The following is a 40,956-nucleotide window of genomic DNA, read 5'->3' on the forward strand; positions in this document are numbered from 1 at the left end:
TTTTTTTATTATCGCGGGGTAGAGCAGTCTGGTAGCTCGTCGGGCTCATAACCCGGAGGTCGTTGGTTCAAATCCAGCCCCCGCAATTGGTCCGTTGGTCTAGTTGGTTTAGGACGCATCCCTGTCACGGATGAGATCACGAGTTCGAGTCTCGTACGGACCGTTATAAAAAGGTCGGAATCAATTGATTCCGACCTTTTTTATCTAAGTGTTAACGTAGTGGGCGATATGTTTCATCATAGTAATAATTGCTTGATTCTTGATCAGTAAACCCAATTAATGACATGAACTCATCAGTTTTCTTCCATGCCATCAAGTCATCAAAATCATTCCAGGAAGTTAATAGAACGTAAGTTGTGCTTTGATCACGATTGTCAACTTCTAAGAAGTACTTACCATTCATTAGTTTGTTGTCTGATTCAGTGATCTTTTGTAAAGAGTTATAAAGTAGTTGCTGACGATCACCGTTTACTTGAAATGATTGATAATACAAGATGCCATTGACATTACTGTTGAGACTTTCACCTAATACCCGGAAATTGACGGGGCTATTGAAAATACTGTCCTTGTTGGAAAAGTCAAACAAAGCAACCTTGTTACTGTGTGTCGAGGCTTGCATTAGTTTAAACTGACGGTCTGGGTGCTTGTTGATAATTTGCTTAAGTACCATTTGCGAGCCAAAAGTAAGACTTAACTTTGTAAGCATGTTTAATTCCCCCTTTATTTACTTCCATTATATTACATTTTGCTAATTACCGATGAAGTAACTAGCCGCTCCTTGTTAAAATTAACTTACAAAAAGTAAATAAATTTCTCTTAAGCCCTTTAACCGTTTGCGTAATCATTGTATAATTATTGTAGTGTTGATAGGACTCAATAAGGTCTAAAGGAGGCTTTACTTAATGGTTACTCTCTATACGTCTCCCAGTTGCACATCATGCCGAAAAGCAAAGGCATGGTTACAAGAACATGATATTCCTTTCAAGGAACGGAATATTTTCTCGGAACCGCTCAGTGTTCCTGAAATTAAAAATATATTGAGAATGACTGAGAATGGAACAGAAGATATCATTTCTAAACGTTCTAAAGCATACGCTCAGCTAAAAGTTAATTTGAATGAATTGCCAATGAAGAATCTTTACGAGATGATTAGTAAAAACCCTGGTTTACTGCGGCGGCCGATCATTCTTGACGATAAACGCCTTCAGGTTGGTTATAATGAAGATGAAATTCGGCGGTTCTTACCACGACGAGTTCGTGAACTTGAATTGGCGAAGGCTGAACAACAATTAGTATAGTAATTCGGTAGGCTGATTTTATATCGGCCTTTTTTTATTAGTAGTCTGCCCTTCGAATCTTGACTACGATGACTGTTTTACAAATGTCGTCGATATTTCTTTACAATATCAATAAATGCTTTAAAATAAGTCTTAATGTATAAGGAGGTGCTGGTCATGGAAATGGAACGGATTAATGAAAATACTATCCGGGTCTTAATTGATTCTGATGACCTTCAAGCACGCGGAATTCATATTTTAGACTTACTTGGTAATCATCAGCAAATTCAGGATTTCTTCTACAGTATCTTGAAGGAGGTTGACTCTGACCGGCAATTCCAAGACAATGATTCAGTGACTTTTCAAGTAATGCCGAATAATAACGGCTTAGAGCTATTCATCAGTAAAAATGACCCATTGGCAGATACGGGTCAGTCGATGGACGCCATTACCAATTACCTTCAGCATTCTAATGATCATGATCATTCTGAAGATAATGCTTCATCTGCGGAGCCAGCTAGTCATGACGAAGAACAAAGTTATGATTTTCCAGCAGAGCCATTAACTAAGGAAGTCGTAGCTGAATTTAATTCGTTTGAAGATTTAATTTCTTTCGCCAAGTTAGTTAATGATCACCAGGTTGTTAGTGAACTGTATAAATACAATCATAAGTATTACCTTAGTCTCCGCTTCCTGGTTACTGCCGAGCAAACTGAAATGGATATTAAGAACCATCTAGCTTTGGTTTACGAATATGGTAACCCAACCAGATTATCAACTTCATTTTTAGGTGAACATGGCAAGAAAATAATGGAAGTATCAGCTATTCACCTTATTCAGCATTATTTTGGTTAATTTAGATATCGAATATCAGCGGTAAGCAATCCCTAAAATTTTGCTTACTGCTTTTTTCGTAGAAATTCCTCTGACATTCGTTATTTAATAATGAAGGGGGAGTGAAAAAATGTTAGTAGCCAAAGATGGGCAACGAGAGGTTTTGGCTGAAGAAGCTTGTCGTCAAAAGCATTATTTATGTCCAGAATGCGATGCTCCAGTGATTGTTAGGAAGGGGCAAATTAATATTGCTCATTTTGCCCATGTCCACGCCAACAATTGTGCAGCTGGTATGGGTGAGACTGCTGAACACTTAACCGGTAAAAAACAAATATTTCGGTGGGCAGAGATGAGGGGATGGCAACCTCGGATGGAATATTATTGTGCATCAATTCAACAACGACCAGATGTGCTTGCTCATATCGATGGTCGACCAACTGTTTTGGAATTTCAGTGTAGTCCGCTGTCAGTTTGTCGGTTGATGGAACGGAATGATGGGTATCGGCAGCAGGGATGGCAGTATTGTTGGATATTGGGGTCACCATACCGTCGCCACTTAGGTCGTCAAAAAAGTGCGCAGTTTCTTCAGAATATCAATGGAAAATTGGTCATCCCATATTGGAATACCCAGGATTCGCAGATTGAATACCAATTGTACCCGCGTCAACATTTACGGTTGAGTGTTGCTCAAGTAAATAAACAACTGAATACTTTCCAGCAGTACAATGATGCAACGACAATTGATCTTCATCGCCAATTAAAGATGATGGGCCATTATATGCTTGATTGCCCAATTTTTTGCCATACTATTAATTATGCTCTGCCGAGTACCAAACATTTACTATTATTGTGGCGAATGAAAGTTGCAGTATATTTGATGAATGCCCCCATATTTACGTCCTGGTCGGTTCGCAAATGGGTTGCATCACTGCTCGAGCTTGGTAAGGATGAATGGACAATAACGCCGTGTTTAACAAGAAATAATTATCTCGGCCGATTGGAAATCAAGTGGCTGACACAGTTACTAATAGATGCTGGTTATCTAATGTGTGATCGTCATAATATTGTTTTATTGCGTCGCCCTAGGTGGTTTCGGAGTTGGAATGAAAAACAGATCGCATTGCGGAAAGCGTTTACTCATCACTGCTAGTTATGACATAATTAAGATGAGAGGTGATTGTAATGAGTAAACACACATGCACAACTTTCTTGGCCGGGAAGAAAGCAACTTTGGATGGTTCAACGATTGTTTGCCGGGAAGAGGACTATGGCAATGCTTTCAATCCACAACGGTTTGTTGTAGTGAAAGCTGACCAGCAACCACGCCACTATTCAAGTAAAACGACTAAGTTTGAAATTGACTTACCAGATAATCCGTTGGCTTACACTTCAACGCCTGATGCTGATCCTAGTGCCGGGGTCTTTGCTGCTGGTGGCATTAACCAAGATAATGTTTCGATGACTGGGACAGAGACGATTACTACGAATGCGCGAATGCTCAGTTGGGATCCCTACAATGAGGAATCAGGGCTAGGTGAAGAAGATCTGGTAACCATCACATTACCTTATATTCATTCTGCTCGTGAGGGGGTTCAACGAGTTGGTAACTTACTGCAAAAGTATGGGACCTATGAATCCAATGCATTGGCTTTTGGCGACCAGGATGAAGTTTGGTACTTAGAAACATTGGGTGGCCATCATTGGGCTGCAGTGCGGATTCCGGATGATGCTTATGTGATTGCTCCCAATCGCCTAAACATTGATTGTTTTGACTTCTCGTCTGATGACACTTTATGTTCTCCGGACCTGAAAGATTTTATCGACCATCATTCGATGAATCCGGAGAAGGGTAAATATAATTTGCGGAAAATCTTTGGCAGCTACACAGACACGGATTGTCATTATAATAATCCGCGAGCTTGGTACGTTCAGACGCGTTTGAGTGACAGTCATCAGGAACCGATAGACCAAGATCTGCCATTTATTAATCATGCGGACCATTTGATCAGTATTAGTGAAATTAATTCGCTGATGAGTTCTCATTTTCAGGACACTCCTTTTGACCCATACACTAATAAAGAGGCACCATTCCGGTCCATTGCCCTTAATCGTAATCTGGAATTGCACATTTTACAGATTCGGAATAATGTTCCTTCAGATCGGGCGGCAATTCACTGGTTGGCATTCGGCCCGAATACTTTCAATGTTCCAGTTCCGTTCTTTGCTAACGTGACTGATACACCGGCTGCTTATCGGGATACGGAGTCTGACTTTAATGTTAACCAGATGTACTGGTTAAATCATACAATTACCGCACTAGGGGACCGGATGTATCATCAAGCGATGCCGTTGGTTGAACAGATGACCCAAAAAGTTATGGCCAAGACACTTGCCATTCAACACCAGTTTGACCACGATCCTAGTAATGGACGCGACTTACAAGGAAAGCTGACGGAATGTAACCAACAGATGGCGACAATTGCCCAAACAGAAGCTGAAACGTTGTTAGGCAAGTTGGTTGGACTGACTTTCAAACAGGAAAGATTACAATATTAGAAAAAACGGGTTGCTTACCAAGTTAATGGCAAACAACCCGTTTAGTGGTTACTTTTGGACTATTTTTAGTAAAGAGTGGTGATAATGCTTAGCAAATTGTTGAGGTGACTGTTCATCATCTAAGTAGTTGTTATGCATTGCCGAAATGAGGGACTCATAATCGAAGTCGTTAATCAGGACCCCTTCATTTTGATCATTACTATCAAATACAACAGCAGAGGCAGTTCTCGTGACGCCCAGCTCAGCAGCAATTTGTTGGTCCTTTTGATGGGCCTCTTTAGCAAGATCTGAGTGTCGATCTTCTAGAAACATTTCAAGATCAAGCCCCGCTGATTGGGCAACAGTTTTAACGAGAGCTAAGTTATATTTATGATTCTGGCAAATTAACTCATTTTGTAATAGGAGAAGATAACGACGGCCCCGTTTGCGTCCCTGGAAGGAGGCCGCCATGTAGTCCATGATTACTTGGTTTAATATTGAAACAACTTGTTGCCGAGTTATTAGGCTATGTTGGTTTAGGTGGTACAACTGAATAGTTTGTTGAATGGTATTCATATTAAATAGTGGGATAAAACGGTAACGGATCTGCGTATTTAATTGCTGATCCATTTTAAGCACATCGTTTTCGCAACGAAAGCACCGAATCCCTAATGGATTGACAAATAAATGAATTTCGAGCATCCAACGTTTCCTCCTCAACTACATCCTCATTATCTAAGTACACATTATTTTTGCAAAAAAAGCCTCATTTGTAAAGAATAATGCCTGCAGACGTTCAAACATATTATGTGCTAGAATATAATTCGAGTTCGAAGGAGGTTCCAGTAGATGATTGAAGATTGGCAACATTTTTTGCTTCCGTATCAGCAAGCGGTTAACGAACTAAAAGTTAAACTACGGGGAATGCGTAAGCAATATCAAGAGAGTGGTCAGCATTCACCGATTGAATTTGTTACTGGGCGCGTAAAACCAGTTGATAGTATTAAGGAAAAGATGGTTCGTCGCCATGTCCAAGAAGATCGTCTGGAACAAGATATGCAGGATATTGCCGGGCTACGAATTATGTGTCAATTCGTCGAGGACATTTATCAAGTGGTTGACTTGTTACGCCAACGTAGTGATATCACTATTTTGGAAGAACGTGACTACATTAGCAATGCTAAGCCCAGTGGGTACCGTTCATATCATATTGTCATCCAGTATCCCGTTCAATTAGTTACTGGTGAAAAGAAAATCTTGGCGGAGATTCAAGTACGAACACTTGCGATGAATTTCTGGGCAACAATTGAACACTCCCTGAATTATAAATATCAGGGTGAATTTCCTGAAGAATTATCTGCCCGCCTACAAAGGGCTGCAGAGGCTGCATTTAAACTAGATAATGAAATGTCTGAAATTCGGGAAGAGATTCAAGAAGCACAGACATTATTTTCCAATCGGTCATCGAATTCTGTCAATGATCAATCGACACCTGACCGATCAACACCATCGGAGCATCAATAAGGAGTTAATATGCGCGTTGCAATTTATAACAATCAAACACCGGAATCACAACGGGTTACTAAGTTACTGAAAGCAGAAATGACCAAGGCGGGTCTTGTCTTTGACCAACAAGCTCCTAATGTCGTTGTGACGATTGGGGGTGATGGAACTTTGCTGTCTGCTTTCCATCACTACGAAGCATTATTAGACCGTATTCGCTTTGTTGGTATTCACACCGGTCATTTGGGATTTTATACGGATTGGCGTAACTACGAAATTGATGACCTTGTTGACAGCCTTGTGAATGACAGTGGCCAGTCTGTCAGTTATCCGTTATTGGATATGCATGCGATTTATTCGGATGGTTCCATCGACCATTACACGGCATTAAATGAGTCTACCCTTCGTAATATTACTAAGACCATGGTTTGCAATGTTTATATTAATAATGAATTGTTTGAAACTTTTCGGGGCGACGGCCTCTGTATTTCCACACCCACGGGGTCGACTGCTTATAACAAGTCCGTGGGTGGGGCAATTATGGATCCTCACAGCATTGGCTTTCAGTTGGCCGAAATGGCGTCGTTAAATAATCGGGTCTTTCGAACTTTGGGTTCCCCAATTGTCTTTGGAGCTAATGCAAAATTACTGTTACGGCTGAAAGATGAAAATGGTCATCTGATGACTTGTGACCGGGAACAAGTAAAAATCCAACATCGTCCTGGTGAACGCCACTTGGTTGAAATTAGTTATCAGGTTGCTAAAAAGCAAATCAATTTTGCTCAGTACCGGCACAACAACTTTTGGCACCGTGTTCGTGATGCATTTATCGGTGGGGCCCAAAATGAAATTTAGTTGGCGATATGAGGGACCAGCGGATCGTAAACTCAGGTCAGTCCTAAAAAGTTTTGGTGTAACCTCCTCATTAATTAAAGTGGCTGTTTATCACGGTGGCAGAATGCAGATCAATGGAGAGGATAAATGGACAGTCGACCTGGTCCATCCAGGGGACGAAGTGAGTCTCTTTTTGCCTCCAGAACAACCTAATGATCACATCAATGCTAGTGAACAGCCTATTCAGATTGTATATGAGGATGATGATTTTCTGATTCTCAACAAGCCAGCCGGGGTGGCGACCGTTCCTGCCCACCATGTGGTTACAGCAGACAGTCTGGTCAACCGGGTGAAGGGATACTATTTAAGACAACATTACGAGAATTTGGTGACTCATGTTGCAACGCGATTGGATAAGAATACGAGTGGTTTAGTAGTTTTCCCTAAGCATCGCTTTGCCCATGCTGTGCTTGATCGTCAATTGAAGCGGCATCAAGTTAAGAAAAACTATTTAGCCATTGTTGATGGTCAACTGAGGGTTCAGCACGGTTATATTGATGCCCCAATTGACCGGGACCCCGTTACTTTTGTTCAACGGACGGTCATTGCTTCTGGTAAACCGTCTGCAACTGAATACTGGTTACAAGCAGTAAGTCATGGCTGCTCACTTGTCAAAATTCGGTTGCATACTGGGCGGACTCACCAGATTCGGGTTCATTTTAAGTATTTGGGCCATCCCCTCGTTGGTGACCAAATGTATGGTGGACCTAACGAAATGAAGCGTCAGGCATTGCACTGTTATTGGATGCAATTTTATAGTCCATTTAAAGATCAACTAATTACTGTGTCGGCACCATTGCCTGAAGACATGCAACAGTTTATTGACTGTCATTTTAACGAAAAAAAAGACTGAGAATTTTTTCTCAGTCTTTTTTAGTATTGTTATTAGCTACTAGAACCGTTGAACACAGACCGGTTCAGGGCAGTGAACATCTTTTTGAAGCATGGTCAACTTACCAGTTTCAGCATCACGCTTGTAGAGCGTCAAGTTATCTGAGTTTTGGTTGGATGCTAACAAGTATGACTCATCAGCACTGAGGTTGAAGTCCCGCGGGAAGTCACCTTCAGTGGAAATGGATTGAATATGCTTGACAGTGAAGTCAGGTTGAATTTCAAAGACTGCTATCGTATTTTCGCCCCGGTTGGAAGTGTAGATAAACTTTCCGTCTGAGGAGAGGCGAATAGCAGCGGCACCATTATGACTCGTCCAATCTGCAGGAATGGTTTTAATAGTTTGTACATGACTAAATGTGCCGTCGTTGGCGTTGTACTTCAGAACTTCCAGTTTACTGCTGAGTTCGCCAAGTAAGTAGGCGTACTTGCCATTTGGATGGAAGGCAATGTGGCGGGAACCAAAGCCGTCTTCAGACTTGTAACGAGAAACAGCGGTTAACTTGCCATCGTCAGAAACATTGTAGACAACGACAAGATCCATCCCCAAGTCACACACAACTAAACGCTTGTCAGGAGTAAGGTCGGCAAAGTGAACGTGTGGGCTGTCTTGTTCAGGTTGTGGACCAGTTGCGCCTTGGTGGAGAACAGAATCAGTTTGGGTTAAAGTGTGGTCAGGGTTAATCCGGAAGACATCAACCTTAGCAGTGTGGTAGTTAGCACTGTATAGCAGGTGACGTTCTTCATCCAAGCCAACGTATGCAGGAGGAGCACCAGCTGCTAAGACCTTGCTTAACATTTTGGCGTTGTCGTCTTTAAGGGAGTATGAAGCAACCCCACCTTGGTCATCAATTTGCTTAACGGCATAGACAGTCTTGTCAGAACCGACTTGTAAGTAAGCTGGCTTCTGGGAAGGGATGGCTAATTCAACCTTGGTAATCTTACCGGCGTCGTCATCTAGGGTAACCTTATACATTCCTTTGCTATCTTTTTTAGTATAGGTACCAATCAAAAATTGTTCAGTCAAAATGAACAGCCTCCTTTGAAAATGCTTACTTATATGATAACAATTCACATGCACTAATTCTAGCTATGATACACTGTTAATTAGAAATTATCGAAGGAGAATGAATATTGAAGAAAATTGAACGGGCCCAACAATTTGTGAACGACCATATGAAGCTTTTCCGATGTCCTGTCTGTCATGCTAGTCTTGAAAAGATTGTTGGAACTAGTGTAATCTGTCACAATCATCATGTTATTGACTTCAATAAACATGGTTATCTGCACTTGCTTAATAACAACGGTGGGACTGAATATGATCGGCAGATGTTTGTTGACCGTCGTCAATTATTGTCCGCAGGTTTATTTAAACCGATCATTCAAAAAATAGCTGCTGACTTTCCTAAAAAGGCTCTTCGGATTCTTGATGTTGGTACTGGCGAGGGAACCCCACTCATGCAGTTGGCAGAACAGCGTTGTCAGCAGGAGGATACAATGGTTGGCTTTGATATTGCTAAGGCTGGTATTCAATTAGCAACTCAACTGCCGTTTGGCGGTTTTTTCTGCATTGCTGATTTACGTAACCTGCCATTTGCGAATGATAGTTTTGGCATTGTCATGGAACTATTTTCGCCGTCTGACTATCAAGAGTTTGAGCGGGTCATTGCCCCTAATGGGGAACTGATTAAGATTATTCCCAATGCTAATTACTTAATTGAACTACGTCACTTGTTATATGGGCAGGATGACCGTCATTACCACTATGACAACCAGCGAGTATTGGACCTCTTTCGTCAACACTATCCGATGGCCACTGTAACCCCAGTTAAGTATCGATTTGCGGTACCGAATGGGATGCAAAGAGCATTAATCGGCATGACGCCCTTACATTGGGGAAAGGGGGTTGCCAAATTGAGTGAGGATGACCTTCAACAAATCACTGCTGTCACAGTAGATATCAGTATTTTACGAGCAAAAATTTCATAAAAAGATTGTCAATTCAGTTTAAAAGTGCTAAAGTACTTTATGAGAAATCGTTTGACAATTGACATCGAACAGTGTCGTTGGTAATTGTCAAAGAGTACTTCACTAAAGCAGCGTTTCGCCGTGCCAACACCGAGACCCTGCTTTTTTTATTTGTTTAAGGAGAATTAATGGCTATGACTAATCATATTGTCTTGTTTGAACCACTGTTTCCGGCTAATACTGGTAACATTGCCCGGACCTGTGCGGGAACAAATACGGAATTACATTTGATTAAACCATTGGGCTTTTCAACGGATGATAAGCACATGAAGCGCGCCGGCCTGGATTACTGGGATAAGGTCAAAATTACTTATCATGATGATCTGCAACAATTTGTGTCGACTGTTCCAGACTTGTCCAAGCTTTATCTTGTGTCAAAGTTTGCCCGTCGTGACTATACTGATGTTGATTACACAGTACCTGGCGACCACTATTTTTTGTTTGGTAAAGAAACAACTGGGCTGCCGGAAGAGTTTATGCGGCGCTATCCAGATAACGCCATTCGTATTCCACAAAATGACAATAATATTCGAGCACTCAATTTGTCGAATAGTGCCGCAATAGTGATATATGAAGCCCTCCGACAACAGAGCTTCCCCAATCTTGCCCGCGTCCACACTTATCATTTTGATAAGCTCAAATAGTGAGGTGAAAGAATTTTGGCACAACGTAAGAAAACTACGCGGAAGCGTCGCCGCTCAAGTAAAACTAAACAGCAACACCGCTTAGTTGATAACTTACTAGGAATAATTGTTAGCCTAGTAATGCTCGTTGGGCTTTTTAAGCTTGGTGCACTGGGGATGTTCGTCCTTAACTGCTTTAAACTGCTTGTCGGTGAATCCGCCGATGTCGCCATGGTATTCGTCCTTTTATTAGGCCTTTGTTTTACGTTCTACGCCCGATGGCCCCGTTTAAAATGGCGGTGGGTGGTCGGTGGACTGATTACTTATGCAGGAGCCTTAATCTGGCTTCATGCACTCATGTTTCGTCACCTGAATTTGCATGCTAATTACACGGCAGTAACCTGGAATCATTTGAGTAAAATGCTGTTTAATGGTGATGCCAGTACCGCTGTCGGCGGTGGAATGCTGGGCGCTTATTTATATAGTGGTTCCACCGCACTAGTCAGTCAGACTGGTAGTATGTACCTGGCATGGATTCTGATTGTGGTGGGCATTATCATTTTCTTCTCTTTGCCATGGCGTTCATTCTTGATTATGGTTGGTCAATGGCTACAAAAGGTTCCGGTATTAATCAACCACATGAAGGAGCGGACATCAGGTCTTCAGTTGCAAACGAAGCCAACAACTCTTCCTCATCATGAGCCAACGATTAACACACCAGTGGCTAGCTCGTCACCGGCCTCGCCCAATACGCCGGCACAATCAGCAGGCCAAGAGCCGAATATTCAGGTTGCTACTGCTAGTGAGGTCCCATCTAGTAACAACTCATCATCACTTGAACAGGCTGATTCTGCAGGGGCGGATAACGATGACGAACCGGCTCTTGAACTGGCTACTGATTCATCGGTAGATGATGATTATCAGTTGCCACCGCTCAGCTTACTAACAAAGGTCCCAGCAACAGACCAGCAGGCGGATCTCAATTCAATTAAAACCAATACGAAGAAATTACAGGACACTTTAAAATCATTTGGCGTGGATGCCACCGTAGAAAACGTTAATTTGGGACCATCTGTTACTAAGTATGAACTGCGTCCCGCTGTAGGGGTAAAGGTGAGCCGGATTACCCACCTTGCTGATGATTTGGCCCTCGCCTTGGCTGCCAAAGATATTCGAATTGAGGCACCAATTCCTGGTAAATCATTAATTGGGATTGAGGTGCCAAATCAAACCATCGCGACGGTTGGCTTCCGCGACATGATTGAAGCGATGCCCAAAGATGATCATCCAATGAATGTTCCACTTGGCCGGACCGTTACGGGTGGCGTCATGATGGCGGACTTAACCAAAATGCCCCACTTGCTAATTGCGGGGGCCACTGGTTCAGGTAAGTCGGTAGCCATTAATGTAATTATCACCAGTATTTTGATGAAGGCCAAGCCTCATCAGGTCAAGTTCCTGATGATTGATCCAAAGAAGGTGGAGTTAAGCGTTTATAATGGTATTCCTCATTTACTGAGTCCAGTAGTTTCTGACCCAAAGAAAGCTGCCCGGGCCCTTGGCAAGGTTGTTGCTGAAATGGAAAGACGTTATGAACTGTTTGCTAAGTTTGGGATTCGTAATATTAAGGGTTACAACCAACTCGTTCAAAAAAACAACACTGATTCTTCTAAGGATCCACAACCTTCATTACCATTAATCCTAGTGATTGTGGATGAATTGTCCGATTTGATGATGACTGTTTCGCATGACGTTGAAGATGCAATTGTTCGCATTGCCCAGATGGGTCGTGCGGCAGGAATTCATATGATTTTGGCCACTCAGCGACCATCAGTCGATGTTATTACTGGCCTGATTAAGGCTAATGTGCCATCCAGAATTGCTTTCGCTGTATCAAGCGGGGTGGATTCACGAACTATTATCGACACAAATGGAGCAGAGAAACTTCTTGGACGTGGTGACATGCTCTTTGAACCGATTGATAAAAATAAACCTGTTCGGGTACAGGGAGCTTTTATTTCAGACCATGATGTGGAAGCAGTTGTTGACTTTATTAAGAAGGAACGGCCTGCTGAATATGACCAGACAATGGTAGTCACTGATCATGAAATGGAACAAGAAGAACAGGCTGAAGATCAAGATGCGCTTTTCGATGATGCCTTAGCCTTTGTGGTGGATCAGCAAAAGGCATCGACCTCATTGATCCAACGCCGGTTCCGGATCGGTTATAATCGGGCTGCTCGTATCATTGATGATATGGAACAACGTGGCTATATTGGGCCAGCTAATGGTTCGAAGCCACGTGAGGTATACAAACAAAAAGATGACAATCAACAATAAAATAACGGGATCCTGGCGAAGTGTAAGCCAGAATCCCGTTTATTATTGATATTGAATATTTTACATGATGCCTAATGAAGCAACAGCTCCAAAAATTAAGGAACCAAGCATTGCAATGAGCATTAACCAAATTGCAATCATGGTAATCTTTTGAAAGCGCGTTTTCTTTTTCCGTTGCATACATTTACCGCCTTTCGAATAACTAAGTACTAGTAGTTTAACTCTTTTTGAGGAGAATTCAAACAGCGGGCGGTAGCTGTGGTAGACTGAACTTTAAACATTGTGAAGGGATTTAGCCATGAATTATCAACAAACGGTACTACAAGTTTTAATATTAATTGGGTTATTTTTGATTGAAAAACTAGCCCACCGTGTCTTCCGTCATTATTGGTCTGAAAAAGCCCGCCATGTCTGGTGGTTATGGACAATTGTGTTGTGGTTCTTTATCTGCCGGAATTTTGCTAGTCTTTATTGGTGTGCTTATCCAGTTGCTATTTGGATGGTGTGGGCCATCCTATTAGTTATTCTTCAGGCGAGCCATAATCATGAGTTTATCTATCGTCGTTATTGGCCAGTCTTTTGGCGTCTGTCAGCATGGTACGCTTTAATTGTGTTTATTGTTTCCCAATTTGCCGTTCATTTACCAGTTATTTAGCTATGCTGATCGGTCCAGATACTTGTTGATATTATAATAAAAATTGTATTAAAAGACTAAGTTGTCCACTAATTTGTGGTAATTTAGTCTTTTTTCTTTTTCCTAGCAATAAATGTCCAGAGAATATGGTAGAAAGTGGGGGATTGTGGTAGACTTTACCTATGATGTGGTTGAAGGGGGGATATAAGTTATGTTCATGGGCGAATTTAAGCATTCGATTGATGCTAAAGGACGACTTATTATCCCCGCTAAGTTTCGCGATCAGTTAGATGGTCACTTTATTGTCACCCGGGGACTGGATGGGTGCTTATTTGGTTACCCTATGGCTGAATGGCAGCAAATGGAAGAAAAGCTCAAAACATTACCCTTAACTAAACGGGATGCGCGGGCTTTTGTTCGGTTCCTCTATTCAGCTGCCACTGAGTGTGATATCGATAAGCAAGGGCGTATTAATATTCCCGATACTTTGTGTGCCCATGCTGATCTGACAAAGAAATGCGTGGTCGTCGGTGTTTCAAACCGAATTGAAATTTGGTCAGAAGATCGGTGGCAGCAATTCACTTCAACCACGGCCAATGATTTTGATGAAATTGCTGAAGATTTGAACATTGAATTTTAAATGAAGGAGTTGTAATCAGAATGGCAGAATTTAAGCATACAACGGTATTACTTAATGAAGCCGTCGCTGGATTACAAGTCCATGAAAATGGTACATATGTCGATGCTACCTTGGGTGGTGGTGGTCATACATCATTAATTTTACAGACGATGGGCAATACTGGATCGGGACACTTGTATTCATTTGACCAAGACCGGACAGCAATTGATTATAATCAACAGCATCTGAAGAACGCAATTGATGATGGTCGTTTAACATTAGTAGAAGATAACTTCCGTCACCTTACTACAGCGTTAGCAAAACACAATGTGAAGAACATTGATGGAATTGTTTACGACTTGGGGGTATCCTCGCCACAGTTTGATGATGCTCAGCGTGGCTTTAGTTATCGGCTTGATGCACCACTGGATATGCGGATGAATCAAGATCAGAAATTGTCGGCAATGCAGGTAGTTAACGAGTGGCCCTATGAAAAGCTTGTGCGGATCCTGTACCGGTATGGTGAGGAACATTTTGCTAAGCAGATTGCTCGAAAGATTGAGCGGCGGCGTCAAGATCAGCCAATTAAAACGACTTTTCAATTAGTTGAAGTCATCAAGGAAGCAATTCCAGCTGCGGCACGTCGGCATGGTGGTCATCCTGCTAAAAAGACGTTTCAAGCGATTCGAATTGCTGTTAATGATGAGCTGGGAGCTTTGGAAGAGTCACTGGAACAAGCCTTCCAGCTGTTGAACGTTAGCGGCCGGATAAGTGTGATTACTTTTCAATCTCTAGAAGATCGATTGGTAAAGACAATGTTCCGTGAACAGACATCGATGGATGAGTTGCCACCCGGCCTACCAGTCATTCCAGAAGGGATGAAGCCTAAGTTTAAATTAGTAAATAAAAAGCCCATTCTTCCAAGTAAAGCGGAATTGGCAGTTAATCATCGGGCGCATAGTGCAAAACTAAGAATAATTGAAAAAATAAAGTAGAAATTTTAGGGGAAAGTGATTAATATGGTTTCAAATGCTGCAAAAAAGATTTCAAGGGAACGTCCATACACGACGGATCCTCGTCAGCAGGCCCATCAACAATTGGGCCCCGCTGCCCGGACTGTTTCGTGGTCAAAGTTTGAACGTTCTTTAGTGACCGTGTGCAGTATCGTGACCGTCTTTATGATGATTTCATTGCTTTCAACTAAAAACACAATGAATACTCGTCAACATCAATTACAAGATTTGCAATCGCAAATTGCGCAAGTTAAAAATAATAACACAAGTCAAAAACAAGCAATTGCTGAAATGACAAGTCAATCACAACTGAAATCAGCTGCAAAGAAGTATGGACTGGCGGATCATAATTCAAGCGTAAGGAACGTTAATAAATAATGAATAACAAGTCTCAACGAACGAAAAATAGAGGTATTAACAACAACCGGGAAACCTTCGGAAAATGGCTTTTCTTAATTGTTGTCGCAATGTTTACCCTATTTATCGTTCGTTTTGCTTATATTGCAATTACTAAGGACGTTCAGCATGTTAATTTGAAGTCACAAGCAGAGCAGATTTACACACAGCGCCGGACTGTGTTAGCACGGCGCGGCAATATTTATGCTGCCAATGGAACGGTATTAGCGACTGATACAAATCGCTACACAATTTATGCGGTCCTCGATAAGAGTCAACGATCTTCGAGTGGGAAGCCGCTATATGTGAAAGACAAAAAACACACGGCAACTGTTCTTGCTAGGTACCTTAAGATTCCCCGCAAGCAAATCCTCAAAACGCTATCTAAGAAGGGTCAGTCTTACCAGGTCGAATTTGGTAGCGCTGGTGCTAACCTGTCTGTCGCTAAAATGCAACAAATTAAGGCTCAGAAATTGCCTGGGATCGGCTTCATAGCCACTCCGGCACGGAGTTATCCGGAAGGTGAGTTTGCTTCCCAAATTATTGGTTTGGCCGCTCCAAAGGTAACTGATAAGAGTACCGGTCAGATGACATTGGTTGGCCAACTTGGATTAGAAAACTACTTTAACAAACGCTTAACTGGTAAAAACGGTTTACGGCAAGATAAACGTGATGTATATGGTTACCGTCTAGCCAATAGTAACCACATCTTAAAGCCGGCCGTTAATGGTGATAATGTTCACACTACGATTGATTCAAAAGTTCAACACATTGTTGAAAATAAGCTTTCAAAGGTTTATACGGATTCTAAAGCGGAATCGATGACTGCTGTTGTAATGGATGCCAAAACGGGGAAGATTCTAGCAGCTAGTCAACGACCAACACTACGTTCGAAAAAGAATCCTATTTGGCGGAATATGCTTGTCCAAGATGTATATGAACCTGGTTCACCAATGAAAGTATTTGCACTAAGCGCCGCAATCGACTCAGGACACTTTGACCCGAATGCAACATATAATTCTGGAACATGGGCCCTGGGTGGTGGCAAAGTAACTGACTGGCAATCAACTGGTTGGGGAACAATTACCTATAAGGATGCTTTTGATCTTTCTAGTAATGTTGGTTTTGCCCATGTCGAGCAAAACATGGGAGCAGCAACCTGGAAAAAATACTTAACTCGTTTTGGGATGTTCAACAAGGTTAATGTTGAGGGCATGAATGGCGAGGTTAGTGGATATAGTGCGTTTAAAGGAATCCTCCAGCAGGCTAACACAGCGTTTGGCCAAGGGATTACTGTGAACGTTATGCAAATGATGCAGGGGTTCAGTGCTGTTGCGAACAACGGTAAAATGATGAAGCCTTACATCATTGAAAAGATCACCGATAAATCTGGTAAGACTATTCAAAAAGCGAAACCAAAAGAAGTTGGTCAACCAATTAAAGCATCTACTGCTAAAAAAGTGGTTAACATGATGCAGGGAGTTGTTTATGATCAAAAGGGATTAGGCCACGATTTCCAAATTAAGGGATATAAGATTGCCGGTAAGACGGGGACTGCCCAAATCGGTGGTGCCGGTGGGTACTCTAACGGTGATAGTAATTACCTTTACTCATTCGTGGGTATTGCACCAGCAAATCATCCCCGGTATGTCATGTACGTAACTTTGCGGAAACCGCATAATTTGTCTAAACCGGCCACTAAACTGATGGCAGAAGTATTTAACCCGACGATGAAGTTTGTTTTATCCCGTAATCATCGGCACATCAAGAGTGGCTTGGTTAAGGTACCAAACGTTGTCGGCCAGGATAGTAAGGCAGCCAATGATAAGCTGAATAAACTTCACTTATCTGTCATTACGATTGGCTCTGGAAAACGGGTATTATCGCAATCCTTGCAACCTGATACGAAAGCAGTTATCAATCAAAAGATAATTGTTAACACCGGTGGTGAATACAAGATGCCAGATATTTCTAACTGGAGTTCTTCTGATGTTCACCAGTTAGCAGACGTTCTTCATTTAAAATTAAAGGAAAGTGGCACCGGTTATGTTGCCAAGCAGAGTATCAATGCTAATGACAAAATTAAACCAAATACGACCCTAACTGTTCACTACACGAGTCGTCAATAATAATTAGGAGGATAATATGAGCTTTTTACCAATCATATTGACACTGATTTGTTCATTCTTGATCACTTATTTATTAATGCCTTCATTAATTAAATACTTCCGTTCGAAGCATGAAGGTCAACAAATTCGTAAGGAAGGTCCAAAATGGCACGCTAAGAAGGCAGGAACTCCCACTATGGGTGGCCTTCTGTTTATCGTTTCAGCTGTGCTTACCTTGTTGGCTGTTTCAGCATGGCAGGGAATCCTTTCTAATACCATGTGGGCACTATTATTTACCCTGGTGGTCTTTGGCCTAATCGGTATGTGGGATGACAGTATTAAAATCTTCCATCACCAGAACGAAGGTTTTAAGGCTTGGCAGAAAGCATTGTGTCAGGTCATTGCAGCAATGGTATTTACCGTCATTTACCAACACGAAGGCTTTCAGATGGGTTTTGGTTCGTCACAAGTCGGTTGGTGGTACGGTCTCTTTATTATCTTTTGGATTGTCGGCTTCTCTAACGCCGTGAACCTTACTGATGGTCTTGACGGCCTGGTTACCGGATCAGCCATTATTTCCTTCCTGGCATATTTGATTATTGCTTTAATGAACATTAATCAACCAGGGTATTCAGAAATTGCCTTATTCTGTGTAGCAATTATTGGGACCCTCATGGGCTTTTTCCCTTACAACCACAAGCCTGCTAAGATTTTTATGGGTGATATGGGATCTTTGGCATTAGGTGCTTCTTTAGCGGCTGTTTCATTGTTGGAACATCATGAATGGTCGCTCCTATTAATCGGAATTATTTATGTATGTGAAACTGCCAGTGTCATGATGCAGGTGGCATCGTTTAAGCTAACTGGTAAACGGATCTTTAAAATGACACCTATTCACCACCATTTTGAAATGAGTGGCTGGAGTGAATGGAAGATTGATATTGTCTTCTGGATTATCGGGTTAGTCGCTTCAATTATTACGGTTGCATCAATTTTGATTTTTAACATTTAAGCAGGAGGGTCTCCATGCAGATTTTAAAACAGTATCAAGATAAGAAAGTATTAGTATTAGGCTTTGGTATTAGTGGCCTTAATGCGGCAGAATTATTAGCTAAGTCTGGTGCACAGGTTGTTGCTAATGACCAGGCAACACCAAAGGATCCTACCATCGTGGACCATTTAAAGAGCCTGGGCATTGAAGTAATTACCGGATCTAACCCATTAGACTTGGCAGACCGGAGTTTTGATTTAGTAGTTAAAAATCCAGGAATCCCATATGATAATCCGTTAGTGGCTGAATTTGTTCAAAAGAACACGCCCATTATTACGGAGGCTGAGTTAGGAGCAGAACTTTTCCAAGGACACTTAGTTAGTGTGACGGGGAGTAATGGTAAGACAACGACCACAACATTGACCCAATTAATGCTAGCCCATGATTCTAAGCACCAAGTTAAATATGCTGGCAATATTGGTGTCTCATTTAGTAAGGTGGCTGCAACTTTATCAGAAGAAGATACTTTAGTAACGGAGTTATCCAGTTTTCAATTATTAGGAACACCGACACTGCATCCACATATTGCAATTATTACTAATATCTTTTCCAACCATATCGATTATCATAAGACGCGCGAGAACTACATCAACGCAAAACTCAACATCACGCGCAACCAAACGAAAGATGACTATCTGATTATGAACTGGGACCGTGATGAATGGCAGCGCATCGCGCAGCGGTCTCAAGCAACCATTATCCCATTCTCACGTCAAAACAAGTCTCATGATGGTTCTTATGAAGAAGATGGCAAGATTTACTGGCGTGGTGAATACATCATGGATGCTGATGATATTCGTTTAATCGGTCCACAAAATGTTGAAAATGCTTTAGCGGCAATTGCAGCAGCAAAATTAAGTGGTGTCCAGAATTCAGCAATTGTGGATGTTTTGAAGAGCTTTGGCGGTGTTCGTCACCGTCTTCAATATGTTTTGGAATACAAAGACCGGCTCTTCTATAATGATTCGAAGTCAACTGATATTGAAGCCACAGAAGTTGCTCTGCAGGGCTTCAAACGACCAGTGATTCTGTTAGCTGGTGGTCTTGACCGTGGTTACACATTTGAACGACTTGTTCCATATTTCAAAAAACATGTTAAGGCGATCATTGTTTTCGGTCAGTGTAAAGATAAAATGAAGGCGGCTGCTGAACAGGCTAATATTCCAACGATTATTGAAAGTGAGAATGCAATCACGGCTGTCCCTGAAGCTTGGAAAGTCAGTGCTCCGGGTGACGTTATTCTACTCTCGCCAGCCAATGCTAGTTGGGATCAATTCCCAAGTTTTGAAGTCCGTGGTGATCGATTCATTGAAGCTGTAGAAAAGTTAACTGGACGAAAGGAGCAAAAGTAATGCGATTACTGGTTTCTGGTGGCGGAACAGGTGGGCACATTTACCCAGCATTAGCTTTAATTGAACGTCTGAAACAGGTTGAACCAGACACTAAAGTTTTATATGTCGGTACGACCCGGGGTTTAGAAACCAAAATTGTCCCAGATGCGGGAATTAAACTAATTACGATGCATATGCAAGGCTTTAGACGCTCACTATCTTTGTATAATTTTGAAACCGTCTACTTATTTTTGAAGTCTGTGCGACATGCCAAAAAGATTATTCGTGATTTTAAACCCGACGTGGTCTTAGGAACAGGTGGTTATGTATCGGGCGCCGTTCTTTACGCAGCGGCTAAAGAACATATTCCAACCGTTATTCATGAACAAAATAGTGTCGTTGGGATCACTAATAAGTTTCTGAGTCGTTATGTGGACCAGATTGCGATTGCGTTCGAGGCGGCGCGTGACCAGTTCCCAGCCGATAAAGTTACTTTAGTTGGTAATCCACGAGCTCAACAGGTGGTTTCACAAACCCAAAGTGATTTTTCGTGGAAAGAATATGGCTTAAAAGATGACTTGCCGACCTTAATGATCTTTGGTGGTAGTCAAGGAGCACCAAAGATTAATTCCACGGTAGTCAATGCTATTCCAGAGTTTAACAAGCGACCTTACCAAGTGATCTTTGCCACTGGTCAAAAGCGCTATGGCCATGTTCAGCAGGAATTGAGCGATGTGACAATTGGTAAGAATGTTAAGGTAGTTCCATACATTAAAAACATGCCGGCAAAGATGCCAAAAGTGGCGGCGTTAGTAGCCCGTGCCGGGGCGACGACAATTGCTGAAGTGACCGCGCTTGGTGTACCAACCATTTTAATTCCGAGTCCATATGTTACTGCTAATCATCAGGTTAAGAATGCTCAATCATTAGTTCGGAAAAATGCCGCGGTGATGATCACGGAAGACCACCTTGACGCTAAGGCCTTATTGCTTCAAGCAGATAAGATCATGGAAAACGAAGATGTTCGCACATCTATGGCTGCTTCATCTCGAAAGATCGGTCATCCCCATGCAGCAGATGACTTAATTAAGATTCTGCACCGGGCAATTAATGAACATCAAGATTAACCAGTGAGAGGAGGACTGGCAGTGAATAAGAATAATCCTGAACATGAGCGTTATGCTCAACGGCTTAATGGGTTAGAAAAAAAGAACTCGACTGCTGGTCCTAACCCAAGTAAGGAACACATAGGTAAGAAAATGCCTGCAATTCACCGGTTACGAATCCGGACTTCGTCTATCCGAATTGCTTTATTAACGACGATTTTTGGTGTTATTTTATTAATTTGCTTATATTTAATTTCACCGTTAAGTAAAATCACTAAAGTTACAATTGTTGGTAACCATGAGTTATCATCTTCTGCTATTTACCGTGCAACAACCGTTCACCCTGGTCGATGTATTTGGGGTGCCTTTCTTGGTCAACGCTACCTTCAAAAGCAAGCGCGGATTAACAATCCTCAAATTAGGACCATGGGTGTGTCATTAACTGGTCCCCGGACCGTTCGCTTAACAGTGACAGAAAATTCATTGCTCGGTATGGGAAAATTAACGGATGGCCGCTATGCAGTTTTGTCTAATGGTCATCTACAGATTACGAGTTCACCATTAAGAGGAATTCAATTTAACAACTTTGCTCATCACAAACAGCAATTAGCACTTTTGGGCAGTGAGCTTGGTAAATTAAAGCCCGCTATCTACCACGATATTTCCACGGTTACTTATTCACCAACCGCCAATTCACCTCATCAAATTATTTTGTATATGAATGATGGCAATACAGTTAAAGTAAACCTGCCGGAAGCCGGATCCAAAATGAAATATTATCCATCTATTGCTGCCACTATGAAGCAACAAGGGGTAATTGATTTACGGGTTGGCGCTTACTCCTACCCGTACGGTTCTAAAGATAAGTGATTTTTGTGAAACTTATTGTAAAAGGGCTTTTTGAATGTTGAATAACTGTGTTAGAATCTGTAGTAGACTAATTAAAAATTAAATTTAATCAATTAGTGTAGATAGTAGGTTTAGGAGGTTCCCTTGTAATGAATAATTCAGAAGTATGTGTTGGATTAGATATTGGAACCACCTCGATCAAGGCACTAGTATGTGAAAATGTTCAGGGGCAAGTCAAGGTTATCGGTGTTGGTGTTGCACCAGCAGCGGGGATGAGTCGCGGTGTTATTGTTGACATTGACAAGACTGCTCAAGCAATTTCAAATGCAGTCGCTCAGGCTGAGGAAAAATCCAACGTAGATATTTCAGACGTAGTTGTTGGACTACCAGCAAATTATTTGCAAATGAAGCGTGTCCACGGAATGGTAACAATTGCTGATAATGGTCAGTCACGGGAGATTGTGAACCAAGACGTGGCAACAGTTGCGGAAGAGGCGTTAACGCAGAGTATTCCACCAGAGCGGACAATTATTGATTTGGTACCGACCGAATTTATCGTTGACGGGTTTGATGGTATTAAAGATCCTCGTGGGATGGTCGGCGTTCGTTTGGAAATGAAGGGTACATTATATACTGGTCCTCAAACGATTGTTCATAATACCAAGAAGGCTGTTGAAAAAGCAGGTTACCAGATTAAAGACTTTGTCATCACACCAATTGCGACCGGCTTCAACCTCCTGAATGATGGTGAACAAGACTTCGGAACACTATTGATTGATTTAGGTGGTGGTCAGACTACGACCAGCATCATCCATGACCACCAGTTGAAATATACATATGTTGACCCAGAAGGCGGCCAATACATCACCAAAGATATTTCAACAGTACTGAATACTTCATTCAGTAATGCGGAACAGCTTAAACGTGACCATGGCTTCGCCGACAGTAAGCAAGCTGATGAAAATGTTCAGATCGACGTTGATGTTGTTGGTCAGAATGAACCTGTTCAGTACAGTGAAAAGTACTTGGCGGAAGTGATTGAGGCTCGAGTACGGCAAATCTTTAACCGTATTGCCCGACGCCTCGATAAAATAAACGCCCCTAAGCTTCCTGGTGGTGTCGTAATGATTGGTGGGGTTGCTGCTTTACCTGGAATTACGGAGTTAGCTCACCAGTACTTTGCTGGCAACATTAAGGTATGTGTTCCTGATCAGATGGGCATCCGTCATCCACGGTTCGCAACTAGTTACGCTTTAGGAATGTATGAAGATCATTTAACTGATATTGATCATTTAATCAAGCAGACGGTTCGTCATTCCGCTGCTCTACCGCAACAAGGCAAAACTAGTCACGCTAACGAACAGTTACCTGTTCAACCCACTAAACAGTCATCACCACGAAACAAGCAAACAACTAATAAGAATAAATCTAGTAAACGGCGGTCAGGCTCTAACAAACCGAGTTCGCTTAGCAAGTTTAAGAGCTTATTCAACAACTTATTTGACTAATCGATGGAGGAAGCACGAATGGATAACGAAAAAAATTCAATGGAAAACCAATTCGCAGGTGCAAAAATTAAGGTTATTGGTGTCGGCGGTGGTGGCGGTAACGCCGTCAACCGAATGATCACCGAAAAGGTTCAAGGAGTTGACTTTATCGTTGCTAACACCGACCTTCAAGCCTTGAACAATTCTGATGCTAAGACGAAAATTCAACTGGGACCTAAATTGACCAAAGGACTAGGCGCTGGTTCCAATCCTGAAGTTGGTGAAAAGGCTGCTGAAGAAAGTGAAGAACAAATTCAACAAGCCTTGGAAGGTGCTGACATGGTCTTCATCACTGCCGGAATGGGTGGTGGAACTGGTACTGGGGCTGCTCCAGTTGTTGCCAAGACTGCTAAGGATAGTGGAGCATTAACTGTTGGTGTAGTTACCCGACCATTCTCCTTTGAAGGTCCGCGGCGTGATAAGTTTGCCGTTGAAGGTTTAAAGAAGTTGAAGTCCAACGTTGATACCTTAATCATCGTTGCTAACAACCGTCTATTGGAAATGATTGATAAGAAGACGCCAATGATGGAAGCTTTCAAGGAAGCTGACAATGTTTTACGGCAAGGGGTTCAAGGTATTTCTGATCTTATCGTGACCCCAGGTTACATTAACTTGGATTTTGCTGATATCAAGACTTTGATGTCCAACCAGGGCTCCGCTTTGATGGGTGTTGGTTCTGCTACTGGCGAAAACCGGGCTACTGAAGCTACTAAGAAGGCGATCTCATCACCATTATTGGAAGTTTCTATTTCTGGTGCCCAGCACGTTTTGATGGATATCACTGGTGGTAAAGATCTTTCAATGTTTGAAGCTCAAGAAGCATCTGATGTTATTAAGAAAGCTGCAGGCACTAATGTTGATATTTCATTTGGGATGTCACTTGATGAATCATTGGGCGATGAAGTACGGGTTACAGTTATTGCTACCGGAATTGATAGTGAACAAGCTGCAAAGAAGGCGGTCAGCCGTCATCAAAATGCTCAGCCTCAAACGGCAACCGCTAATCAAGATACTCAATCTCACCAAGATAGTGCAGCCAAGGACCCATTTGATGGTTGGAATGATCCAACTGCAGGGGTAGATACTGACGCTGCCGATGAAAACAACGAATTCTCAAATGTTAAGAAACCAGAATTTAACGTTTTCAATGATGATTCTTCAGCTACTGACGATGGTGACGATGACAACTTATCCACACCACCTTTCTTTAAGAATCGTCGTTCATAATAAGTAAACGGGAGGGGGTTAATCTTTGTATTAACTGCCTCCATTTTCGCTTTTAACAAGGAGGAACATCTATGGCTAGTAAATTATTAAAAAGCCTCTTTGGCGATGCTGATCAGCCTGATGATGAGTATTATGAAGATGATCAAGCTCAGCCAATTGACAATAATAAAGTTGTCCCAATGAATGCTAGTCGTGCACGGACTAGTCAGATTAGTTTGTATGAACCCCGTCTATACGCTGACGTGAAACAAATTGCTACCCAACTATTGAACAATCGGGCAGTGATTGTTAACTTCAGTCAAATGGATCCCAAGGTGGCGGGACGGATCGTTGATTTCTTAAACGGGACCGTTTTTGCCATCGATGGGGACATTAAGCGAATTGGTAAGGAAATCTTTTTGTGCACGCCAAAGAACTTTGAAGTTTCTGGTGATTTATCCACTAATCTGAAACGGGAAGCAGATCACATTTAGATTGGAGGGTGAATCAAGTGGGATTTATTAATTTCCTGATTTGGGCCATCTATCAATTAGTTGATCTCTATATTTTGGTAATTGTTGTTTGGTGCCTATTGTCATGGTTTCCTAATGCACGGGGAACAAAATTAGGAGACGTTATCAATCGACTGGTCGAACCTTACATGCGGTGGTTCGATTTTATCCCGCCGATTGGTGGAATTAGTTTTGCCCCAGTTGTCGCAATTTTTGTCCTGTACCTCGTTCAATACGGCTTAAAGGCTTTGACCATGATGATTTAAAATGATTAACAATGTAAAACAACATTTTCGCCCAGATGAAGGGCCATTTATTGATGAGTTAGAGGGGCAGATTGCGACAGTCGAAAATCAGTATCGGCCAGTATTGACCTCATTCCTAAATCCACGGCAAGTATATATTGCGCAAACATTGGTGAACCGCAATGATAATGTTCATGCTCAGGCTAGTGGTGGTTACCCAAATGCAGAAATGCAACGCTTGCTGATTTATCCGGATTACTTCAAACCAAATGATGATGATTTTGAGCTGCAAGTCTTACAGGTTGATTATCCAACCAAGTTTGCCGAACTTCATCATCGTCAGATAATGGGCACATTACTTGGTGAAGGGTTAGAACGGTCATCATTTGGCGATATTATTACAGATGGCGAGGGCCGTTGGCAAGTTGTCATGACCAACCAGATGGCTAGATTTGTGGATCAGCAAATTGATCATGTCGGTCGCATTAAAGTTCGCTGGCTCGTTGTTGAAGGCAATCTACTATCTGCAAGTGATGATTGGGAGCCTGTAACGACGACAATCTCGTCACTCCGCTTGGATGCAATTATTGCCAGTGCATTTCACTACTCGCGTAACCGGGCAAAACAAATCGTCGAACACCAATTAGCCCAGGTTAATTGGGAAGTCATAGATCGCCCAGACTATTCGTTAGTAGTTCATGACATCGTTTCCGTTCGTCACGCCGGACGTATCCGGGTCGACCATATGGGATCAGTCACAAGGAAAGGTAAACGTCGAATTGCTCTTTCTGTAATTCATGCCTAGTTAAATTTTGGAGGAATAAAAATGTCATTAACTGTAGATCAAATCAATAAAACGCAATTCAATACTAAAATGCGTGGATACAACCAAAATGAAGTCAATGATTTTATCCAGGAAGTATCACAAACAGTTCAAGAATTAACTGATCAAGTTCGTGCTTTGCAGGAAACTGTTCAGGCAGATGAGGGCAAGCTGAAGTACTTTAGTGAATTAAAGGATTCGTTGAATAAATCAATTCTGGTTGCCCAAGAAGCCGCTGATAAAGTTAAGAATAATGCTAAGCGTGAAGCAGACATTATGATTCGTGAAGCTCAAAAACAAGCTACTGATATTGTGTCTACAGCTAACGAAAAGGCTAATCAGGTGATCGAAAATAGTACTGAGGAAACGCGTAAATTGACAACAGAGACCAACGACCTCAAGAAGCAAACGCGGATTTTCCGTCAACGGTTACAAGTTATGTTGGAATCACAACTGGAAGTTGTTAAGAGTGACGAATGGGATAAACTCCTGGCTAACGATGACTTGGATAAGTATGATGAAATTCAAAAAATCCTGGGAACTCGGCTTGACAGCGATTCATCTCAGAGTGTAGAATCTACAACAACTACTACAAATACTGTTGATCAACCGGAGAAAACTCCAGTGGCACCTGACGAAGCAGCAACTGCCAGTGAAGAACCTGTTCAACAGGCGAATGACGATGCTCCTGATGATGGCAGCTCTGAGAATAGCGATTCTGGAGAAACTGTTGTTGTTTTCCCAGATGACAATAATCAACAGTAATTGTAATTTATTACATATCACAGAAAATCAATGATGAGCATTAGGTAAACAACCTAGTTACAGCGAACTAACGGATGGTGAAAGGTTAGGACAAATGGTTGTTAACCTTGATCAGCTCAGAGAGTTTAGCTGAACGTAGTAAGCTAAGCCGGGTGGTACCCGTTATAAACTAATGAGGAGGTTCAATTAACAATTGAACCTTGAATCAGGGTGGTACCACGAAGACTTCGTCCCATATTGGAACGGAGTCTTTTTATTTTCTGCGATGTTATTGATGGGAAAGGAGAATGATTGATGCGAGTAAAAGATACGCTTAACTTAGGCAAAACTAAGTTCCCCATGCGTGGTAAGTTGCCAGTGACTGAAGGGCAACGTCAAAAAGTATGGGAAGAAAACAAAGTCTATGAACAACGTCAAAAATTGAATGAGGGGAAGCCAACATTTGTGCTTCATGATGGTCCCCCATATGCTAACGGAAATATTCACATTGGTCACGCCATGAACAAAATTTCGAAGGACTTCATCGTTCGTTATAAGTCAATGAGCGGTTACCGGGCCCCATATGTTCCTGGGTGGGATACTCACGGATTACCAATTGAACACCAATTGACGAAGTCCGGATATGATCGGAAAAAGATGAGCTTGACGGAATTCCGTGATCTCTGTCGTCAATATGCTTTGAAACAAGTAGATAAGCAACGGACTGACTTTAAACGGTTAGGGGTTAGCGGTGAATGGGATCACCCTTACCTAACCTTGGACAAAGAATTCGAAGCTGCCCAAATTAAGGTCTTTGGTGAATTTGCAAAGAAGGGCTTACTTTATCAAGCCAAGAAGCCAGTTTACTGGTCATGGTCCTCTGAATCAGCCTTAGCTGAAGCGGAAGTTGAATACCATGATGTTGTGGCGAAGACAGCATTCTTCGTTGAACAGGTTAAGAATGGTAAAGGCATCCTTGATAATAATACTTACTTAGTTGTTTGGACGACGACGCCATGGACTATTCCAGCTTCTGAAGCCGTTGCTGTTAACGCTAAGTTTGATTACTCCGTGGTTAAGCCAGCCAATGACGATCGTAAGTTTGTTGTTGCCACCGAATTGTTAAACACCCTTGCTGAAAAGTTGAGCTGGGACGATTATGAAGTTGAAAAACACGTTTCTGGTGCGGATCTTGAAGGAATGTCAACTAATCACCCATACCTGGATCGCGAATTGTTGGTAGGGGTTGCTGATTACGTTACTGCTGATGCCGGGACAGGGTTAGTCCACACTGCTCCTGGTTATGGTGATGATGACTACAACTTCGGTAAAAAATATGATTTACCAATTTTTGCGCCAATTAATGATCAAGGGGTACTAACTAAGGAAAATGGTGCCGACTTTGACGGTGTCTTCTATCAAAAAGCGGATGATATTTCCTTGGATAAATTGAAGGACAACAACGCTCTGTTACTGGAAGAACCATTAAAGCACAGTTACCCATTTGACTGGCGGACTAAGAAACCAATCATTTTCCGGGCAACTGACCAGTGGTTTGTATCAATTGAAAAGATGCGTCAGGACATCCTGAATGCCCTGGAAAAGGTTCAATACTTCCCAGATTGGGGTAAGGTTCGTCTGCGGAACATGATTAAGGACCGTGGTGATTGGGTAATTTCCCGGCAACGTGTCTGGGGTGTTCCACTGCCAATCTTCTATGCTGAAGATGGCACGCCAATTCTTGAAGAAGAGACAATTAATCACGTGGCAGACCTCTTCAGAAAATATGGTTCGAATGTGTGGTTTGAACGCGATGCTAAGGACCTTCTACCGGATGGATACACTAATGAGCATTCACCTCATGGCAAGTTCAAGAAGGAAACCGATATCATGGATGTTTGGTTTGACTCCGGTTCTTCTCACCAGGGTGTTCTTGCTGAACGTGACTACCTCACTTATCCAGCAGACCTTTACCTTGAAGGATCAGATCAGTACCGTGGTTGGTTTAACTCCAGTTTGATTACCAGTGTTGTTTGTTCTGGGCATGCTCCATATAAAGCAATTGTTTCTCAAGGATTCACCCTTGATAAACGTGGCAACAAGATGAGTAAGTCACAAGGAAACGTAATTGATCCAAACAAGGTTGTTAAGCAAATGGGTGCGGAAATCATTCGTTTGTGGGTCATGAGTGCCGATACCTCTGCTGATGTTCGGGTTTCTATGGGGACCTTCCAACAGATCTCTGAAGCGTACCGGAAGTTGCGGAATACTTTCCGTTTCTTGTTAGCTAACACCAGTGACTTTAATCCTGCTCACAACACTGTTTCATATGAAGACTTAACCACGGTTGACCAGTACATGTTAGTTAAGCTGAACCACTTCTTAGCAAAGATGCGGGCAGACTTTGACCAATACGACTTCTTGGATGCCTACCGTCTCTTGATTAACTTTGTTAACAATGATTTATCAGCCTTTTACATGAATGTTGCAAAGGATGTTCTGTACATTGAAGCTGAAGATTCTCCAGTTCGTCGGTCAATGCAAACCGTCTTTTATGATGTATTGTTGACTATGGTTAAGCTGTTAACGCCAATTTTGCCACACACGACTGAAGAAGTATGGAGTTACATGAACGAACCAGAAGAGTTTGTTCAACTTACTGAAATTCCTGATGTTCGTCACTTCGACAATGAAGATGACCTGTTAGCACAATGGGACGAATTTATGGAAGTGCGTTCACATGTTCTGAAGAGCCTTGAAGAAGCCCGGAACGCGAAAATGATTGGTAAGTCGCTTGAAGCTCATGTCACCCTATATGTTAATGGTCATAACCAACAACTGCTCGAAGATCTGGGTACTGATGTCAAGTTGTTACTTGGTGTTTCAGCCTTGGATATCGAAGCATTGGAAGATGCTAGCGATAAAGCAGATTCTTACAATGATGGACTGAGTGTATTGGTTGAACCTGCTAAGGGTGATGTTTGTGCGCGGTGTCGGATGACCAAAGAAGATGTTGGTAGCGATGATGCCTACCCAACTCTCTGTGCGCGGTGTGCTAAGATTGTGCGCGAAAACTTCCCTGAAACTGTCAATGAAGGTTTAGAAAAATAATTTAAACAACAATTGTTCGAAATGACAAAGTATGTTTAGCGTTGTAAAATGGTTGACGTGATAAGAATAATTCTCAGCGCCCCATTGACGACGAGTATTATAGATAATTAGAAAGTTGGGGCTTTGACCACTGTCAGGGCCCCGCTTTTGTGTGTAGGTGAAAATATGTTAAAGGGTACTGTTAAAAGTTTTGACCCGGATAAGGGATGGGGATTTGTCACTGTTCCTCATGAAGGCGATATTTTTGTTCATTATAGTGGAATTGAGGGTCACGGTCGACGCACTTTGCAAGCTAGTCAGACCGTTAGCCTAGTAATTGTTCAAGGACAACGTGGCCCACAAGCGGCACATGTCCGGCTAATTAAGCGAGGGATTTAAATGGATTTTGCTGAAAAGACAACTCATACTAAAAATGTGTTTAAAGGACACTTAATCTCGGTTGATGTTGAAGATGTCATTACTCCAGAAGGTCACCATTCGCAACGCGAGATTGTTCACCATGCACCGGCAATTGCTATTTTGGCAATTACTGATGATAACAAAATGATCTTAGAAAAGCAGTGGCGATCTCCAATTCACGCCACGACGCTTGAAATTCCAGCAGGGAAGGTTGATTCACGCGATAGTGCTGATCCTGTACATGCTGCTAAACGCGAGTTAAATGAAGAAACGCGCTATGCTGCTAAGAAACTGACAAAGGTATCATCGTTTTACACCTCCGTTGGTGTTTTAGATGAGTTTATGACATTATACTTGGCAACTGGTCTCACGCCGGTACAGAATAAATTACCACAGGACCAGGATGAGCAGTTGTCTTTGATGAAAGTTTCGTTGGCACAAGCCCTCAAAATGATTGATGATGGTCAAATTCAAGATGCTAAAACAATCATGGCAATCTATTATTGGCAAGGGATGAAACGGAATGGATGAATTTAAACAAGACCACGATAATCATCGGTCAGCGGGCATTTCCCGGGCTGAATATCGTCGGCAACTAATTCATCATGACGATCATGAAACTGAATCGCAGCCAGATCCATCTCACCCTAGTGATGAACTCCATCAAGTGGGTGTTGGTTCGCGGGAAAATACTGCTCAAGAGAGAAAAACGGCAGTATCAAATGAAAAAATGGCGCGTTTAAAAAGACGGTTAAACATTGCAATTGTTGGTCTTGTGGTGGCAATTGTAATTGTTTATTTAATCTTATTTTTAGTGAAATGAAAGGATTACTGACATGAAATTTGGAATTATTTGTGCAATGCCAGAAGAAATTAAAGAGCTGTTAGCAGCGTTGGACCAGGAAAATATCCAGGAGATTGGCGGCAAAAAGTATTATGGTGGCCAGTTGTTTGGAACACCGGTAACGTTAGTTGAATCAGGAATTGGAAAGGTGGAAGCCGGAATTACAGCTGAACACCTCATTACTGACTGTCAAGCTGGCATGGTAATCAATTCCGGGTCCGCTGGTGGAATAGGTCAAGGCCTCCATGTTGGCGATATTGTCATTTCCACCGAAACTGCCTACCATGATGTCGATGCTACAGCTTTTAATTATCAATACGGTCAGTTACCCGGCAAAGAACCACGGTTTCGGGCATCTGACAAGTGGGGTCAGCTGCTAGCTAAAGCTGGTGAAAAGACAGGTTTGAATATTAAACGTGGACTAATTGTCACCGGTGATCAATTTGTCGCTAGCCAAGATGCCATTAACGAGATTTTGAAACATTTCCCTGATGCACTGTCTAGCGAAATGGAAGGGGCTGCTGTTGGGCAAGTGGCAACTGATCATAGTATCCCGTATCTAGTGGTTCGAGCTATGTCTGACACTGGGGATGAGAATGCCGGTGTCAGTTTCGACGATTTTATTATTGATGCAGGTAAACGGTCCGCTAAGATGCTGTTACAGATGTTCCAAGATTTAGCCTAATTTAGGAGGATTACCGTGAGTGAAAAGTATTTTGACAATGCTGCCACGACGCCAATGACCAAGCCAGTGATTGACGAAATGACTAAGCAAATGAAAGAAACATGGGGCAATGCATCGACTGGGTACTCATATGGACGCCACGCTAAATTAGTGATGGACAACAGTCGTCACATTATCGCCCAAAGTATTAATGCTAAAGATGATGAGATTGTATTTACCAGTGGCGGGACCGAAAGTGATAATACAGCCATTATTCAAACTGCATTAGCTCGTCAATCCCTGGGAAAGCACATCATTACGACTGCCATTGAGCATGAAGCGGTTTTGAAGCCCCTTCATTTCCTGGAGAAGCAAGGATTTGATGTAACCTACTTGCCGGTGGACCAATATGGCAATATCTCACTGGATGATTTTAAGAAAGCACTTCGTGATGATACCATCCTAGTTACTATTATGATGGGTAATAATGAGGTCGGATCACGGATGCCCATTCATGAAATTGGTGAAATTTTGCAGGATCACCAAGCGTGGTTCCATACCGATGCGGTCCAGGCATATGGATTATTACCGATTGATGTCCAAGCAGATCATATCGACATGTTATCGACGTCAGCTCATAAGCTAAATGGGCCCAAGATGATTGGTTTCCTTTACCGTCGTGAAGGAATTAACTTCCCAAGCTTTGTTCGTGGTGGCGACCAGGAAACTAAACGGCGTGCCGGTACCGAAAACGTTCCGGCCATTGCGGCTTTTGCTAAAGCAGTTGAATTAGATACTCCAGAAGTAAAAGCGGAACGTCGTCAACGCTTCTATCATTTTAAGCAGATGATTGTGGATGGCTTGACAAAGGCTGGGGTTGATTTTGAAGTTAATGGTCAGGTTGATCCCCATAACCTGAACCATGTGTTGAATATTTGGTTCAAGGGAATTTCTACATATGTTATGCAAACAGACCTCGATTTGGCAGGCTTCGCTGTTTCTGGAGGGTCCGCATGTACGGCAGGGAGTATTGAACCTTCTCATGTTTTGACAGCGATGTTTGGCAAAGATAGTCCACGAATTAGTCAATCAATTCGAATCAGTTTTGGTGCGATTAATACTGAAGAGGACGTTCAGGCTTTAATTGATGCTATTGTGAAAATTGTTAACCAGCTCAAGCACGTGAAGGAGGTTCAATAATGCAATTTGCCAAGTCAGTAAAAGTTGCTGGTGATACAACAACTTATCAACTCAGTGACAATGTTAAGCGGTATACCCTATTAGATTTAGGATTTGAAGAAACGCGTCGCGGTAACTTTGAATACGTGGGCAGTGTTGATACGAATAACCCATTTAATCCGGTTGCCAAGTTACGGATCTTAATTGCGAGTGACTTCTCTGGATTTAAGATGGAAACCGTCACTGGAAATGGTGCTAGCAAGATTAATATCTTTAAGCATGCCCGAGCAAAAGAATTTGTTGAACAATATCACTATATTCTGAAAGAAATGCTTGACCGGGATGTTTTCACGGTTAAAGAATAGTTTAGCTATGCATAACACGTAAATCTTTGTTACAATGATTTTCACTGGAGTCATGCGACCTTCAATCGCAGTAGATTTTCCAGAATCTATTCGAAATGATGGTGATAAATATATGACTGATCATAGTCATACACGAGTAGTTGTTGGTATGAGTGGGGGAGTTGATTCCTCCGTCACTGCTCTACTACTCAAACGTCAAGGATACGATGTCGTGGGTGTCTTCATGAAAAACTGGGATGATACCGACGAAAATGGTGTTTGTACCGCGACGGAAGATTATAAAGACGTTGCAAAAGTAGCAACCAAGATTGGTATCCCATATTATTCAGTCAACTTCGAGAAGGAATACTGGGACCGTGTTTTTAAATACTTTATTGCGGAATACAAAAAGGGGCGGACGCCTAACCCGGATGTAATTTGCAATAAGGAAATTAAGTTTAAAGCATTTATCGATTATGCTAATCAATTGGGGGCAGACTACGTAGCAACGGGTCACTATGCCGATTTGAAACGTGATTCTGATGGCCATATGCACCTGATGCGGGCTAAGGATCAAAATAAGGACCAAACTTATTTCTTGAGTCAGCTGGATTATGAGCAGCTTGACAAAGTTCTTTTCCCATTGGCTCATTACACCAAACCAGAGATTCGCCAAATCGCTGCGGAAGCGGGACTGGCAACTGCCAAGAAAAAAGACTCTGTTGGAATTTGTTTCATTGGTGAAGATGGTCATTTTCGTGAATTCTTGAGCCATTACATTCCAGCTCAACCTGGTAATATGGAAACGGTTGATGGCAAGATTGTTGGTCAACACATGGGTTTGATGTACTATACAATTGGTCAACGGCGTGGATTGGGCCTTGGTGGTAATCAACATAGCAACGCACCTTGGTTTGTTGTTGGTAAGGATATTAAGAAGAACATTCTTTATGTTGGTCAGGGTTATGAGAATCCACACCTGTACGCAACTCATCTTGAAGCGAGTGATATTCATTGGGTTGATGACGTGATTTCTCGGTATGGACATGACTTCCATTGCACAGCCAAATTCCGGTACCGACAAAAAGATGTTGGAGTCACTGCTCATTTATCTGAGGATGGTCAACAGGTAACTGTGAACTTTGATGATCCAGCTCGGGCCATAACGCCTGGTCAAGCGGTCGTCTTCTATGATGGTCAAGAGTGCCTTGGCTCAGCAATTATTGACCGGGCATATAACCATGAACACCAGTTACAATACGTTTAGGTTGTTAAATGATTGTGACGATAGGACCTATTGTATAGTTAAATTGTTACAGTGCAGTACACAAAAGGGTTCTAGTATTCGAAAAAGCCGAATGCTAGAGCCCTCTTTCTGCTTATGAGGGGCGTGAAGGCGAAATTATAAATGCCTTCTATCACGCTTACTTTCTATTTAATTTTAGTTTTCATAACGCTCTGCCGGTTTTTTTGGTAGAATAGATAAAAAAGGTTAGTGAATATGACAAAAGTTTATTTAATTCGTCATGGTAAAACTGAATGGAATCTTGAGTCTCGATACCAAGGAGCACATGGTGATTCACCATTATTACCGTCCTCATATCGGGAGATCGAATTACTAGCGGAATCCCTCCGAACTGTTCCTATTGTTCATGTTTATACGAGTCCTCTTAAACGTGCCCGGGTAACTGCTGGAACGCTTATTAAGCGGTTGGGCAAACAGATTCCGTTGACGATTGATAGTCGCTTGAAGGAATTTAACTTAGGAAAGATGGAAGGAATGCATTTTACTGACGTCGCTGATAAATGGCCTCAGACTTTGCATAACTTTCGCCATCATCCCGATCAGTTTGATGAGACCGTCATCGGAAGTGAAAGTTTCCAACAAGTAATTGCACGGATGGGTGATGCTATTCGTGAATTTTGTCGAAATAATCCTGATGAAGACATTGTCGTTGTTTCACACGGGGCAGCCTTGAATGCGTCCATTAATGCATTAGCGGGGGCATCTCTGGCACACTTAAAGGATCGTGGAGGACTCAGTAATACTTCTACTACCATTTTGTCGACTAACGATGCCAAGCACTTTGAGCTTGAAAAGTGGAATGACACTTCGTATCTCAAGAAGACAACAGTTGATCCAACTGACACGATTTAAGGAGTGAATAAGACCATGGCAGAAGAAAAAATTAATCGGGAAGAACAAAAGAAGCAAACGGAAAAATTAGTTCATAAGTTGATCACAGCAATCGATGAATATCCTGACCGTGCGAATAATTACTATGATCTGGGCGCTTTACTAACACGATTAAAGGATTATGAGCAAGCAGAAGAGCTTTTTATGAAGGCACTAGGAATCTTTGATGCCAAGCAAGACCAGGAAGCTATTGACTTGTTAAACTATGGACTGGGGAACCTTTACTATGAAGTTGGTAAAGTGGACCGGGCTATCGACTTATTTAATAAGATTGAAGATCCTAAACGGAAAGCAGATTCATACTTAATGCTTGCGCAGAGTTATATGAAGAAGGGACTGCATAAACAGGCAGTAGCGTATGGGTTGACGGCCCACGAGTTGCGCCCGAATGACCCAGAAATTAATCAGGTCTTAGGAGACTCACTATTAGCACTGGGCGAATTTGCTCAAGCTGGTGATTACTATGATAAAATTCTGAAGCGGCACCCAGGACGAGCTGACACCCAATTTAACCGCGGACTAGTTGCGATGGTGTTGGGTCAGCCTTACCAAGACTATCTCAACCAAGCTAAACAATTGGACCTTGCATATTACCAAAAGAGTGAACAAAAGATTGCTGATATTGAAAAAACATTACGTAAAACGCAATCTCATAATGATTAACCATTCACAGGAGGATGACTCAGATGGCAGATGAAATTAGTTTATTCGACGTGCCACATGAGCCGTCTTTTTTTATTGGTCAAGTTCAGTCTGATATTTTTGACAGTCCTGATTCCTTTTACAAGGTCTTGATTGTGTCTGTTGAAGATAACAATTTCGACTGGACGGAGAATGAAATAACGGTGACGGGATCTTTTGGCGACCTTCGTGATGATCAAACCTACCGCTTTGAAGGGAAACTGGTCGATCATCCAAAATATGGTCAACAGTTCCAGGCTTCTTCTTATCATGTCAACCAGCCTAGTAGTCGGGATGGGGTGATTAGCTTTCTGAGTGGGAAGCAATTTCCTGGCGTTGGAGAAAAGACCGCGACTAAGATTGTTGATGCTTTGGGTAATGATGCCATTAATAAGATTAATAATGATCATACGGTCCTTAACTCGTTAAATTTACGGCCAGCTATTAGGCAATCTATTATTGCCAACCTTACGGCCAACCAGGGCATGGATCAGATCGTCATCGGGTTAAATGATCTGGGCTTTGGTAGTAATCTGGCATCCACAATTTTTGAACGCTATGGGGAAGAAACACTTGATGTGATTAGCAAAAATCCTTACCAGTTGGCTCATGACATTGATGGTATTAGCTTCCAACGTGCCGATCAGGTTGCTGCTCATTTTGATATTCAAGCTGATGATCCGCGACGGGTAGATGCCGCAATTGTCCAGGCACTGGATGATCTCACCATGATGAGTGGGGATACATATACGAGTGCTCCACCGTTATTGAGACAATGTCAGACTTTACTTTCCCAGAATCGTTCTCGGGCTGTTCAGACAGACCTGATATCCGAGCGGATTGTCGCGCTGGGCAAGAAGGGTGATATTCAGTATGAAAACCAACGGATATACCCCCGTGCACTATTTGATGCTGAGTTTCAAATTGCCAATCAACTTAATCGCTTGATGAATAACAGTGATCAGAGTGACCAACAGTCCGAAATTGGCTCTGTTCTGGCCAAACTTTCTACTCAAACAGGAATTAAATATGATCAACATCAACAGGAAGCAATAAAAACCGCTTTGCGATCAAAACTAATGTTATTGACTGGTGGCCCTGGAACAGGGAAAACGACCATTATTAAGGGGATCGTTGCCGGATTTGCTGATATGCACCAACTATCATTGGATCCCAAAGAATACAAGGAGAAGGCCTTCCCGATCTTGCTGGCAGCACCAACTGGCCGTGCTGCTAAACGAATGAGTGAAGCAACGGATTTGCCAGCAAGTACTATTCACCGCCTACTAGGGCTCAATGGCCGGGAAAGTCCTAATGAACTAAACGCCAAAGAATTGACCGGGTCATTGTTGATTGTCGATGAAATGTCGATGGTGGACACGCTCTTGTTTAAGGTTCTTGTCCAGTCCATTCCGGATACAATGCACGTTGTCTTGGTTGGCGATAAGGACCAATTACCATCTGTAGGGGCCGGTCAGGTCTTCCATGACCTGTTAGCATTTGATCACTTGCCAAAGGTCGAACTTACTCAAATTCACCGGCAATCGGCAGATTCAACGATTATTTCCTTAGCTCATGCTATTAAGAATGGCCGGATCCCATCAGATCTAACGAGCCGGGAGGCAGACAGGTCGTTTATCTCATGTCGCGCTAGTCAAGTACCGAATGCTGTTGAACAAATCATTAAAATGGCGCTAAAGAAAGGTTATTCTGCGGATGATTTGCAGATTCTGGCACCAATGTATCGTGGTCAGGCGGGCGTCAATCATTTAAATGAACTTGCTCAGCAGGTTTATAATCCCGCTACCTCAGACAAGACAGAAGTCGAGTTTCGAGGACAAGTCTTTCGCGTGGGTGATAAGGTGCTGCAATTAGTTAATAGCCCTGAAAATAATGTGTTCAACGGTGATATTGGTAAAATCACAATGATTGAGCAGACTAAGAACCATAAGCGGACCACTATGACAATTGATTTCGATGGTAATGAAGTTACTTATGGGCGGATGGATTGGAACCAAATTAGGTTGGCATATGCAATTTCCATTCACAAGGCTCAAGGTAGTCAGTTTAAGATGGTTGTTTTACCATTGGTTCATGAATTTGGCCGGATGTTACAACGCAACCTTTTGTATACGGCTGTTACGCGGGCTTCATCGAAATTAGTATTATTAGGGGAACCGCAAGCTTATCTTACTTGTATTAACAATCAATCCATAAATCGTCATACGACCCTGCTTCAACGGTTGCAATCTGTTTGGGGAGAAACAGTTAATGACCAGTCGGGAGACGGTTTACTAACTAACGATAATCGTGAATTATCACCAGCACATAAAAACAATTCACAGGAAACAAATGAAAACCAACAAGGAGAAACCATCTCCAAGACGGCAACAATCAGTGGAGATACACATATTCTCACTGCGGAGCTGATCAGGACGGGGGCCATTGATCCAATGATTGGGATGGATGGCATTCGTCCAGAACATTCAGCGAAGAGCTTGCGCCTTTCATAAAAACTTGCGATAATATAGCTGATTTGTTGTTTTATTAACTATAGGAGCATATTATGACTGAAATTAAAGATGCTAATAATGTTCGTTTGTTCGCCTTAAACTCTAACCCAGTTCTTGCTCAATCTGTGGCCGATAAGATTGGCCTACCGTTGAGTAAAGCTTCAGTTAGTCACTTTGCTGATGGCGAAATTAAAGTTTCTATTGACGAAAGTGTTCGGGGCTGTGAAGTTTACGTTATTCAATCAGTCTCTGATCCCGTGAATACCAACTTCATGGAACTAATGATTATGGTTGATGCATTACGACGGGCAAGCGCTGCTTCGATTAATGTTGTAATGCCCTATTATGGTTATGCGCGTCAAGATCGGAAGGCCCGTCCACGTGAACCAATTACCGCTAAGTTAATTGCTAACTTATTGGAAATGGACCGGATTAATCGCCTAATCACGATTGATCTACATGCCGCACAAGTTCAAGGATTCTTTGATATCCCAGTTGACCACCTGCAGGCAACCCCTTTATTTGCGGATTTTGTTCAACAACAGCATTTTACCAATGATTTGGTGGTTGTTTCACCAGACCATGCTGGTGTAAGTTTGGCGCGGCGTTTCGCGGAAGCTATTAAAGCGCCAATTGCCATTGTTGATAACCGTAATGATGAGGTGCGTGAACGCTCAAACCAGCAAGTGCCAGAATACGTGATTGGTGATGTCAAAGGTAAGACGGCCTTAATTGTCGATGACATTGTTGACACTGGTGTACGGATGAGTTTATCTGCACAAGCACTCAAGCAATTTGGGGCTACCGATATCTACGGAATTGCCACCCATGCTGTTTTATCTGGGAATGCACCCCAGGTAATTCAAGAGTCGCCAATCAAAGAAATGTTGGTAACTGATACCATTATGCTGCCCAAAGAAAAGGACTTCCCAAAGCTTCGCCAGCTTTCTGTCGCTAACTTACTTAAGGAAGCCGTCGTCCGGGTTCACAATCATCAATCTATTCGGGAATTATTTAATAAATAGTCTGGTCCAAAGGACTGCTGATGTTATTCACCGAAAAAGCCGCTAACGTTCATTTAATTGAGCGTTAGCGGCCTTTTTGAATATCGTTTTGTGTTGATAGTTAGTTATTCTTTTGGACTACATGGGAAAAGCAAAGTGTCCTGCTTGTGGTCCGTTCTTTAATAACAACTCAGATAATTCCATCTTACGTTGTCGTTGAGGGATGAAGATCCCCATCTTTTCTTGATCAAAACCAGTGACTAACTTGACTTCATCGCAAATAATCGGATTCTTAAGAACGTGAGGGCATGTCTGAATAGCATCTGCCAATTGATTTATAGTCAAATTATCCCGCGTAAGGTCGAGTGCCTTAGTGTCCCGGGAACGGGTCGAGATTAGGTCAGCAGTTCCGTTTAAGGACTTGCTAAGGAGCTCATAGACTTCTGCTCGCGTTAAAGGATTCCTTTCAATGTTTCGTTGTGACACCTGTAACTGATGGGCAGTCAACCACTTCACAGCACGGCGTTTCGACGGGTCGTTTGTATGAAAATAAACAGTTACCATGCACTCACTTCCTTATTGCTGACCTCATTGTACCAATCTCCTTTTCCGGACTGGTTTTTTGAATGCTGATTTTAAACATTTTTAACCAAAATAACTTTTTCATAAGAAACTTTTATAATTTATTAATTAGTTCGCCAATTTGGTTCTTAAGAAATGTTAAAATTACTACCTGATTTTTTAAAAAAATGCTATGGTTAAGAAGATGTAAAATTTTTAACAAAGATATTAAGTTAAATGATGGCTTGATTTCGTTGTAATCTCAAAAATGGGGAGGATGTTTCCTATGTCTTCAAAGGTTATGTCCGTATAATTGGTGTAAATTCTAAATAGGACTTTGTGAAATCTGA

General features: G+C 42.1%; 42 protein-coding genes, 2 tRNA genes and 1 other annotated feature. Of the genes, 39 read left to right on the plus strand and 5 right to left on the minus strand.

From position 1 onward, the window contains the following. The first annotated feature begins 12 nt into the window (after nt 1-12). Nucleotides 13-86, plus strand: a tRNA-Met gene (locus FD27_RS08310). Nucleotides 87-88: 2 nt separating this feature from the next. Then, a tRNA-Asp gene (locus tag FD27_RS08315) sits at nt 89-163 on the plus strand. Nucleotides 164-211: 48 nt separating this feature from the next. Here the strand turns inward: FD27_RS08315 and FD27_RS08320 are convergent. Continuing rightward, on the minus strand, nt 212-706 hold the full coding sequence (locus FD27_RS08320; protein ID WP_057752575.1) for a hypothetical protein: 495 nt from the start codon (nt 704-706) through the stop codon (nt 212-214). Between the two features lie 196 nt (nt 707-902). On the opposite strand from FD27_RS08320, the gene spxA reads away from it, so the two are divergent. The 4 genes from spxA to FD27_RS08340 all read left to right on the plus strand — a co-directional run bounded on the left by spxA (nt 903) and on the right by FD27_RS08340 (nt 4,667). Further along, on the plus strand, nt 903-1,298 hold the full coding sequence (spxA, locus tag FD27_RS08325; RefSeq protein ID WP_057752578.1) for a transcriptional regulator SpxA: 396 nt from the start codon (nt 903-905) through the stop codon (nt 1,296-1,298). 156 nt (nt 1,299-1,454) lie between these two features. Next, the gene (locus FD27_RS08330) at nt 1,455-2,132 is read left to right on the plus strand and encodes an adaptor protein MecA (protein WP_057752581.1); all 678 of its coding nucleotides are present in this window, start codon (nt 1,455-1,457) and stop codon (nt 2,130-2,132) included. Nucleotides 2,133-2,241: 109 nt separating this feature from the next. Beyond that, nucleotides 2,242-3,261 (plus strand): competence protein CoiA, encoded by a 1,020-nt coding sequence (locus FD27_RS08335; protein WP_057752584.1) that lies wholly within the window; start codon nt 2,242-2,244, stop codon nt 3,259-3,261. A gap of 32 nt (nt 3,262-3,293) precedes the next feature. Next, nucleotides 3,294-4,667 carry a C69 family dipeptidase gene (locus tag FD27_RS08340; RefSeq protein ID WP_057752586.1) on the plus strand — a complete coding sequence of 458 codons (1,374 nt, stop codon included), beginning with the start codon at nt 3,294-3,296 and terminating at the stop codon, nt 4,665-4,667. A 48-nt stretch (nt 4,668-4,715) separates the two neighbouring features. Here FD27_RS08340 and FD27_RS08345 read toward each other — a convergent pair whose 3' ends face one another. Continuing rightward, nucleotides 4,716-5,348, minus strand: coding sequence for a DsbA family protein (locus FD27_RS08345; protein ID WP_057752589.1), 633 nt, complete (start codon nt 5,346-5,348; stop codon nt 4,716-4,718). Nucleotides 5,349-5,495: 147 nt separating this feature from the next. Here FD27_RS08345 and yjbM point away from each other — a divergent pair, with 147 nt between their 5' ends. The 3 genes from yjbM to FD27_RS08360 are packed head-to-tail and all read left to right on the plus strand — an operon-like array spanning nt 5,496 to nt 7,896. Next, on the plus strand, nt 5,496-6,170 hold the full coding sequence (yjbM, locus tag FD27_RS08350) for a GTP diphosphokinase (RefSeq protein WP_057752592.1): 675 nt from the start codon (nt 5,496-5,498) through the stop codon (nt 6,168-6,170). A gap of 9 nt (nt 6,171-6,179) precedes the next feature. Then, the gene (locus FD27_RS08355; RefSeq protein ID WP_057752597.1) at nt 6,180-7,004 is read left to right on the plus strand and encodes an NAD kinase; all 825 of its coding nucleotides are present in this window, start codon (nt 6,180-6,182) and stop codon (nt 7,002-7,004) included. After that, nucleotides 6,994-7,896, plus strand: a complete 903-nt coding sequence (locus FD27_RS08360) for an RluA family pseudouridine synthase (RefSeq protein ID WP_057752600.1) — start codon at nt 6,994-6,996, stop codon at nt 7,894-7,896. Before FD27_RS08355 ends, FD27_RS08360 begins: the two co-directional genes overlap by 11 nt. 39 nt (nt 7,897-7,935) lie before the next feature. Here the strand turns inward: FD27_RS08360 and FD27_RS08365 are convergent, their stop codons facing one another. Further along, a complete protein-coding gene (locus FD27_RS08365; protein ID WP_057752602.1) occupies nt 7,936-8,961 on the minus strand; it encodes a lactonase family protein in 1,026 nt (341 codons plus the stop codon). A gap of 107 nt (nt 8,962-9,068) precedes the next feature. Between FD27_RS08365 and FD27_RS08370 the strand changes: the two genes are divergently transcribed. From FD27_RS08370 to FD27_RS08380, 3 genes are all read left to right on the plus strand, one after another. After that, complete coding sequence (locus tag FD27_RS08370; protein WP_057752605.1) at nt 9,069-9,923, plus strand: methyltransferase domain-containing protein; 855 nt, start codon at nt 9,069-9,071, stop codon at nt 9,921-9,923. A gap of 173 nt (nt 9,924-10,096) precedes the next feature. After that, nucleotides 10,097-10,606, plus strand: a complete 510-nt coding sequence (locus tag FD27_RS08375) for a tRNA (cytidine(34)-2'-O)-methyltransferase (RefSeq protein WP_057752608.1) — start codon at nt 10,097-10,099, stop codon at nt 10,604-10,606. Nucleotides 10,607-10,621: 15 nt separating this feature from the next. Continuing rightward, the gene (locus tag FD27_RS08380) at nt 10,622-12,925 is read left to right on the plus strand and encodes an FtsK/SpoIIIE family DNA translocase (protein ID WP_057752611.1); all 2,304 of its coding nucleotides are present in this window, start codon (nt 10,622-10,624) and stop codon (nt 12,923-12,925) included. A gap of 60 nt (nt 12,926-12,985) precedes the next feature. Here the strand turns inward: FD27_RS08380 and FD27_RS08650 are convergent, their stop codons facing one another. Then, nucleotides 12,986-13,105 carry a DUF4044 domain-containing protein gene (locus FD27_RS08650; RefSeq protein WP_083482724.1) on the minus strand — a complete coding sequence of 40 codons (120 nt, stop codon included), beginning with the start codon at nt 13,103-13,105 and terminating at the stop codon, nt 12,986-12,988. A gap of 118 nt (nt 13,106-13,223) precedes the next feature. Between FD27_RS08650 and FD27_RS08385 the strand changes: the two genes are divergently transcribed. The 27 genes from FD27_RS08385 to FD27_RS08515 all read left to right on the plus strand — a co-directional run bounded on the left by FD27_RS08385 (nt 13,224) and on the right by FD27_RS08515 (nt 40,066). After that, nucleotides 13,224-13,580 carry a hypothetical protein gene (locus FD27_RS08385; RefSeq protein ID WP_057752614.1) on the plus strand — a complete coding sequence of 119 codons (357 nt, stop codon included), beginning with the start codon at nt 13,224-13,226 and terminating at the stop codon, nt 13,578-13,580. Nucleotides 13,581-13,770: 190 nt separating this feature from the next. After that, complete coding sequence (mraZ, locus tag FD27_RS08390) at nt 13,771-14,199, plus strand: division/cell wall cluster transcriptional repressor MraZ (protein ID WP_057752616.1); 429 nt, start codon at nt 13,771-13,773, stop codon at nt 14,197-14,199. A gap of 20 nt (nt 14,200-14,219) precedes the next feature. Next, nucleotides 14,220-15,173: a 16S rRNA (cytosine(1402)-N(4))-methyltransferase RsmH gene (rsmH, locus tag FD27_RS08395; RefSeq protein ID WP_057752619.1), complete on the plus strand. Its 954-nt coding sequence runs from the start codon at nt 14,220-14,222 to the stop codon at nt 15,171-15,173. A gap of 24 nt (nt 15,174-15,197) precedes the next feature. Continuing rightward, a complete protein-coding gene (gene ftsL2, locus FD27_RS08400) occupies nt 15,198-15,569 on the plus strand; it encodes a cell division protein FtsL (protein ID WP_057752622.1) in 372 nt (123 codons plus the stop codon). Next, nucleotides 15,569-17,716 (plus strand): penicillin-binding protein, encoded by a 2,148-nt coding sequence (locus FD27_RS08405; protein WP_057752624.1) that lies wholly within the window; start codon nt 15,569-15,571, stop codon nt 17,714-17,716. The genes ftsL2 and FD27_RS08405 overlap by 1 nt, the downstream gene beginning before the upstream one ends. A gap of 16 nt (nt 17,717-17,732) precedes the next feature. Then, the gene (gene mraY / locus FD27_RS08410; RefSeq protein ID WP_057752627.1) at nt 17,733-18,707 is read left to right on the plus strand and encodes a phospho-N-acetylmuramoyl-pentapeptide-transferase; all 975 of its coding nucleotides are present in this window, start codon (nt 17,733-17,735) and stop codon (nt 18,705-18,707) included. Nucleotides 18,708-18,721: 14 nt separating this feature from the next. Beyond that, complete coding sequence (gene murD / locus FD27_RS08415) at nt 18,722-20,098, plus strand: UDP-N-acetylmuramoyl-L-alanine--D-glutamate ligase (RefSeq protein WP_057752630.1); 1,377 nt, start codon at nt 18,722-18,724, stop codon at nt 20,096-20,098. Further along, nucleotides 20,098-21,204, plus strand: coding sequence for an undecaprenyldiphospho-muramoylpentapeptide beta-N-acetylglucosaminyltransferase (murG, locus tag FD27_RS08420; RefSeq protein WP_057752633.1), 1,107 nt, complete (start codon nt 20,098-20,100; stop codon nt 21,202-21,204). Before murD ends, murG begins: the two co-directional genes overlap by 1 nt. Nucleotides 21,205-21,225: 21 nt before the next feature. Beyond that, nucleotides 21,226-22,053 (plus strand): cell division protein FtsQ/DivIB, encoded by an 828-nt coding sequence (locus FD27_RS08425; RefSeq protein WP_235803038.1) that lies wholly within the window; start codon nt 21,226-21,228, stop codon nt 22,051-22,053. A gap of 128 nt (nt 22,054-22,181) precedes the next feature. Further along, nucleotides 22,182-23,540 carry a cell division protein FtsA gene (gene ftsA, locus FD27_RS08430; RefSeq protein ID WP_057752638.1) on the plus strand — a complete coding sequence of 453 codons (1,359 nt, stop codon included), beginning with the start codon at nt 22,182-22,184 and terminating at the stop codon, nt 23,538-23,540. Between the two features lie 18 nt (nt 23,541-23,558). Then, the gene (ftsZ, locus tag FD27_RS08435) at nt 23,559-24,806 is read left to right on the plus strand and encodes a cell division protein FtsZ (RefSeq protein ID WP_057752641.1); all 1,248 of its coding nucleotides are present in this window, start codon (nt 23,559-23,561) and stop codon (nt 24,804-24,806) included. A gap of 71 nt (nt 24,807-24,877) precedes the next feature. Further along, entirely contained in the window at nt 24,878-25,279 is a 402-nt protein-coding gene (locus FD27_RS08440; RefSeq protein WP_057752644.1) for a cell division protein SepF, read from the plus strand. A gap of 17 nt (nt 25,280-25,296) precedes the next feature. Continuing rightward, nucleotides 25,297-25,563 (plus strand): YggT family protein, encoded by a 267-nt coding sequence (locus FD27_RS08445; RefSeq protein ID WP_413230743.1) that lies wholly within the window; start codon nt 25,297-25,299, stop codon nt 25,561-25,563. A gap of 1 nt (nt 25,564) precedes the next feature. Beyond that, entirely contained in the window at nt 25,565-26,347 is a 783-nt protein-coding gene (locus FD27_RS08450) for a YlmH family RNA-binding protein (protein ID WP_057752647.1), read from the plus strand. A 21-nt stretch (nt 26,348-26,368) separates the two neighbouring features. Beyond that, the gene (locus FD27_RS08455; RefSeq protein WP_057752650.1) at nt 26,369-27,130 is read left to right on the plus strand and encodes a DivIVA domain-containing protein; all 762 of its coding nucleotides are present in this window, start codon (nt 26,369-26,371) and stop codon (nt 27,128-27,130) included. Nucleotides 27,131-27,151: 21 nt separating this feature from the next. Beyond that, nucleotides 27,152-27,368: a binding site (T-box leader), on the plus strand. Between the two features lie 56 nt (nt 27,369-27,424). Further along, entirely contained in the window at nt 27,425-30,220 is a 2,796-nt protein-coding gene (gene ileS, locus FD27_RS08460; protein ID WP_057752652.1) for an isoleucine--tRNA ligase, read from the plus strand. Between the two features lie 165 nt (nt 30,221-30,385). Beyond that, nucleotides 30,386-30,598 carry a cold-shock protein gene (locus tag FD27_RS08465; protein WP_057752655.1) on the plus strand — a complete coding sequence of 71 codons (213 nt, stop codon included), beginning with the start codon at nt 30,386-30,388 and terminating at the stop codon, nt 30,596-30,598. Next, complete coding sequence (locus FD27_RS08470; RefSeq protein ID WP_057752658.1) at nt 30,599-31,150, plus strand: NUDIX hydrolase; 552 nt, start codon at nt 30,599-30,601, stop codon at nt 31,148-31,150. After that, the gene (locus tag FD27_RS08475; RefSeq protein WP_057752661.1) at nt 31,143-31,442 is read left to right on the plus strand and encodes a hypothetical protein; all 300 of its coding nucleotides are present in this window, start codon (nt 31,143-31,145) and stop codon (nt 31,440-31,442) included. The genes FD27_RS08470 and FD27_RS08475 overlap by 8 nt, the downstream gene beginning before the upstream one ends. A 13-nt stretch (nt 31,443-31,455) precedes the next feature. Further along, nucleotides 31,456-32,148 carry a 5'-methylthioadenosine/adenosylhomocysteine nucleosidase gene (locus tag FD27_RS08480; RefSeq protein WP_057752665.1) on the plus strand — a complete coding sequence of 231 codons (693 nt, stop codon included), beginning with the start codon at nt 31,456-31,458 and terminating at the stop codon, nt 32,146-32,148. Nucleotides 32,149-32,163: 15 nt separating this feature from the next. After that, nucleotides 32,164-33,327: a cysteine desulfurase family protein gene (locus tag FD27_RS08485; protein WP_057752668.1), complete on the plus strand. Its 1,164-nt coding sequence runs from the start codon at nt 32,164-32,166 to the stop codon at nt 33,325-33,327. Then, complete coding sequence (locus FD27_RS08490; RefSeq protein WP_057752671.1) at nt 33,327-33,671, plus strand: DUF1831 domain-containing protein; 345 nt, start codon at nt 33,327-33,329, stop codon at nt 33,669-33,671. The genes FD27_RS08485 and FD27_RS08490 overlap by 1 nt, the downstream gene beginning before the upstream one ends. A gap of 112 nt (nt 33,672-33,783) precedes the next feature. After that, on the plus strand, nt 33,784-34,917 hold the full coding sequence (gene mnmA, locus FD27_RS08495; protein ID WP_057752695.1) for a tRNA 2-thiouridine(34) synthase MnmA: 1,134 nt from the start codon (nt 33,784-33,786) through the stop codon (nt 34,915-34,917). A 234-nt stretch (nt 34,918-35,151) separates the two neighbouring features. Then, nucleotides 35,152-35,808 carry a histidine phosphatase family protein gene (locus FD27_RS08500; RefSeq protein ID WP_057752675.1) on the plus strand — a complete coding sequence of 219 codons (657 nt, stop codon included), beginning with the start codon at nt 35,152-35,154 and terminating at the stop codon, nt 35,806-35,808. A gap of 15 nt (nt 35,809-35,823) precedes the next feature. After that, entirely contained in the window at nt 35,824-36,510 is a 687-nt protein-coding gene (locus tag FD27_RS08505; protein WP_057752679.1) for a tetratricopeptide repeat protein, read from the plus strand. A gap of 23 nt (nt 36,511-36,533) precedes the next feature. Next, nucleotides 36,534-39,041, plus strand: a complete 2,508-nt coding sequence (recD2, locus tag FD27_RS08510; protein ID WP_057752682.1) for an SF1B family DNA helicase RecD2 — start codon at nt 36,534-36,536, stop codon at nt 39,039-39,041. A 53-nt stretch (nt 39,042-39,094) separates the two neighbouring features. Then, nucleotides 39,095-40,066, plus strand: coding sequence for a ribose-phosphate diphosphokinase (locus FD27_RS08515; RefSeq protein WP_057752686.1), 972 nt, complete (start codon nt 39,095-39,097; stop codon nt 40,064-40,066). Between the two features lie 117 nt (nt 40,067-40,183). On the opposite strand, the gene FD27_RS08520 is transcribed toward FD27_RS08515, so the two are convergent. Continuing rightward, nucleotides 40,184-40,609 carry an ArsC/Spx/MgsR family protein gene (locus FD27_RS08520; RefSeq protein ID WP_057752689.1) on the minus strand — a complete coding sequence of 142 codons (426 nt, stop codon included), beginning with the start codon at nt 40,607-40,609 and terminating at the stop codon, nt 40,184-40,186. Between the last annotated feature and the right edge of the window lie 347 nt (nt 40,610-40,956).

It is taken from the genome of Limosilactobacillus frumenti DSM 13145, assembly GCF_001436045.1.
Lineage (GTDB): Bacteria > Bacillota > Bacilli > Lactobacillales > Lactobacillaceae > Limosilactobacillus > Limosilactobacillus frumenti.

What these genes read in the sequence shown, in the direction of transcription:
- FD27_RS08320 (WP_057752575.1), bottom strand. Translation starts at nt 706, where the DNA reads ATGCTTACAAAGTTAAGTCTTACTTTTGGCTCGCAAATGGTACTTAAG.
- spxA (WP_057752578.1), top strand. Translation starts at nt 903, where the DNA reads ATGGTTACTCTCTATACGTCTCCCAGTTGCACATCATGCCGAAAAGCA.
- FD27_RS08330 (WP_057752581.1), top strand. Translation starts at nt 1,455, where the DNA reads ATGGAAATGGAACGGATTAATGAAAATACTATCCGGGTCTTAATTGAT.
- FD27_RS08335 (WP_057752584.1), top strand. Translation starts at nt 2,242, where the DNA reads ATGTTAGTAGCCAAAGATGGGCAACGAGAGGTTTTGGCTGAAGAAGCT.
- FD27_RS08340 (WP_057752586.1), top strand. Translation starts at nt 3,294, where the DNA reads ATGAGTAAACACACATGCACAACTTTCTTGGCCGGGAAGAAAGCAACT.
- FD27_RS08345 (WP_057752589.1), bottom strand. Translation starts at nt 5,348, where the DNA reads ATGCTCGAAATTCATTTATTTGTCAATCCATTAGGGATTCGGTGCTTT.
- yjbM (WP_057752592.1), top strand. Translation starts at nt 5,496, where the DNA reads ATGATTGAAGATTGGCAACATTTTTTGCTTCCGTATCAGCAAGCGGTT.
- FD27_RS08355 (WP_057752597.1), top strand. Translation starts at nt 6,180, where the DNA reads ATGCGCGTTGCAATTTATAACAATCAAACACCGGAATCACAACGGGTT.
- FD27_RS08360 (WP_057752600.1), top strand. Translation starts at nt 6,994, where the DNA reads ATGAAATTTAGTTGGCGATATGAGGGACCAGCGGATCGTAAACTCAGG.
- FD27_RS08375 (WP_057752608.1), top strand. Translation starts at nt 10,097, where the DNA reads ATGACTAATCATATTGTCTTGTTTGAACCACTGTTTCCGGCTAATACT.
- FD27_RS08650 (WP_083482724.1), bottom strand. Translation starts at nt 13,105, where the DNA reads ATGCAACGGAAAAAGAAAACGCGCTTTCAAAAGATTACCATGATTGCA.
- FD27_RS08385 (WP_057752614.1), top strand. Translation starts at nt 13,224, where the DNA reads ATGAATTATCAACAAACGGTACTACAAGTTTTAATATTAATTGGGTTA.
- mraZ (WP_057752616.1), top strand. Translation starts at nt 13,771, where the DNA reads ATGTTCATGGGCGAATTTAAGCATTCGATTGATGCTAAAGGACGACTT.
- rsmH (WP_057752619.1), top strand. Translation starts at nt 14,220, where the DNA reads ATGGCAGAATTTAAGCATACAACGGTATTACTTAATGAAGCCGTCGCT.
- ftsL2 (WP_057752622.1), top strand. Translation starts at nt 15,198, where the DNA reads ATGGTTTCAAATGCTGCAAAAAAGATTTCAAGGGAACGTCCATACACG.
- FD27_RS08405 (WP_057752624.1), top strand. Translation starts at nt 15,569, where the DNA reads ATGAATAACAAGTCTCAACGAACGAAAAATAGAGGTATTAACAACAAC.
- mraY (WP_057752627.1), top strand. Translation starts at nt 17,733, where the DNA reads ATGAGCTTTTTACCAATCATATTGACACTGATTTGTTCATTCTTGATC.
- murD (WP_057752630.1), top strand. Translation starts at nt 18,722, where the DNA reads ATGCAGATTTTAAAACAGTATCAAGATAAGAAAGTATTAGTATTAGGC.
- murG (WP_057752633.1), top strand. Translation starts at nt 20,098, where the DNA reads ATGCGATTACTGGTTTCTGGTGGCGGAACAGGTGGGCACATTTACCCA.
- ftsA (WP_057752638.1), top strand. Translation starts at nt 22,182, where the DNA reads ATGAATAATTCAGAAGTATGTGTTGGATTAGATATTGGAACCACCTCG.
- ftsZ (WP_057752641.1), top strand. Translation starts at nt 23,559, where the DNA reads ATGGATAACGAAAAAAATTCAATGGAAAACCAATTCGCAGGTGCAAAA.
- FD27_RS08440 (WP_057752644.1), top strand. Translation starts at nt 24,878, where the DNA reads ATGGCTAGTAAATTATTAAAAAGCCTCTTTGGCGATGCTGATCAGCCT.
- FD27_RS08450 (WP_057752647.1), top strand. Translation starts at nt 25,565, where the DNA reads ATGATTAACAATGTAAAACAACATTTTCGCCCAGATGAAGGGCCATTT.
- FD27_RS08455 (WP_057752650.1), top strand. Translation starts at nt 26,369, where the DNA reads ATGTCATTAACTGTAGATCAAATCAATAAAACGCAATTCAATACTAAA.
- ileS (WP_057752652.1), top strand. Translation starts at nt 27,425, where the DNA reads ATGCGAGTAAAAGATACGCTTAACTTAGGCAAAACTAAGTTCCCCATG.
- FD27_RS08465 (WP_057752655.1), top strand. Translation starts at nt 30,386, where the DNA reads ATGTTAAAGGGTACTGTTAAAAGTTTTGACCCGGATAAGGGATGGGGA.
- FD27_RS08470 (WP_057752658.1), top strand. Translation starts at nt 30,599, where the DNA reads ATGGATTTTGCTGAAAAGACAACTCATACTAAAAATGTGTTTAAAGGA.
- FD27_RS08475 (WP_057752661.1), top strand. Translation starts at nt 31,143, where the DNA reads ATGGATGAATTTAAACAAGACCACGATAATCATCGGTCAGCGGGCATT.
- FD27_RS08480 (WP_057752665.1), top strand. Translation starts at nt 31,456, where the DNA reads ATGAAATTTGGAATTATTTGTGCAATGCCAGAAGAAATTAAAGAGCTG.
- FD27_RS08490 (WP_057752671.1), top strand. Translation starts at nt 33,327, where the DNA reads ATGCAATTTGCCAAGTCAGTAAAAGTTGCTGGTGATACAACAACTTAT.
- mnmA (WP_057752695.1), top strand. Translation starts at nt 33,784, where the DNA reads ATGACTGATCATAGTCATACACGAGTAGTTGTTGGTATGAGTGGGGGA.
- FD27_RS08500 (WP_057752675.1), top strand. Translation starts at nt 35,152, where the DNA reads ATGACAAAAGTTTATTTAATTCGTCATGGTAAAACTGAATGGAATCTT.
- FD27_RS08505 (WP_057752679.1), top strand. Translation starts at nt 35,824, where the DNA reads ATGGCAGAAGAAAAAATTAATCGGGAAGAACAAAAGAAGCAAACGGAA.
- recD2 (WP_057752682.1), top strand. Translation starts at nt 36,534, where the DNA reads ATGGCAGATGAAATTAGTTTATTCGACGTGCCACATGAGCCGTCTTTT.
- FD27_RS08515 (WP_057752686.1), top strand. Translation starts at nt 39,095, where the DNA reads ATGACTGAAATTAAAGATGCTAATAATGTTCGTTTGTTCGCCTTAAAC.
- FD27_RS08520 (WP_057752689.1), bottom strand. Translation starts at nt 40,609, where the DNA reads ATGGTAACTGTTTATTTTCATACAAACGACCCGTCGAAACGCCGTGCT.